The organism is Amycolatopsis sp. lyj-109, assembly GCF_046548995.1.
GTDB lineage: Bacteria > Actinomycetota > Actinomycetes > Mycobacteriales > Pseudonocardiaceae > Amycolatopsis.
Map to the genome: position 1 here is coordinate 1 of NZ_JAJPWR010000001.1, position 56,383 is coordinate 56,383.

The window sequence follows — 56,383 nt, forward strand, 5'->3', positions numbered from 1 at the left end:
CCTCACCGGCCAGCACGTCACCCTCCAACCCCACGCCGCCTAACCCCTTCACCCCGGGCCCCGGCTCCGCTGCGCTACGCCGGGGGCGCTACCGCGCGCCCACAGTCACCTCGATTTACGAGCCAGGACGTCGGAGGTCCTGAATGAGTCATTCAAGACGTTCTGGTGCGCTGCCGGACTACCCGGCGTGGTCAGGCAGGCTCGGCGTCGGACATGAGGGCGCGCAGCCGGGCACCGTGGCCGGGGACCTCGCCGAGCAGGAGGTGCCCGGCTTCCTCGCCCCACAGCTTGCCGACCAGCTGCCGGTACTCCGAAAGCCGCGGAAGCTTGCTGTCGAGCCGGAACAGGATGGCCAGCGGCCGCCGCTGCCACCACCGGCGGATCCAGTCCACCGGCTGGGTCACCAGCAGGGCACCGTAGCTCGTCGGGAGGCCGGGGCCGGCGGCGGCTTTCACGGCCTTCTCGGTGAGGTTCAGCATCTCGGTCAGGGACACGGTTTCGCGGTCGGGACCACTGGCCTCGGCCAGCAGAACCTGGTACCTGGCCAGCAGCTTCCGGCGCTCCCGGACGGTGTCGGCGTTTCTCAGCGCCGCCTTGAAGTCGCCGAAGTAGCGGCGGTAGCGGCGGAATTCGTCGCGCACCCGCAACAGCTGCTCCGGGACGTCGTCGAGTGAGGAGGCGCGCGAAAGCACCAGCGCGCTGATCGGCGGGATCGGGATGGTCGACATCGCCGCCCACTCGGCGACGAGATCGCCGCCGTTGAGCGGCTCGTCGAGGGATTCGCTGACCTGGTCGTAGAGCCGGCGGGGCAGGGAGCGGTACGTCTTCTGCAGCGTGCCCGCGACGAACGGGACCCGGTCGAAGTCGGGGAAGTAGTCCAGGCCGTGCGCGGCGGCCACGAGGAGGTAGCCGTTCCCGCGGTACATCCGGTCCTTGATCGGAGCGTCTCTGCTGCTGGCGTACCCGCCGAGCGCGTCGACTTGGGCGAGGAGGTTGTTCAGCCCGGTCGTGTAGTCGAGGCCGGTGACCGCGCCGGTCGCGTCGACGGCGGCCCCGGGGTCGACGGCGTCGAGGGTGATGCGTTTCGCCAGTTCGTCCGGCAGCCGCAGCATGACGCGCCGGAGTTCGTCGGGGGACAGGGCCGGCCGGAACGTGCGGTAGAGCCCTTCCCCGCCGAGCCGCTTGCCCAGGACGGTGTCGCATTCGTCCGCCGCGTCCAGTGCTTCCAGGCGGTCGAGGAGCACCACCGCTTCGCAGAGCGCGCAGAGGTCGAGGAACAGTGGCAGGGACAGGGTTTCCGGACGGCTCAGGACGGTGCCGGCGTTGGCGACCAGGGTCTGGGTCACCAGCGCCACGTTTTCCCCGGTTTCGGCCACGCCCTCCATTCTATGCTGGGGCGGTGACGTTCCTCCTCGAGCTCGGTGCCACGTGCGTCGAGGCGACCGAGTTCACCGGCACCGATCTGCTGCCGGTACGCGAACTGGTGGAGCGCGGCGAAATTGTCGTCCTGCGTGACGAGATCCGGCAGCCGAGCTCGCTCGACCAGTGGCCGAGGGACGTCGCGGAGTCGGTCGGCGAGTGCGCGGTGGTGCCGCTGTCGAGCCTGACCGGGGTGGGCGGCCCGCGCTACCCGCTCGTGGTGGGCCGGCGCGAGAGCATCCGCTTCCTCTGCTCGTACGCCGAGCGCGTGCCGGTGCCCTGCGAGGCCCAGCCGGTGGTGACGGACTACCGCGAGTTCCGGCACCTGTGGCTCGGCAGTTCCCAGGCGACGGACGCGGACGGCTTTGCGATCGGCGTCGCGCTCGCCAGGGTGCACGCCCGCAACATCCTGCACGGGGACGCCCATCGCGGGAACTGGCTGTTCGACCGCGACGGCTCGGCCCTGGTGCACGACCCGCGGCCGGTGTTCCTGCACGGCCCGCCGAGCGCGGAGCAGTGCGCGACGGACATCCGCCCGCTGCTGCCGGCCTTGATGCCGGACGGCTGGCAGAGCTTCCGCCTCGGCTACCGGCGGATGTGGCCGGAGGAGGGGCGCGTCATCGACCTGATCCAGCTGAGCGACCGGACCGGCTGGGCGGCCGCCTTCCGCGCCCGGGAGTTCGCCCGGGCCGCCGAGCTCACGGCTCTCCAGCTCGAAACCGAGGACACGCCGATCGTGCGGGTGATGCTGCTGGCGAACCGCGCCATGGCACTGAGCCGGGCCGGGCGGCACGACGAGGGACTGCAGGACTGTCTCGCCGCCTTGGAACTGGCGGGACGACGCTGCCCGCACACGGCCAACGGCCTGGGGATCACCCTGGCGGTCGTGCTGGCCGGCCAGGGGCGGCAGGCCGAAGCGGCCGACACCCTGCGCGCGGTGGCCGACCGGCCCGAGCAGCTGCTCGACCGACTGACCCGGCCCGACGCGCAGCTGCCGATCATGAACATGTGAGCAGCCGCTAGCACTACAGGGCCACTTGTGCGCGCGACCTGCCAAAACCCGGCTGGCCGGCCTGCCGCGGCTGTCGTGAGCGGTACGGCGCATCAGCGCCAGCGGCCAACTCTCCAACCGCAGCGGCCAACTCACCAACCGCAGCGGCCAACTCACCCGCGTGTCAGGCGAGTTGGCCGTTCCGGTGCGTGAGTTGGCCGCTGCGAGCGGTGAGTTGGCCGTTCCTGTCCCGGCAGACCAGCCACCACGGCCACGCCGACCGAAGAACTGGTCCTGGAGTACTAGTACTCGATCACCAAGCGGGCGCGGACGCGGTTGGCCCGGACGTCGGTGAACGCCTGGTTGATCTCTTCCAGCTTCCGGGGCTCGGCCGTCACCGTGGTCCGGCCGGCCGCGTGCAGGGCGAACACTTCTGCCAGGTCCTTGCGCGTGCCGACGATCGAGCCGATCACCGAAATGCCACGGGTCACCGCGTCGAAGATCGGCACCGGGAGCACTCCGCCCGCCGGGAGGCCGACGCAGACCAGCCGTCCGCCGCGCCGCAGGGAGCGGAGCGCCTGTTCGTACGCGCTCGGCGCCGCCGACAGCGCGATGGCCACGTCCGCGCCACCCTGCGCCCGGATCACCGCCGCCGGATCCGCGGTGGTCGCGTCGATCACCTGCTCCGCCCCCAGTTCGCCGGCCAGCTCCAGCTTCTCCGCTTCGACGTCGACGGCGGTGACGAAGCCACCGGCGTGGCGGGCGTACTGGATCGCCAGGTGGCCCAGGCCGCCCACCCCGAACACGGCGACGCGGTCCGCGGGGCCGACCCGGCCGGCCCGGACCGCCTTGTAGCTCGTCACTCCGGCACACGTCAGCGGGGCCGCGTCGAGGGGCGAAACACCTTCGGGCACGGCAACGGCGTAACGCGCGTCGGCGATCGCGTACTCCGCGTATCCGCCGTCGATCGAAAAACCCGTGTTCCGCTGCGACTCGCACAGTGTTTCCCAGCCGGAGACGCAGAATCCGCACTGACCGCACGCCGAGCCCAGCCACGGCAACGCCACCCGCTGCCCGATCCGGCTCACGGCCACCCCGGGCCCCACCCGTTCGACGATGCCGACGCCTTCGTGGCCGGGGATCAGCGGCAGCGCCGGTTCCACCGGCCAGTCACCGGACGCGATGTGGATGTCCGTGTGACAGATTCCGCAAGCCTCCATGCGGACCAAAATCTGCTGGGCGCCCGGTTCCGGGACCGGGACCTCCCGCAGTTCGAGCGGAGCGGACAATTCCGTGACAACGGCAGCGCGCATCGGTGCTCCTCACCGGACAGCCCGATCGCGGCGGCCGACGATCGGATTCCGTTCCCCCCAAGGTGAACGCTCTTGCAGCATAGCGGACGGCCGCGGTGCGAGCACCCCGCTCGCGAGCGGGGTGCTCGCAGATCACCGCGGCCGAAATATCGGTTGAACGGACTTCGAATCGAATGTATCGCGTTGTACACTGATTTCCGGGGTGCAGAACTCGGCCGCACGGCGGCGACGAGAATTTCTTGCGGAAATCGTCTTGAGGTGGAAATGGTTTCTCTTCCGGTGGCCCGCGGGAAACGTGTGGCGGGCCGGCCCGCCATTGCGCTCGTCGGGGCCGCTTTCGCGGTGGTGATGCTCGGTGCCACGCTGCCCACGCCACTGTATCCGCTCTACCAGCGGGAATTCGCGTTCGGCGAAGGAGTCACGACGCTGGTGTTCGCCGTGTACGCCGCCGGGGTCATCGCCGCCCTGGTACTGGCCGGGGGCTGGTCGGACCACATCGGCAGGCGGCCGGTGCTGCGGGCCGGGGTGGCCCTGTCCGGGCTTTCCGCGCTGACCTTCCTCCTCGCCGGCTCGTCCGGCTGGCTGTTCGCCGGCCGGGTGCTGTCCGGGCTGTCGACGGGCATCTTCACCGGGACGGCGACCGCGGCGATCATGGACTTCGCCTCGGTGGCGGGCAAGCGCCGGGCGAGCCTGGTCGCGGCCGCGGTGAACGCGGGCGGTCTCGGCGCCGGGCCCGTGCTGGCCGGGGTACTCGCGCAGTACGCGCCGCGACCGCTGTCGCTGTGCTTCCTGGTCGACCTGGTGCTGGTCGTCCTGGCGGCCGTCTGCGTCGAAGCGGTGGCGGAACCCGTGCGGCGCGCGGGGAAACCACGGCTTCGCCCGCAGCCGATCGCCGTGCCGGGCGAAGTCCGCGGCGTGTTCGCCCGTGCGGTGGTGGCCGGGTTCGCCGGGTTCGCGGTGCTGGGGCTGTTCACCGCGGTCTCGCCCGCGTTCCTCGGCACTGTCCTGCACACCACCGATCACGCGGTCACGGGGGTGGTGGTGCTGTCGGTGTTCGCCGCCTCGATCCTCGGTCAAGCCGGATCTTCGGTGCTCGGAACGCGGCGCGCGCTGACGACCGGCTGCGCCTTCCTGGTCGCCGGCTTGATCCTCGTCGGGGCGAGCTTGCCGTCCGCATCGCTGGCGGTGCTCGTCCTGGGCGGGGTCGTCGCGGGAACCGGGCAGGGCCTGACCTTCCGGGCCGGTCTCGGTTCGGTGGCCGAAGCCAGTCCCCCGGAACGGCGCGGTGCGGTCACGTCCGGCTACTTCGTGGCGTTCTTCGCCGGTATTTCGATTCCCGTGATCGGAGTCGGCGCTCTTTCGGAGGCATTCGGCCTCATTGTGGCGGGGACGATTTTCGCGGCATTCTTCGCGCTGGTCGCCGCGGTCGCGTCAGTGCTGACGGCTCGACGGTGAGCGCAATCCGGCCGATTCGTCGAGGAGGTGTTCGTGCGCCGCGCGCCCGGCGGCCCGGAGCTCGGCCCGGCGGATCTTGCCGGACGTCGTTTTCGGCAGCGCGCCGAATTCGAGCCGGCGGATCCGTTGGTGCGGTGCCAGGTTCTCGGCCGCAAACCGCAGGATCGAGCGCGCCGTCTCCGCCGACGGCGGACAGCCCTCGGCCGGCGTGACGAACGCCTTCGGGACCACCAGGCCGATCGGGTCGGGTGCGGGAACCACCGCCGCCTCGGCGACGGCCTCGTGCCGCAGGAGCACGCTCTCCAGCTCGAACGGCGAGATGCGGTAGTCGTAGGACTTGAACACGTCGTCGGACCGGCCCACGTAGGTGAGGTAGCCGTCGGCGTCCCGCCGGGCGATGTCTCCCGTGTGGTAGACGCCGCCCGAGAACGTCCGCGCGTTCTTCTCCGGGTCGCCGAGGTACCCGGGCATCACCCCGACCGGCCGGTCGGCGAGGTCGACGCAGATCTCGCCCTCGTCACCGGGCTCGCCGGTGACCGGGTCGAGCAGCACGATCCGGTAGCCGGGCAGCGGTTTGCCCATCGAACCCGGCCGGACGGGCAGGCCCGGGCTGGTGCCGATCTGCGCGGTCGTTTCGCTCTGGCCGTAGCCGTCCCGGACGGTGAGCCCCCAAGCCCGCCGGACGCGGTCGATGACCTCAGGGTTGAGCGGCTCGCCGACGCTGCCGGCTTCGCGCAGCGCGGCCGGGCGGCGGCCGAGATCCTCCTGCAGCAGCATCCGCCACACGGTCGGGGGCGCGCAGAACGTGGTGGCCCGCTGGGTGGTCAGTGCTTCGAGGACCTCCGGCGCCGCCCCGACGCCGCCCTTGACCGTGAGCAGGGTCGCCTCTGCGTCGAACGGCGCGAAGAAACTGCTCCAGGCGTGCTTGGCCCAGCCCGGTGCGGAGATGTTCAGGTGCCGGTCGCCCGGTCGCAGGCCGTTCCAGTACATGCTGGACAGATGCCCGACCGGGTAGCTGGTGTGCGTGTGCAGGGCCAGTTTCGGCCGGGACGTGGTGCCCGAGGTGAAGTACAGGAAGAGCGGGTCGTCCGCGTACGTGGCGCCGTCCGGCGCAAAGGCGGACGGCTCGGCGTCGGCGTCGGTGTAGGGAGCCCAGCCGGGGACGGGCCCGCCGACGCAGATCCGGGTCAGGCGCTCCGCGATCCCCGCGAAGCGGCCGGTGAGCACGTCGGCGGTGACGACGTGCGCGACCCCGCCCCTGGCCAGGCGATCGGCCAGATCGGCGGCGGAGATGGTCGTGTAGGCCGGGACGACGACCGCGCCGAGTTTCATCGCGGCCAGCAGGACTTCCCAGGTCGCGAGCTGGTTGTCGAGCATGACCAGTACGCGGTCGCCGCGCGCCACCCCGCGCCCGCGCAGCCAGTTGGCCACCCGGCCGGACCGCGCGGACAGCTCCGCGTAGGTCGACGACGCCACCGCGTCGCCGTCCACGATGCGCACGGCCTCCCGGGAGCTGTCCCGGGCGACGGGGTCGAACCAGTCCAGCGCCCAGTTGAACTTCTCGAACCGCGGCCACCGGAACCGGGCACAGGCAGCGTCGTGGTCCTCGCGCAGCTCCAGCAGGAGGTCCCGCGCGGCGCGGAACCGCCCGGTCTCAGCGGCGCCCATGGTCGCCTCCCGCCGGGCAGACCGGCCGCCGGTCGATGCGGAACGCCCCGTCGAGGGCGAACCGGTTCTCCGCGGGAGACGTCCTGGCCGCGGCGATCGCCCCGGCCAGGACGTCTCCCGCGACGGCGTCCGCGTCGGCGTGGAACGCGCTCAGCGGGCCCGGCCGTCCGTTGCCGATCTGCGTGAACCACCGCAGGTTCTCGGTGGGGATGCCGAGCACGTACAGGTCCGGGTTCGCCCGCCCGTCGGCACCGACCGCGTGGAACGGCGCCCGGGTGGTGGACACCGCTCCGGTGGCGAACGCCTCGCCGGCGCCCGGCGTGGCGTTGACGTACTCGGAGATCAGGCCGTCGGCGAGGAGCTGCCGCGTCAGCGGCGAAGCGTCCTGCCGCACCGAAGGCCGGGGGATGCGGGCATCGATCAGCGTGGTGACCGCCTGGGCGGCGCCGTCGACCTGGGGAGAGTCCAGCAGGAAGCCGCCCGGGTCGGGGCGCACCCCCAGCGACGGCCCGACCAGGTGCAGCACGCCGGCCTCGACGAGTGCCCGTACCTGCGCGGTCCGGCCCGCCGGCGGACCGGCCGAGACCATCGTGTTGATCGGGGTGAACCAGCCGAGGAAATCGTCGCGGTGCGACCGCGGCCGCAGGCCGCCGTGATCCACCGCCGCGCGAACGGCGCCCCGCAGGTCACGGAGGATGTCCAGGGCGGCCTTGACCGGCCCGTGCACGTTCCCCTGCAGGGCTTCGGCCAGGTCGTCCCGGAGCAGGTCGAGGACGTGCCGCCGGAACTCGGCCGGATCCGCCCAGTGCCGGCCGGAGAACGGCCGGGCCGTCCGCTCCAGGTCGATCGGGGCGGTGTCCGCGATCCCGAACTCGACCAGCGCCTTTTCGAAGACTTCGGACCGCTTCCGCCGGGCGCAGGCCAGGTGGATGCGGGCGACCTGGCCGGCGGCCTCCTCGCCGGCCCGGTCGCGGACGAGGGTGGTGTAGTACACGTGCTCGACCTCCAGCTGCAGCAGCGGGAGCACGTCACGGCGGAAGTCGAGCTGGGCGGATCCGGTCTCGCGCCGGGCCCGGCGCCGGGCCTCCGCGAGTGCGCCGTGGGTGAGGAACTTGGGTTCGTACCGGTACTTCGGGGCTTTCTGGTTCACCCCGCGGGCGAGCATCGGCAGGCCGCTGCGGGATCCCGCGAAGATGCGCGGTTCCCGGCCACCCGGCCGGTAGCGCAGCTCGCCGGACGGCCCGGTCTCGAACCCGCCGCCCCGGCCGACGGTCAGTTCCATGACGACGTCGAGGAACGTCAGTCCCAGTCCGAGGATGCCGACCGCTTCGCCGGCCCGCACCGGCGCGAGGTCCAGGTCGGCGGCCGAATCGCCGCGGACGTACCGCACGTCCGGCCGGCCGGCGGCGTGGTCGAGAAACTCCCGCTCCCACGCACCGGGGGTGGTGACCGGGTGCCCGGTGGTGAGCACCAGCTTGTCGGCGAAGACGACGCGGCCCGACCGGGTGACCAGGCGCAGCCGGCCGTCGAGCTGCTGGACGTGCTCGACCCGGGACCGCACGGCGTGGACGGTCACGTGGTCCGGCTTGTGCGCGACGAGGTTGTCGAACACCTCGCGCAGGTACCGGCCGTAGCAGGCTCTCGGCGCGTACCCGCTCTCCCCGAGATCGGTCCACTGTGGACCGGCGCCGCCCGCCGCGAGCCACTCGTGCAGCGAAGGCCCCGCGCCCGCTCTCGGCGGTCCGTCGTCGGCGTCACCGGAGTACATGCTCACCTCGCCGGCGGCCGTGTTCATCAGGAACCATTCCGGCTGGTCCGGGCGCCAGATCCGGCCCGCGCCGGGTTCGCCGGGGTCGAAGACCCAGATCGACACGGCCGGTCCCGGCCGGGCCGCGAGCCGCACCAGCAGGCGTTCGAGCACCGACAGCCCGCGCGGCCCCAGGCCGGCGATCGCGACGACGAGTTCAGAGTGGATCTTCGACACAGCAGACTCTCCTGGGATTTCCGGAAAACGCGTCAGTGGTGTCCGAGCGCTCAGACGAAGTCGGCGACCGCCCGGGTGGGTGCCCGGTCGCCTCCGAGCTTGAGCCGGCCGAGCAGCGGGCCGGTCATGGCCGTCGTCACCAGCGTCATCGCCACGAACATCACGAACAGATCCGGGCCGATGATGCCGAGCGACAGCCCCGCGGAGACCACCACCAGCTCGGTCAGGCCCCGGCAGTTGACCATGACGCCCAGCCCGGCCGACTCCCGCCAGCTCAGCCCGGTCAGCCGGCCGACGAGCGTCGTCGTGCCCAGCTTGCTCGCGATGGCCACCAGGATCATCAGCCCGCACACCAGCAGGTCCCGCAGATCGCGCAGGAACCCGACGTGCATGCTGAACCCGATCACCGCGAAGAACAGCGGGAGGACGACGGTGACCCCGCGCCCGACCGTGCGGCCGAGATCGCGCACCACGCGGTTTTCGCGCGGCAGGATCACGCCGGCCAGCAAGGCCCCGAAGATCGCGTGCACGCCGATCCAGTCGGTGACGGCCGCTCCGGAGAGCGCGCAGAGCACCAGCGCCACGGTCGAGACGCGCCGCCAGCCGGCGTTGTCCTCCGCGGCCGCCAGGAGGCGGCGCAGCGCCGGGCGCACGACGGTGAGCGTCACCGCGACGAACAGGACGAGCCACCCCGCGGTCGGGAGGACCGCGGCCGCCGAACCGCCGTGGGCCAGCGCGACGACCACGATCAGCAGGCACCACGAGATGGCGTCGCCCACCCCGGCGGTGGCCAGGCCGAGCGTGCCGATCCGGGTCCGGATCAGGTCGTGCCCGGCGAGGATCCGGACCAGCACGGGGAACGCGGTGATGCTCATCGAGGTGCCGACGAAGAGGAGGAAGGGGAGCAGCCCGACGCCCGCCGGCCGGTACGCGGCGGCCAGCCCGGCCGCGAGCAGGAGCCCGCAGGCGAGCGGGACGGCCACCATGGCCGTCCCCAGCGCGGCCACCCGGCGTCCCGATCCGCGCAGCAGGTCCAGCGGGAGGTCGGCGCCGAGGAGGAAGACGAAGTAGATGATCGCCAGCTGCGCGACCAGGCCGAGGTGGGGCACCAGGACGGCGGGGAACAGGAAGTGCTGGGTGTCCGGGGCGAACTGGCCCAGCAGGGTCGGGCCCAGCGCGATGCCCGCCGCCATCTCACCGATGACCCGCGGCTGGCGGCACCGGATCGCGACCCAGCCGCCCAGGCGCCCCACCGCGATGATCAACGCCACCGCGAGGAAGAACCGGAGGACGAGCGGCCAGCCGCCGTGGCCGAGGTTCGCCAGCTGCCCGAACGTCGGAACGGCGTGGAGCATGCCCGCCGACACGGCCGCCAGGACCACGACGACGGCCACGGCGGTGCGTGCGTGCCCGGCGGATTCGCGGGGTGGTTTCATGGTTCCGGCTTTCACGAGATGAAGTCGTAGGAGAGGAAAGCGGCGTCGTCGTCCTCGGCCCAGGTCCCGTACCGCCGCATGCCGTACAACAGCGGGGCCGGGGTGCGCAGGCTGGTGATCCGGGCGACCTCCGCCATGACGACGACGTGGTCGCCGACCGGGTGCCAGGCGTCCACCACGCAGTCGGCGATGGTGTGCGCCGCGTCGGACAGGTGCGGGCCGCCGCCCGGCGCGGCGGTCCACGGGATCCGGTCGAACCGGTCCGGGACCCCCGAGCCGAACAGTTCGGCCGCCGGCCGGGCGCTGCGGTGCAGCAGGTTCACCGACAGGACCGCGGTGTCCACGACGGCGTCCAAAGTGGGGCTGCCGCGGCGCAGGCAGACGAGCAGGGTGGGCGGGTCGAGGGCGACGCTGCACAGCGACGTGCACGTCATCCCCCGCGGGGTGCCGTCGGAGGCCAGCGCCGTGACGACCGAGACCCCGGTGGGGAACCCGGCCATCAGGCGCCGGACGTCGACGCCGGCCGGCTCGCTCACGAGCTTTCCTCCGCCTTGGCGACGGCCATGTTCTCCAGCGCGTTCAGCATGCGCGGCCCGATGTCCGCCGGAGCGCTCGTGCGCGCCCACAGCTTCGCGCCGTCGATCCGGTCCGGGGTCATGTGGTAGCAGCCGTTCTCCGGGAGGCCGAACTGGTCGGCGTACGGGAAGAAGTCCGCTTTCCGGACGGCGCCGAGGATTTCCGCGGCCGCGGCCGACGGCGCCAGCGTGCCGCTCTCGACCGCCTCGCAGAGCTCACGGGTGCGGGTGCCCAGCCGGACGAAGCCTTCGCTGATCGGCAACGGTGATCCCGGGTGGCCGTACCCCTCGGCCTCGACGAAGACGCTGTCGTCGCCGGACTGCCGGAACCGGTGGTGCGCGTCTTCGAGCATCATGTTGCCGCTCATCGTGCCGAGCATCCAGGTCCGGTTGACGGCGTTCCACAGCTCGTAGTCGCCGAAGCCGACGAACGAGCTGTAGACGAGGTCGTCGTGGAAGTCGAACAGGCCCTGCTGCAGGTCCTCCACGTAGGCGAACCGCTCGGTGGACCAGTCGCCGTCCCGCGCGGCCGCGATCAGCCGCCACCCGAGGGCGTTGACCACCGAGAGGGTGTTCGCCAGCCCGCGGGAGTAGAGCGCGTCGATGAACCCGGCGGCGTGCGAGGTGAGGCAGTACCGGTCGCCGACCACCTGCTTCGCCGAGTACTGCAGGCGCCCGGTGGAGACCCAGGGCCGCACCGCCTTCGCGCCCTCGAACTGCCAGGCGATTTCCGGGAAGCGGCGCAGGAAATCGGCGAACTCGCGCTCGGGCGGCAGGTCGCCCTTCGGGTACTTCCGCGGGTCCAGGGTCAGGCCCACGCTGCACAACGGGTTGACCGCGCCCGGGTGGTTGTCGAACGGGATCACCCAGAGCCACCCGCCGTCGAAGACGTGGTGCAGTGTCCCGTGGTGCCACGGGTTCGGCTGCTCGTGCCGCCGGCCGGTGGGTGACTCGTCGAACGGGCGCACGCCGACCATGTGCGTGAAGAGGCAGCGCGAGTGCGTCCGCGCCCGCGTCGGGGTTTCCCGCAGTTCGAACCGTTCGGCCAGCGGCGACCGGTATCCGCTGCCGTCCACGACGTAGGCGGCGCGGAACTCCTCGCCGCGGTCCGAGCGCAGGACGGCGCCTTCGGCCGGGTCGATCTCGACGTCGGTGATCCGGGTCGCCAGGCGTGCTTCGGCGCCGTAGCCGACCGCGAGGTGGAACAGGTAGGCGTCGACGTCCTGGCGGAACAGGTGCGACTCGGTGCGGAAGGCGATCGGGACCACCAGCTGGTTGACCTGCCGGGGGTCCTGCGGCTCGCCTTCGGTGTGGTGGACGAAGCCGAAGTTCTGCTTCTGCCCGCAGCCGGGTGCGACCCGGACGGTCCCCTCGTGGTTCGACAACGCCTTCAGCTCGGGCACGTCGTAGCGGTCGGCGATCAACCGCATCATCCCGGAGGTGTAGGGGATGGTCGACTCGCCGACCGCGAACCGCGGATGGGTGCCGGCGTCGACGATCAGCACCTTCACCCCGTTGCGGGCAAGCACCGCGCCCAGCATCCCGCCGGCCATGCCGCTGCCCAGGATGACCACGTCGTACTCCTCCGCCGCGGCGGAGTTGATACCCGGCACCGGATTCACCGTTCCTTTCATGGGTTTCGGTGCCGGGCCGGAGTCGCTCCGGCCCGGCCCGGCGAAAAGTGCTCAGTAGCCGTTGCCCGTGAGCCACCGGACGACGCCCAGCGGGTCGTTGATCACCACGAGCGGGTCGATGATGGGCCAGATGTAGCGCAGCCCCTCATCGTCGAGCCGGAAGAAGTTGTGCACGGTGTACTGCGCGCCCTTGGTGGTCGTGATCTGCCACAGACCGCTCGCGGTCGGGAAGTCCACATTGGTGTTGAGCACCCGGACCGCCAGCACCCGGCTCGAGACGGGACTGATGAAGCTCTCGACTTGTTCGCGGCCCTTCAAGGCCAATCTGTTGATCGGCGCGAGGAATTCGACCTCGCTGGAGAACTGGACCTTCGAGAAGTCGTGGGTCTCGAACGCGTGGAAGTACGATTCGATGATCTTGCGGTAGGTTTCCTTGTCGAGCTGTTTGCCGTTGGACGCCGGAACCGTGAGGTTCGGCGGGTAGGTTTCGGCGCCGGGCTTGGCCACCGCGGTCTGGGTCGTGGGCATGCGTGCTCCAGTCGGGATTTCGCTGGGAGTAAAGGATTTCAGGCCGTCGGGCCCGCGGCGTTGGCCGCCTTGAGGCCGTTGGCGGCGAGGTCGTCGGCGACGTTCATGCCGAGCTTGACGCCGCCGATGTTGCGCGAGAGGTCCACGTCGCCGGCTTCGTCCACGGCGAAGGCGTCGAACACCCAGTGCACGCCGAGGAAGACGCGGCTGAAGCCCTGCTCGATCATCATCTGCCACATGCCGCCGGGGAACGTGCGCACGACGCGCGTCCGGACGTTCCCGGTGGTGTCGGTGCTGATGCCGTTGAGCTCGTCGGAGACGAACTCGAGGCCGTCCGCCAGGTTGTCCGGGCCGTAGTGGGTCTGGCCGTAGAACTGCCGGACGATCTGGAACGCCGCGCCGCCCTCCGTCGCGTGGCCCGACGGGTACGCGGGGAAGCTCGGCGTGAAGTTCCGGCCACCGGTCACGTTGGTCGCCTGCGCCCCGAGCGGCAGCCAGTACGGGTCGGCGTCGGAGTCCAGGGCGGCGTCGCCCACCCCGGCCGGGCCCGTGGAAGCGTCGTGCTCCCGGATCCCGAGCACCGGGCGCCAGAAGTCGTAGACGTACTTGTCGGCCCAGCAGAGGATGGTGGCGTCGGCGATGGCCGCGTTGAGCAGCGCGAACAGCCGGGCGTTCTGCGCGAAGTCGTTGCCCTGCGCGACCGCGACCTTGCGGACGATCTGGTTGTACAGCCGCGTCGGCGTGCCGACGCCGCTGGCCGCTTCGTAGCCCCAGAACAGGCCGATGGCCGTCTCGTTGGGCGTGCGCCCGGTGAACAGGTCGGCTGGGAGCGTGCCCATCAGGTGCGGGGCGATGCCCTTGGCGCGGACCTGTTTGACGGCCTGCTCGTACTCGGCGCTGCCCAGCTCCGGGGGCGCGTCGAGGTGGTGGCGGGTGGTCGCCGCGAAGCACGGGGACTGCGCGCCGTAGAACGGCCCGTAGAAACCCTGCCCGGGGTTGTCCGGGTCCTGCCGGTGGTGCCCCGGGGCGACCGAGAAGCTGTGCCCGTTGTCGCCGAAGCCGGGGTCGTTCTTGCGCAGCGCGAGGATCTTGCGTGCCACCTTGCGGCCGAAGTCGTGGCCCGCCACGTCGGCCTTGCCGGCGACCAGGCCCGCCGCGGCGTGCCGGGCGTCGAAGAACGCCTTCTGCGTGGGGTAGAGCGCGCTGAGCGTGGCGTGCGCGGCACTGGCGACCGCCGCGGCGGCGTCGGCTTCGGCGGACACCTCGGGCAGGTCGTCGCCCAGGTAGGGCTCGTACTGCCCGGTGTGGATGCCGAAGTAGGCGTCGTGCATGGCCAGGTGCACGATCGCGTTGGCGCGCGCCCCGCCGGGACCGCCACGGACGCCGAGCTCGCTCGCCGGGAGCGTCGTGTGCGTGGTCCGGTCGGCTTCTGCGGCGACTTCGTTCCAGTACAGGATGGGATCCATCGGTGGTTTACCTCCGTCGACGGTGGCCGCGTGGCCGGGCCGTTCTGGTTGAACGTTCTCCTAAGCACTGTCGCCGCGTCGGGATGTCGTGGGATGAGTAGTCGGGTACTCACCTCCCGGACGGGCCCACGCCGGGAAAAAGGAGGTGATCCAGGGGTATCTGCGCCCGGCCTCGGTGCACCCTTATCCATGACGTCATCGGTGAGGAGACCATCGGATGAACGGCATGACCCCGGTGCGCCAGGACCCGCCGCCGTCCGCGACCGGGGGCTGGTCCCTGGTCGGGCGGGCCGGGGAACTGGACCGGATCGCCACCTCGATCCGCCGCCGGGACGGTCCGGCCGGGGTCGTGCTGATCGGGGCGGCGGGCGTGGGGAAGACCCGCCTGGCGCGGGAAGCGCTGGCGGCGGCCGAACAGCGGGGTGCCCTGGCCCGGTGGGTGGCGGGCACGGCTTCGGCGCGGGCGTTGCCGTTGGGGGCCTTCGCGGCGACCTTGAAACTCGCCGACCTGGATCCGGCGCGGCTGGTGCCCCAGGCCACCGAGGCGCTGCTGGCGGGGGCCGGCCCGGCGGGGGTGGTCGTCGTGGTGGACGACGCGCACCTGCTGGACGAACTGTCCGCGGTGCTGGTGCACCAGCTCGTGCTGCGCAAGGCGGCGGGCGTGGTGCTCACGTTGCGCACCGGGCACGCCGCGCAGGACGCGGTGACGGCGTTGTGGAAGGACGGGCACCTGCCGCGGCTGGAGCTCGAACCGCTGTCTCCCGAGGAGACCGCGGAGCTGGTGGAGACGAGGCTGGGCGGCCCGGTGGACGACACCGCGGTGCGGCGGCTGTGGTCCATCACCCGGGGCAACGCGCTCTACCTGCGGCAGCTGGTCGACCACGAGCTGGCCACCGGGCGGCTGCGCGAATTCGTCGGGGTGTGGCGGTGGTCGGGGGAGCTCACGTTGTCGCCCGCGCTGGTGGAGCTGGTGTCCACCCGGATCGGCGACCTGCCGGCGCACCAGCGCGGCGTGCTCGACGTGCTCGCGTTCGGCGGCCCGCTGGAAGTGCCGCTCCTGACGGAGCTGACCGGCGCGCACGCGATGGAGGAAACGGAGGCCAGGGGGCTGATCGAGGTCTCGCCACAGGGGCGGCGGTGGGTGGTCCGGCTGGCCGACCCGATGTTCGGCGAGGTGCAGCGGAGGCGCACCGGCGCGCTGTACGCCCGGCGGCTGCGCCGGCGGATCGCGGACGCGCTGAGCGCGGCGGGCGGGCGGCGCGCCGACGACGCGTTGCGGCACGCGGTGCTGCTGCTGGACGCCGACGCGAACCCCAATGCCACGTTGCTCACCGTCGCCGCGCGCCGCGCCACCGAACGGGGCGACCTCGCGCTGGCCGAGCGGCTCGCCCGGACGGCCGTGTCCGCCGGCGGCGGGTTCGAGCCACGGCTGCTGCTGGGCAGCGCGCTCGGCTGGACCGGCCGGGTGGCCGAGGCCGGGAGCGAGTGGGCCACGCTGCCCGCCTTGGCCGGCACCGATGTCCAGCGGGCGCAGGCCGCGATGGCCCGGGCGAAGGTCCTGGCCTGGTCCGGGCGTCCGGCGGAAGCCGAGGCCGAGCTCGACGCCGCGGTCCGCGCCGCCACGGACGAGGCCGCCGACCTGGCGCTGGCCGGCGTCCGTTCGGTCCTGGACGCCTACCTGGGCCGGACCGCCCAGGCTGCCCGGATCGGCGCCGAGGTGCTGGCCCACCCGCGGTGCCCGGCCGCCGCGGTGCCGTGGGCGAGCTGGGGACTGGCGATGGCGCACGGGGGACTCGGCCGCCTCGACGAGGTCGAGGCGGCGTTGCGGCGGATGGAGTCCGCCGCGCCGGGAGCCGGGTTGCACCAGTGGGCGCTGGTGGTGATGTCCGCCATGCGCGGGCTGCTGCTGGCGGGCCTGCCGGACCAGGCGGACCGGATCGAGCGGCGGTTCCGCGATCGGTGCCCGGACTCGCCGGGGCGGCCGGTGGACGTCTTCACCAGCTTCATGGCCGCGGAGTCGGCGGCCTTCCGCGGACAGGTCGGGACCGCGGCGCGCGGATACCGCCAGGCCATCGCGGCCCACCACGGCGGGGATCCCAACGGCTGGTCGTTCACCGGGCTGGTGGGACTCACCACCGCGCTCGGCATGCACGGCGATCCCGCCCGGGCCAGGCGGGCCCTGACGGCGATGACGGCCGAGCACCACCCCACCTACGTCTTCCTGGCCCCGAACGTGCTCCTGGCCCGGGCGTGGGTGGCGGCCGCCGAGGGCGGGGTGAGCGAAGCCACCGCGCTGACCCGCAAGGCGGCCGACGTGGCCGCTTCGCAGCGGCAGCCGGCGGTCGAGGTCCTCGCGCTGCACACCGCGGTCCGGTTCGGCGACCGCACGGTGACCGGCCGGCTCGCCCGGCTGGCCACCGAGGTCACCGGGCCCCGTGCCCGGATCGCGGCCGAACACGCCCGCGCACTGGCCGCCGGCGACGGTCCGGGCCTGCAGGCCGTCTCGGTGCGGTTCGAGCAGATGGGTGCCCTGCTCCTTGCCGTGGACGCGGCCGCACAGGCAGCGGCCGCGCACACCCACCACGGCCGTCGCGGCTCGGCCCAGACGGCGACGGCCCGGGCCCGCCGGCTCGCCGAAGCGTGCGAAGGCGCCCGGACCCCCGCGCTGGCCGCGCTCACCGCACCGCCGAAGCTCACCCGGCGGCAACGCGAAATCCTCACGCTCGCCGCGAGCGGCCTGTCCAACGGCGACATCGCCGAACGGCTGGTCGTGTCCGTCCGCACGGTCGAGAACCACCTTTACCGCGCCTCCGCCCGGCCTGGGACATCACCCGGGCAGCAGGACCGCCCGGCCCCGGACCTGCCCGGCGCGCAGCCGCTCGAACGCTTCGCCGGCCGCCGTCAGCGGGAACAGTTCGGTCTCCACCCGGATGGCGCCGGTGCGGGCCAGGGCGATCACCTCGGCCAGTTCCCGGCGGCTGCCCCAGAACGGGAGTGACACCGTCGCGCCCTGGGGGAGGGGGCCGGGTTTGGCGACGGTCAGCTGCCCGCCGCCGCTGCCGACGATCGCCAGCGTGCCGCCCGGACGCAGGACGCCGGCCGCGAGGGCCAGCGTCGGGTCGCTGCCGACGAAGTCGAGGACGGCGTCGGCGCCGCCGGTCTCGCGCCGCAGGACGGCCTCGGTGCCGGGCTCGGCGCGCAGGGTCCGGTGGGCTCCGGACCGGTGGGCGAGGGCGAGCGCGTCCTCGCGGACGTCGACGGCGAACACCCGTGCGCCGGTGGTGGCGCGCAGGATCTGGATCGCGACGTGCCCGAGCCCGCCGGCGCCGATGACCACCACCGCCGAGTCCCCGGCCAGCGTCAGCCGGGCCACCACGTGGTACGGCGTCAGGCCCGCATCGGTCAGCGGAGCGGCTTGGGCGGCGTCGAGGTCGCCGATCGGCACGAGGTGGCGGGCGTGCGGGACCAGCACGTGGTCCGCCATGCCGCCGTCACGCCCGAGCCCCGCGCCCGACCACGCCAGGTCGGCGCGTCGATCGCAGTAGTTGTCTTCGCCCGCCGCGCACCGGCGGCAGGCACCGCAGCCCCAGGGACCGTGGACGGCGACCCGGTCGCCGGCCTCGAGCCCGGCGGCCGCGTCACCCAGGGCGGCCACGTGCCCGGCGATTTCGTGGCCGAGGGTGAACGGCAGCCGGTACCGGAACGTCCCCGGTGGCGCGTCGACGACGTGCAGGTCGGAGTGGCAGATCCCGGCCGCCTCGACGCGCACCAGCACCTCGGTGCCCACCGGATCGGGCACCTCGGCGTCGGCGAGGGACGGGGGCCGGCCCCACGCCGTGAGCCGGACGGCCGAGGTCTTGCGCGTCGCGCTCACAGCGTCGACGATACAGAAATGAACTCAGTTCAGGAAGGGTTTGCGGGCAAGGTGGCACTCGTGACGGGTGCGGGCTCGGGGATCGGGGCCGCCGTCGCGCGGAAGCTGGCCGGGGCGCGGCAGCTCGTGCTCGCCGACCTCGACGCCGCGGCGGTGGCGCGCGTCGCCGCGCCGCTGGAGAACGCGCGCGCGGCCGAAGTGGACGTCGCGGATCCGGACCGGGTCGACTGGCTCGTCGCGGGCATCGAACGCGACCACGGTGGTCTCGACGTCGTGGTCCACGCGGCGGGCATCGACGATCCGCAGGCCAAGCAGTGGATCGCGGACGCGTGGGAGGCCGGGCGGCCGCCGGAGGTCACGGCCGGCCTGGACACCCGGTCCTGGCGCCGGGTGCTGAGCGTGAACCTCGACGGGACGTTCCACGTCCTGCGGGCCGCGGTCCGGGTCATGGTGCCGAGGCGAACCGGGGCGGTGGTCGTCGTCGGGTCGTCCGCCGCTTTCGACGCCCCGGTCGGCTACCCGCACTACTCCGCGTCGAAGGCCGGCGTGCACGCGCTGGCCCAGGCGGTCGCCAAGGAGGTCGTCCCATTCGGGGTCCGGGTCAACGTGGTGGCTCCGGGGCCCACGGAGACGGGGATGGCCGCGCGGACGCCGGACGCCCTCCGCCGGGCGTTCCTCGAGTCCGGTGGTGGTGCCTACGCGACGCCGGACGAAATCGCGGACGTGGCGCTCTTCCTGGCCGGGGCGGGAGCGGCCAACCTGGCCGGCGCGGTGGTACTGGCCAACGGCGGCCGCTTCACCGCCTGACGGGTTGCCAGGGGCGGGGCGGCGAGCTACCGTCACCTGAACTGAGTTCACTTTGTCCTCAAGGGAGAGGATCGCCGTGGATCAATTCCTGCTCGTGCTCGTCAGCGGGATCGCCAGTGGGGCGATCTACGGGTTGATGGGCCTCGGCCTGGTGATCGTCTACCGGGCGACGGACGTCGTGAACTTCGCGCTGGCCAGCCTCGCCACGCTCGGCCTCTACGCCGCGATCACGTTCCACGACAACGGCGCCGCGGTGCTCGTCGGCGTGCTCGGCGCGGTCGTGGTGACCGTCGTCGCCGGCCTGCTGGTCCGCGAGGTGGTGATCCGGCCGCTCGGCCAGGGCCGGCTGTTCGCCGCCCTCGTGGTGACCATGGGCGTCGCGCTCATCGCCGAAAGCGTGATCGGCTCGATCTGGGGCACCCAGCCGAAGTCGTTCCCCAGCATCGTCGACGGCACGGTCCGCGCCGGCGGCGTCGCGATCCCGGCGCAGAGCCTGCTGACCATCGCGGTGGCCGGCGTGGCGATGGGCCTGGTCGCGTTCCTCTTCGGCCGGACGACCACGGGCTCGGCGATGCGTGCGGTGGCCGAATCCGCCGACACCGCCCAGGTCGTCGGGATCAGCGCGCAGCGGATCGCGCGGCTGGCCTGGGCACTGGGCCTCGGGCTCGGCGCGCTCGCCGCGTGCCTGTACGCGCCGAAGGTCGGCCTGGCGCCCACCGTGCTGTCCGCGCCGCTGTTCCGCGCCTTCGCCGGGATCTTCCTCGGCGGGCTGAACAGCATGTACGGCGCGGTCGTCGGCGGGCTCGCCGTCGGGGTGCTGGAGAACCTCGGCGCGAGCTACGTCTCGGCGAGCTTCCGCGACACCTTCGTCTTCACGTTCACCGTCCTCGTGCTGCTGATCCGGCCTCAGGGCCTGTTCGGCACGCGCACCTTCCAACGGGTTTGAGGTACGCCATGACCTTCCTCGGCTCCCGGGTGGCGCGAGCCCTCTTCGGGCCCCTCGCCGCGGTCGCGCTGATCGCGGTGCTGAACTCCGGCGTGGTGCCGCCGTACCAGGCGTATTCGGTCGCGCTGGCCGCCGTCTACACGATCGTCGTGCTCTCGGTCGGCCTGCTGGCCGGCTGGTCCGGCGTCTGGTCGGTCGGGCACCCGGCGTTCTTCGCGCTCGGCGCGTACTTCGCCGCCTACGGCAGCGGCCACGGCTGGTCCCTGGAGACCATCGTCGTCGGCGCGGTCGCGGCCGGCGCCCTGCTCGGCGGCTTCCTCGGCTACGCCGGCGCCCGCTTCTCGACGCTCTACATCGCCTTGCTCACCCTGGCCTTCAGCCTGGTGTCCCTGGAAGTGATCAACCGCTGGACCGACGTCACCGGCGGCGACCAGGGCGTCCCGGTGTCGCAAGTGGACACTCTGGCCGGTGTCCTGCCGAGCGGGGGAACGGAGGCGCAAACGCTTGCCGTCGCCGCCGCCGGGGTCTGCCTCGCGATCGCCGTCCTGGCCAAGGGGTCCGCGCTGCGGATGCGCCTGGTGGCGGCGAAGTCGCACCCACTGGTCGCCCAGTCGATCGGGATCGCGCCCGAGGCGCAGTCGGCGCTCGCGTTCGCCGTGAGCGCCGCCTTCACCGGGTTCGCCGGCGTGCTGCTGGGCCTGCTGAGCGGGTTCGTCAGCCCCGACCCGTTCTCGCTCAACCTGGGGATCTCGCTCATCGCGTCCTGCGTGCTCGGCGGGGTCGGCAGCGTGCTCGGCGCCGTGGTCGGCGGCGGCTACCTCGCCTGGTCGCCCACGCTCGCCTCGTCCGTCGGGCTGCCCCAGCCGGTGGTCCAGGGCCTGGTCCTGATCGCCGCGCTCATCTTCCTGCCGAGCGGGGTGGTGCCGTCCCTCGGCAAGCTCGCCCGGAGGTTCGTCCGGCCGCCGCGGCCCGTCCCGGCGACCGTGCCGGAAGCCGGACCGGGACACCGGGACCCCACGGGCGCATTGTTGCTGACCTTGACGGACGTGTCCGTGCGCTTCGGCGGGCTGAAGGCACTGGAGGGCGCGTCGCTGTCGGTCCGCCGGGGCGAGGTGCTCGCGGTCATCGGCCCGAACGGCGCGGGCAAGACCACCTTGATGAACGTCCTTTCCGGACTGATCGGCGGCGGCCGGGTGACCGGCAGCGCGGAGTACGCCGGCAAGCAGCTGCTGGCCAGCCGGGCCACCGTGCGGCGGCGGCTCGGGATCGGCCGCACCTTCCAGCACGCGGAGACGTTCGGCGAGCTCACCGTCGCGGAGAACGTCCTCTGCACGCACCGCCGGATCACGCCCCGGCACCGCCGGGTGGCGGGCGAGCTGCTCGCCCGCGTCGGCCTGGCCGACGTCGCCGACCGGTACCCGGCCGAGCTGCCGTTCGGGCTGCAGAAACGCCTCGATCTCGCCCGGGCGATGGCCGAGGAGCCCGCGCTGCTCGTCCTGGACGAGCCGTTCGGCGGGCTCGACGCCGACGAGCGCGCGACCGCGGCCCGGCAGATCGAGCGCCTGCGCGACGGCGGTGCCGCGGTACTGGTCATCGACCACGTGCTGGACGACCTGTTCGCCGTGGCCGACCGGGTCGTGGCCTTCGACTTCGGCAGGCCCGTCGGTGAGGGCGCGCCGGACGAGGTTCTGCGCGACCCGGCCGTGCAGGCCTCCTACCTCGGTACGACCACCGCGCGCGCCGCGCTGCCCGCCCGCGTCGCCGACAGCCAGGTGGTGCTCCGGCTGACCGGCGTCGAGCACCACTACGGCGGGGTCGCCGCGCTGCGCGGGATCGACCTGGACGTCCACGAGGGCACCGTCCTCGGCGTCGTCGGCGCGAACGGCGCGGGCAAGAGCACCCTCGGCCGCGTCCTGCACGGCTCGCTGCGGCCGTCGGCCGGGACGCGCGAGGCGAGCGACACCGGCGTCCGGACCGTGCGGACCAGCCTGGTGCCCGAAGGCCGGGCGCTGTTCAAAACGTTGTCCCTGCGCGAAAACCTCGAGGTCGCCGCGTACTCCGTGGGACTCAAGGGCGCGGCCCTGCGGGCGAAGCTGGACGAAACGGCCGAGTGGCTCCCGCCGCGGCTGCGCGACCGGCTGGCGGTCCAGGCCGCCGGCCTCAGCGGCGGTGAGCAGCAGATGCTCGCCATCGCCCGCGCCCTGATGGCCGGCCCGGACGTCCTCGTCGTCGACGAACCGGCGCTCGGGCTCGCCCCGGCCCTGGTCGACGAGGTGTACGGCCGGCTCGGCGAGCTGGCCGAGGGCGGGCTGACCGTCGTCCTGCTGGAACAGCTGCTCAGCCGCGCGATGGCGACCTGCCACGACGTGGTCGTGCTGCACGAAGGCGTGGTGGCCGCGCACGGCCCCGCGACCGATCCCGCGTTCGCCGCGCGGGCCGAGTCCGCCTACTTCGGCGGCGAGCACGCCGTCGCGCTGGGCGTGCGTGACGTGACGACGCTGGAGGCGTGATGCTCATCGATCCGGCCCTGCTCACCGAGACCGCGGAGCAGCGTGAACTCCGGGCCGTCGCCAGGGACTTCTTCGCCGCGCACGGAGGAGACTGGAAGCGGATGGCCACGGAGCTGGGCGTCCAGGGGCTCACCATCCCGGAGGAGCACGGCGGCGCCGGGTACTCCTTCGCCGAGCTGGCCGTGGTGCTGGAGGAGGCCGGACGTGCGTTGTGCGCCGGGTCGCTGCTGCCGACGGTCGTCCTCGCCGCGCACACCCTGCTGCTCTGCGGGGATGAGCGCTACCTGCCCGGCATCGCCGACGGCACCCTGAGGGCCACGGTCGCCTTCGACGGCGACGTCCAGGCCCGCGACGGGACACTGTCGGGAACGGCGGACTTCGTCCTCGACGGGGCGGCCGCGGATCTGATCCTCGTGCGGGCAGGGGACCGGCTGTTCGCTTGCGAGGCCGTGGCCCGGACGTCGTTGCGCGTGCTCGACGAGACCCGGCCGCAGGCGCGGCTCGAGTTCCGCGACACCCCGGCCACGCCGATCGGGCCCGCGGACGTCGTGTCGCGGGTGCTCGACATCGGCCGGGCCGCGCTCGCCGCCGAACAGCTCGGCGGCGTCGGACACGCGCTCGACGCCACCGTGGCCTACGTGCAGCAACGACGGCAGTTCGGCCGGCCGATCGGGTCGTTCCAGGCGGTGAAGCACCGGCTCGCCGGCCTCCTGGTGGAGTACGAGGCCGCGCGCTCGGCCGCGGCGTACGCGATCGCCTGCGTCGCGACCGATTCTCCCGACCTGCCGGTGGCGGCCGCGGCGGCCGCCACGGTGTGCACCGGCGCGTACCGGCTGGCGGTCGCCGAATACGTCCAGTTCCACGGGGGGACCGGCTTCACGTGGGAGCACCCGGCCCACCGTTACGTCCGCCGCGCCCGCGCCGACGAAGTCCTGTTCGGCACCCCCCAGGACCACCACGCCCGCCTCGCCACCGCCCTGGGCCTCGTGAGTGGTAATTCGGGTTAGAACCCTAATTACCACTCACGACAGCCGCGGCAGACCCCCTTCCGCGGCAGACCCCCTTCCGCGGTTGACAGCGGACCCGTCCGACCTATTCAATCAAACTGAAGTCAGTTCAGTTAGGAGAACGAGATGGCCGTGGAAGACGAAATCCAGTTCGAGCGCGACGGGAACGTGGCGCGGGTCTGGCTGAACCGTCCGTGGAAGAAGAACTGCGTCACCGTGCCGATCCTGGAGCGGCTCGACGAGATCATCACCGAGGTCGACAAGGACCCGGACCTGCGGGTGCTGGTCCTGCGCGGCCGCGGCGGCACGTTCTGCTCCGGCTTCGACCTCGACAGCCTGCAGGCCGAGTACATCGGCAGCTCGACGGCGATGGAAGTGGCCGTCATCTCCGCGAAGATCTGCGACCGCCTCTACTCGATGAACACGCCGTCGGTCGCGGTCCTCGAGGGCTACGTCACCGCCGGCGGGTTCGAGCTGATGATCTCCTGCGACTTCGCGATCGCCTCGGACGACGCCCAGATCGGCGACTTCCACATGCGCCGCGGGCTGTTCGGCGGGGCGGGCCCGATCTACCGGGTGCCGCGGATGATCGGCATCCGCAAGACCAAGGAGCTGATGCTGACCGGCAAGCTGCTCTCCGGTGTCGAGGCGGCCGACTTCGACCTGATCAACAAGTCCGCGCCGGCCGAGCAGCTGGACGAGACGGTCGAGGAGTTCATCAGCCACCTCACCGACAAGAGCCCGTTCCAGATGCGCATCACCAAGATGACCATCGACCGCAGCCTCGACGCCGACATCCAGTCGCTGATGGTCATGGAGCACCTCGCGGTGGGCGTGACGCTGAACTCGAACGACGCCGCGGAAGGCGTCGCGGCGTTCCTGGAGAAGCGCGAACCCAAGTGGACGGGGCGCTGACCGATGGTTCCGACGGGGGTGACCCTGCCTGCCGAGGGGACGTTGTGGACGTGGACGGTGCAGCGGTTCGCACCGAAGTCACCCCCGTACGTCCCGCCTGCCGGTGGCTTCCGGCCGTTCGCGCTCGGGTACGTCGAGCTGGACGGCGGCCCGCGCGTGGCTGCCGTGCTCGACGTCCCCGATCCGGCGGGTGTCCGGATCGGGATGCGGTTCCGCGTCGAGGAGACCACCGGGGTTCCGCATGCCAAGCCGCTTGAGGAGGATTCGTGAGCGATGTCCTGATCTGCGGGGCCGCCCGCACCCCGTTCGGCCGCTCCGAGCGGTCGGGCCGGGAGCACGCGATCGCCGCGGCGACGGCGGCGCTGGCCGACGCCGGGATCCCGTGGTCCCGCGTCGGCGCCGCGTTCGGCGGCAGCGACGCCGCCGGGCTGGCCGACACCCTGGTCGCCGACCTCGGGCTGACCGGCCTGCCGTTCGTCAACGTCAAGAACGGCTGTGCCACCGGCGGCAGCGCGCTCGTCTCCGCGGTCAACGCGATCCGCGGCGGGATGGCCGACGTCGTCCTCGTCGTCGGCTTCGACAAGCACCCGCGGGGCGCGTTCGACCCGCGTCCCGCGGACTGGGGCCTGGACGACGCCTACGGCCGCGACGGCCTGATGGTGACCACGCAGTTCTTCGGCATGAAGATCCAGCGGTACGCGCACGACTTCGGCATCACGCCGCGGACCCTCGCCCTCGTGGCGGAAAAGGCATACCGCAACGGCAGCCGGACGCCGGAAGCCTGGCGCCGCAAGGAGATCGGCGCCGACGAGATCCTCGCGTCGGGCATGGTCAACGACCCGCTGACCCGCTTCATGTTCTGTTCTCCGGGGGAGGGCGCGGCGGCACTGGTCCTGTGCTCTTCCTCGGTCCCCACCCGCGACGCCGTCGTGCTGCGGTCGGCCGTCGTGCGCACCCGCCGCCGGGGCTCGTTCGAGGTGTTCAGCCCGGTGCTGGCAGCGGGCGAGCCGACCAGCGTCAGCCGGGACGCGGCCGCGGCGGCGTTCGAAGCGGCCGGCCTGGGACCGTCCGATGTGGACGTCGTCCAGCTGCAGGACACCGAAAGCGGCGCCGAGGTGATGCACCTCGCCGAATGCGGTTTCTGCGAGGACGGCGAACAGGAGAAACTGATCGCTTCCGGGGTCACGGAGATCGGCGGCACGCTGCCGGTCAACACCGACGGCGGCTGCATCGCCAACGGCGAGCCGATCGGCGCGTCCGGGCTGCGGCAGGTCTACGAGGTCGTCCAGCAGCTGCGCCTCCGCGCGGGCGTCCGGCAGGTGCCCGGCGAGCCGCGGATCGGGTTCACCCACGTCTACGGCGCACCCGGGGTCAGCGCGTGCACGGTGCTGGCCCGATGACCGGCCCGGCGGAGTTCCGCGCCGCGGCGCGAGCCTGGCTGTCCACCGTGGCCAGTCCCAGGACCGCGGCCGCCTGGGGCACCGGCGACGACTCGGTCGCCGTGTTCGACAACTGGACCGAAGACCAGGAACGCGCGCACACCGCGCGGGGCCAGGAGTGGGAACGCACCCGGTTCGACGCGGGCTGGGGTGCGCTCAGCCGCACGCCCGAGTCCGGCGGCCGCGGGCTGCCCGCGTTCTACGAGCAGCTCTACCGGAGCGAGGAAGCCGCGTTCGACGTCCCGCGCCGCAGCGAGATCTTCCCGGTCACCCAGCACCTGGTCGCCCCGGCGATCGAGATCTGGGGTACCGAAGAGCAGCGGCGACGCTGGCTGCGGCCGATGCTGCGGACCGACGAGCTGGCCTGCCAGCTCTTCTCGGAAACCGAAGCCGGGTCCGACCTGGCGGCCGTCCGCACGAAAGCGGTCCGCGACGGCGACCGCTGGGTGCTCGACGGCCACAAGGTGTGGACGTCCGGCGCCCGGGTCGCCACCTGGGGCGTCGCGGTGTGCCGCACCGACCCCGAGGCGCCGAAGCACGCCGGGATCACGGTGTTCCTGGTGCGGATGGACGCCCCGGGCGTCACCGTGCGCCCGATCCGGCAGATGACCGGCGGCGCCAGCTTCAACGAGGTCTACCTCGACGGCGTGGTCGTGCCCGACACCGACCGGCTCGGTCCGGTCGGCCAGGGCTGGAAGGTGACGCTCAGCGTGCTGGCCGCCGAACGCCTCGACTCGGGATCGCTCGGCCTGGACAACGCCGACCGCGCGATCGAGCTGGCCCGGCACCGCGTCTTGACCGACGTCGAGCGGCAGCGGACCGCGGAGCTGTTCGTGCGCACGCTCGTCCAGCGGCTCATCGGCCTGCGCGTCACCGCGGCCCTGGCGGCGGGGCGGGAGCCGGGTGCGGAAGCGTCGGTGGGGAAGCTCTACGCCACCGAGACCATGCGGCGGACCAGCGACCTCGTGGTGCAGCTGCTCGGGCCGCGGCTGGTCGCGGACACCGGCGAGTGGGGCACCTTCGCCTGGACCGAGCATCTGCTCGGCGCCCCCGGCTACAGCATCGCCGGCGGCTCCGACGAGATCCAGCGGACCATCCTCGCCGAGCGCGTGCTCGGCCTGCCGAAGGAGCCGTCGCGATGAGCCTCGCGGACCAGGTCCGGGACCGCCTCGGCGGCGAGCTGGAAGTCCTGCCGGGCGGGCACTCCGGGCTCACCTACTCGGTCAAGGACTCCTACGTCGTCAAGGCGGTGCCGCCGGGCCAGAAACCCCTAGGTCGTAACGATGTGCTGCGGCAGGCGCGGGTCCTGCGGGCCCTCGAAGGTTCGGCCGTGCCGGTGCCGGGCGTGATCGCGACGGACGAGACGTGGTTCGCCATGGAGTTCGCCACCGGCGAGGCGATCGAACCCGTTCTCGACGAACACACCCTGTCGCCGGAACTGTGTCGCACACGGATGCTGGAAGCCGCCCGGCTGCTGCGTCTCCTGCACGATGCCGGACCAGTGCCCGGCGAACCGGCCGCCACGGCCGCCGGGGAACTCGAGCGCTGGAGCCGCACGATGCACGCGGTCCCGGCCGAACTCCGGCCCGGCGCGGAAGACCTGCTGCGGCTGCTGGCCGAGGACGTTCCCGCGGACCTGCCGCCGGTGCTCGTCCACGGCGACTTCCGGCTCGGCAACATCCTGTTCGACGGGACGCGGGCCACCGCCGTCGTCGACTGGGAGATCTGGAGCACCGGCGATCCCCGCACCGACCTCGGCTGGTTCCTGCTGTTCGCCGACCACCGCAACTTCCCGGCGCTGGGCGCCCCGGTGCCGGGCCTGCCGACCGAGGCGGAACTGCTGGACGGCTACGGCACACCCCTGCCCGACCTGGCGTGGTTCCGGGCCATGGGCCGGATGAAGATGGCCGCGATCATGGGCCACAACCTGCGCCGGCACCGCGAAGGCAAGCACCACGACCCGGACCAGGAGCGGCTGCCCCCGACCATCGCCGCGATGATCTCCTCCGCCGCGGACATTCTGAGGAGCTAGGCATGGATTTCGCGTTTTCGGCCCGCGCCACCGAGTTGCAGGGCCGCCTGAAGTCCTTTATGGACACGCACGTCCTCCCGGCCGAACCGGTGTACGACCGCCAGCTCGCCGAGGGGGCCGACCCACACGCGCTGCCGCCGGTCATGGTAGAGCTCAAGGAGAAGGCCCGCGCCGAGGGGCTGTGGAACCTGTTCCTGGCCCACGGCGGCCGGGGCGCGGGCCTGACGAACCTCGACTACGCGCCGCTGGCCGAGCTGATGGGCCGCTCGATCATCGGCAACGAGGTCTTCAACTGCTCCGCGCCCGATACGGGGAACATGGAGCTGCTGTCCCTCTTCGGCACCGCCGAGCAGCAGGACCGGTGGCTGAAACCCCTGCTGGACGCCCGGATCCGGTCGTGCTTCGCGATGACCGAACCCGACGTCGCCAGCTCCGACGCCCGCAACATCCGCACCCGCATCACCCGCGACGGCGACCACTACGTCGTGACCGGCCGCAAGTGGTACACCTCCGGCATTCTCGACCCCGACTGCGAGCTCATCATCCTGATGGGCGTCAGCGACCCGGACGCGCCCACCTACCGGCAGCAGAGCATGGTGCTCATCCCGCGGCACGCTCCCGGCGTCACCGTGCTGCGCGACCTGCCGATGTTCGGCTACACCGACCGCCTCGGCCACGGCGAGGTCCTGTTCGAGGACGTCCGCGTGCCCGCGTCGGGCCTGCTCGGCGGCGAGGGGGAGGGGTTCGCGCTCGCCCAGGGGCGGCTCGGCCCCGGGCGGATGCACTACGCGATGCGCGCGGTCGGGTTCGCCGAGCGCGCCCTGCAGCTGATGTGCGAGCGGACGCTCTCGCGCGTCGCGTTCGGCGGTCCGCTCGCCGACCAGGGTGTCGTCCGCGAGTGGATCGCGCGCAGCCGGATCGAGATCGAGCAGCTGCGGCTGCTGGTGCTCAAGTCGGCGTGGCTGATGGACACCGTCGGCAACGCGGCCGCCCGGCTGGAGGTCGCGGCGATCAAGGTCGCCGCCCTCGACGTCGCCCACCGGGTCGTCGACCGGGCGGTGCAGGCCCACGGCGCGGCCGGGGTCAGCGACGACACCGTGCTGGCCCGGCTGTTCTCGATCACCCGCGCGCTGAAGATCGCCGACGGCCCCGACGAGGTCCACCTGCGCACGGTCGCCCGCCAGGAACTGGCCCGGTACAAGGAGAAAACCCGATGAAGGTCCTCGACGGACAGGTCGCCGTGATCACCGGCGGCTCCCGCGGCATCGGTCTCGGCATCGCGCGCGCGTTCCGCGCCGCCGGGGCGCACGTCGTCATCGCCGCGCGCAAGGCGGAAGGGCTCCGGGACGCCCGCGCCGAGCTGCTGCGCGGGGAGGGCACCGGCGACGTCCTGGACGTCGTCGCCAACGCCGGCGAACCCGAGCAGGCGGACCGCTGTGTCGCCGACACGATGGTCCACTTCGGACGCGTCGACGTCCTGGTGAACAACGCGGCGACCAATCCGTACATGGGCGACCTGCTCGAGCTGGACCTGCCGCGCGCGGAGAAGACCGTGCGGGTCAACCAGTACGGCATGATCGCCTGGAGCCGCGCGGCCTGGCACGCCTGGATGAGCGAGCACGGCGGCACGATCATCAACATCGCCTCCGTCGGCGGGTTGATCGTCGACCCGCAGATCGGCTACTACAACGCCACCAAGGCCGCGATGCTGTTGATGACCCGCCAGCTGGCCTACGAGCTCGGCCCGAAGGTCCGGGTCAACGCGATCGCCCCCGGCGTGATCAAGACCGAGCTGGCGCGGGCGGTGTGGGAGGCGCGCGAGCCCGTCCTCACCGCGAAGCTGCCGCTGCGCCGGCTCGGCACCACCGAGGACGTCGCCAACGCGGCGCTGTTCCTGGCGAGCGAGGCGTCGTCGTGGATGACCGGGCAGGCCCTCGTGCTGGACGGCGGCGCGACCGCCCTCCCGATCGCCGTGGACGCCTGATGTTCTCCCTGGCCGGGAAGACGGCGGTGGTGACCGGGGCTTCGTCCGGGCTGGGCGCGCGGTTCGCGTCGGTGCTGGCTTCGGCGGGAGCGACCGTGTTCGCCGCCGCGCGCCGGGCCGACCGGCTGGCCGCCCTCGGGCCGGAGATCCAGGCCGTGACCTGCGATGTTTCGCTCGCGGCGGACCGGGAGCGGCTGGCCGAGACCGCCGGCCGGATCGACGTCCTGGTCAACAACGCGGGCGTGCCGGGGGAGCAGCAGGCCTCGAAGGAGAGCGCGTCGGATTTCGCGGACGTCCTGGCGGTGAACCTGGTGGCGCCGTTCCACCTGTCCCGGCTGATGGCCGAGAGCGGGGACGGCGGCAGCATCGTCAACGTCGCGTCGATCCTCGGGATCGTGTCGGCCGCGCCGCTGGGCGGGGCGGGCTACGCCGCGTCGAAGGCCGGGCTCATCGGGCTCACCCGGGAACTGGCCGGTCAGTGGGGCGGCGCCGGGATCCGGGTCAACGCGCTGGCGCCGGGCTGGTTCCGCACGGAAATGACCGAAGACCTGTTCGCCGACGAGCGGTCCCGCCGCTGGGTGGAACGCAACACGATGCTGAACCGCGGCGGCGACCCCGGCGAACTCGACGGCGCCCTGCTGTTCCTGGCCTCCGACGCCTCCTCGTACTACACCGGCCAGGTCATGGTGGTCGACGGCGGCTGGACCGCGCGATGAGCGTGTCGGTGGCCGTCGGGAACGGCGTCGCGCACGTCCGGCTGACCCGCGGCCGCGGCAACCCGATCGACCTCGCCACCGCGGAGGGCCTCCTGGCCGCGGCCCGGCAGTGCGAGCACGTGGGCGCGGTGCTGCTCACCGCGGCGGGGCCGGCCTTCTGCGTCGGCGGCGACCTGCGGGAGTTCGCGGCGGCCGGCGACCTCCGGGCCCACCTGGACCGGGTCACCGGCGCCCTGCACGAGGCGTTGCGGATCTTCACCCGCCTCGACGCGCCGGTGATCGCCGCGGTGCGGGGCGCGGTCGCCGGGGCCGGGCTCGGGCTCGTCGGCGCCGCCGATCTGGTGGTCGCGGCGGAGGATGCCGGGTTCGTGGCGGCCTACACCGGGATCGGCTACACGCCCGACGCCGGCGTCTCGTGGTCGCTGCCCCGGCTGGTCGGGCCGCGGCTGGCGCTCGACCTGCTGCTGACGAACCGCCGCCTCACCGCCGCCGAGGCGCTGGCCGCCGGTTTGGTCACGAGCGTCGCGGCGGACCCGGAGCAGGCGGCGGCCGACCTCGCCGAGCGGCTCGCCGGCGCTCCCTTCGGGGTCACCAAACGCCTGGTCCGCGCCGGTGCGGTGGCGTCGTTCACGCAGCACCTGGACGCCGAGGCCCGGGCCATCGGCGAGGCGGCGGTCTCGCCGGCCGGCCGGGACGGCGTCGCGGCCTTTCTCGGCCGGCGGTCATGACATGAATTCAAGTGAGGACTACGCTCGGGACTCGTACGGTGACGCGCACGGGAGGACAGGCGATGACGGGGGCAAGGCTCGTGGAACCGGACGAAGGACCCCGGTCCAAGCGCGGAGCCATCCTGGCCGCGGCGATCGAGTACTTCGGCGAGACGGGCTACGAGGCGACCAAGTGGTCGGCCGTGGCCGGCCGCGTCGGGATCGGGCAGACCGCGCTCTACCACTACTTCGAGTCGAAGGCGCACTGCCTGCTGACCATCATGCGGCTGGAGCTGCAGCGCTCGCGCGACCAGTTCGTCGAGGCCACCGAGGGGGAGACCGACCCGGTGGCGGCGCTGCGGGCCGCGGTGCGCGCGGCGTTCGCGGTGTCCGAGGCCGAGATCCTCCAGATGCGGATCCTGCAGAACAACATGGTGCTGCTGGCCGGGCCCCGCGCGTCCAAGCGCGAGGAGACCGAACGCCGCGCGGCCCGCGAGCTGGTGCAGAGCATCGAGCGCGACTGGACGCGGCTGCTCACGCAGGGCATGTCGCAGGGGGCGTTCCCGGTCCGGGACGCACACACCCTGGCGCTGGCCCTGCTGGGCATGATCATCAGCGTCTGGCGGTGGTACCGGCCGGGCGGCTCGACGCCGCTGGCCGAGGTGCGCGAGCTCATCGAGGGCTGCTGCCTCCGCATGGTCGCCGAATAGCCCGACCCGAGCGCCCCAATGTGGCCTTGGTTGCGTCAGGCGCACCCAAGGCGGCCTTCGGTGCGTCAGACGCACCGAAGGCCGCCTTGGGGCGCTTGAGCGCGGGAGGTCGGTCGCCGGTGATCCACAAAGGACTGGGGAACGGGTTTCCCGCAGCCGTCCTGTGTCGATAGTTGCCCGCGTCCCTTGTCCGCCCCGGGACCGGCGGCTACAGTCAAACTGAACTGAACTCAGGTTGCTAGGAGCAGTCATGCGCCTCCGCTCGACGCACGTCAAAGTTGCCAGCGTCGCCGCGACCCTGATTCTCGCCGCCACTGCATGCGCGAGCGCGAACTCGGCCGGAGCGAACGACAAAGAGATCACGATCGGGGCGTGGTACCCGCTTTCCGGCGCGGTCAGCGCCTCGGGCGTCCCGCAGCGAGCCGGTGCGGACGCCTACTTCAAGATGATCAACGACCGCGGCGGCATCAACGGCCGTAAGGTGAACTGGATCGTCAAGGACAACGCGTTCGACCCGCAGCAGACCGTCCAGATCGCCCGCGAGCTGATCGGCCAGGACAAGGTCGCCGCCATCGTCGCGGCCAACGGGACGTCGCAGGCCGAAGCCGCGTTCCCGTTCGTGCTCCAGCAGTCGAAGGTGCCCATTCTCAACGAGCTCGGCGGCCTCGACTCCTGGTACAACCCGCCGCGCGCGAACCTCTTCGGCACCCAGACCCTGTACGAAGACCAGGCCGCCGCGCTCGGCGACTGGGTGGCGAAGGACGGCCGCAAGAACGTCGTCGTCGTGCACAGCGACCCGGCCGCGTTCGTCAAGGTCGCCCAGGCCGCGCAGGCCGTCGCCAAGAAATCCGACCCGGCGATGAACGTCAGCCTGCAGCCGGTGAAGTTCCAGTCCACCGACTACAGCCCGGTCGTCAGCCAGGTGAAGGGCAAGGCGCCGGACGCGGTCATCCTGATCCTCGCCTCGCCCGAGGCGGCCGCGTTCATGAAGGAAGCCAAGCTGCAGGGGCTCGCCGCGCCGACCTATAGCTACGCGCCGGTCGCCGCGCAGTCGACGCTCACCCTGGCCGGCGCCGCCGCCGAAGGCGCCAACGCCGTGCAGCTGGTCAAATCGCCCAACGACACCGACCCGGCCGTGAAGGAGTTCCGGGACGCCATGGCGAAGTACGAACCCGGTCAGCCGGCGGACTTCATCGCGCTCTGGGGCTGGGCCGGGGCAAAGGTCTTCGCGCAGATCGCGCAGACCATCAAGGGGCCGGTGACCTCCGATGCGCTGGCGAAAGCCTACGAACAGGCGAAGAATGTCGACCCCGGCGTCGCACCCGTGATGAACTTCGGCCCGGACCGGCACATCGGCTCGCGTGACGTGCAGAAGGTCGTCGTCAAGAACGGCAAGTGGACCTCCGAAGGGGACTTCTACACCCCGCCCGCCCGCTGACCCGCCCGCCCGGAGCGGCACTTTCACGTGAAAGTGCCGCTTTGCAACTCAAAGGAGAGTGATCGTGGCGTTGCGAGAGTATCTGTCCTGCATGGACGGCCAGGATCCGGCGAAGGCTCTCGAGCTGATGGAGCCGGACCTGCGGTTCCTGATCGCGCTGCCCTCCGGCGAGGTCGCCGGGACGTCCAAAGCGGACTTCGCCGCATACCTCGGGAACCGGAACGCGGTGGACCGCGTGCACGAAGTCCTCCGCTACTGCGCCGACGGCGACACCGAGATGGTGTACGGCGTAGTCACCGAAGCGGGTGAACCGGTCGGCGCCTTCCACTCGGCCGCGGTCGTCTCGCCGAACGGCCTGCTGGCCCGGTACCAGTCGTTCTTCAGCACGACGTTCGCCCTGGTCGACTGGCCGGAAGGAACGCGACGATGACGGAGGACTTCGACGTCGTCGTGCTCGGCGCCGGCCTCGCGGGCCTGTCGGCAGCGGTCACGGCGGCCGCCGGCGGAGCGCGCACGCTGGTGGTGGAACGCGCGCCGGTGATCGGCGGCTCCGCGGCGATCTCCGGCGGCTACGTCTGGGCCATTGAGGACGAGGCCGCGCTGCGCCGGGAGGACCCCGGCCCGTACCAGCGCCACGGGCTGATGGTCGTCGAGGGCTACCACGACGCGATCGCGTGGCTGTCGGCGTTCACACCGCCGCTCACCGGGGTCGAACGGGCGCTGGCCGGGCGCGGGCACAAGTTCGACCTGCCGGTGCTGCTCGCCCACCTGACCCGGGCCCTGACCGCGGCCGGCGGGCAGGTCGTCGTCGACGCGCGGACCGAAGAGCTGACCCGGGACGGCGGCGGGTACGCCGTCGACGTCACGACGCCGGCCGGGCCACGCCGGATCGCCGCGCGGTCCGTCGTGCTCGCGACCGGCGGGCGGCAGGCGGACCCGGACGTCCGGGCCGCACTGGTCGGCGGCGGGTTCGTCCCGCCGCTGCGTGGCAACCCGTGGTCCCGCGGCACCGGCGCCGCCCTCGCGGCTGGGTTCGGCGCGTCGGTCAACACCGCGAACACCGGCTTCTACGGCCACCTGTTCGCCGACGGCGTCGAGTCGCTCAGCCCGGTCGACTACCTGGCTTTCGCGCTTTACCACAGCGACCACGGCGTCCTGCTCGATCCGGGCGGCCGGCGGTTCACCGACGAGAACCGCGGCGACCACAACAACGCGATGGCACTGGCCGCGCACGGCGGCCGCGGCCTGCTGCTGTGGTCCGAAGCCGTCCAGCGGGCCGCCGCCGAGGCCCCGTTCGTCCCCGGCAGCCCGTGCCTCGACCGCTGGGCGTTCTCCCGCGACCGCGGCGGCCGCGTCGGCGTCGCGGAGAACGTCGACGCCCTCCCGGTGGCCGTGGACGCCGAAGCCCGCGCACGCCTCGGCGACGGCCGGGTCTTCCACGCCGACGTCGTCCCGGCGATCACGTTCACCTTCGGCGGCGTCGAAGCCGACACCGACGGCACCGCGCTCGACCACGCCGGCGACCCGATCGAAGGCCTCTACCCGGCCGGCGCCGATCTGTCCGATGTGTACAACGAGGGTTACGGCGGCGGCCTGTGCCTCGCGGTGGTGTCCGGCCGCCGGGCCGGGCAGCTCGCGGCCCGCCGAACCGGCAAGGAGGTCGAGCGTGTCTGAGGCGCCGTTCCTGACCCAATGGTTCGAGATCATGGACAGTGACACGCCGTCACGGATCCTGGACCTGATCGACGACGACTTCACGTTCTCCATCCTGTTCTCCACCGACGGCCACGCGACCGACTTCGCGGGCGGCCGCGCGGCGATGGAGGGCTACCTCGCCCAGCGCGAGAAGAACACGCTCACCCACCACCCCCTGGACGTGAGCTCGACCGGGCGTGGGGAGTTCTACCTCGGCGAGGTCCGCCGCGCCGGTGAAGTGGTCGCCAACTTCGTGGCGGCCGGGCAGATCGGCGCGTCCGGGCGGCTGGAACGGCTGATCATCGGACGCTCACCCGCCGTCCGCTTCGAGGGAGGTGCGGATGTACAACCTGGTGCTGCTGGCCGCTAAGCCGCCGGACTGGACCCACGAGCGGTTCATCACCTGGTGGCGGACCGACCACGCCGAACTCACCTACCGCCTGCCGGGCCTGCGCTCGTGGCGGCACACCGAGGTCGAAGCGGTCCTCGAACCACGGTCGGAGGGCTGGGACGGCGTCTCGATCCTCGGCTTCGAGACCGAGGAGGACCTGCGCACCGCCCTGGCCAGCCCGGAATGGGCCGAGGCCGTCGCCCAGGTCGGGGACATGCGCGGCCGCCGGATCGCCGTCCTCGGCACCGAACGGGAGATGTTCGCCGGATGAAGGACGCCGTCCAGGATTTCCGCACCCGCGCCGAGCAGGCCGACTTCGTCGCCGTCATCGACGACGACGGCGAGCACACCGCCCGCCGGCTGCTTGCCCACGCCGAGGTCCTCGCCGACGTCCTCGGGCCGAAGGCCACGGCGCTGGTCCAAGCCGACAACACCTGGCGCACGGTGGTCGCCGCGCTGGCCACCGGCCTGACCGGCGGGGTCCTCGCCGTCGTCAACCGGCACACGACCCGCGCCGAGTTCGCGGCCGCGTGCGACGACATCCGGCCGGACGTCGTCGTCGCCGAACCGTCCGCCATGGCCGAATGGGACGTCGCGGTCGTGCACCCCGGCGGCACCCGGCCCGCGCTCGACCGCTGGTCCGCGGTGTCGGCTGCGGGCCGCGAGGACCCGGCGCGGTGGAACGGCGGGGTGTTCATCGGCCTCACCTCCGGGTCGACCGGCCGCGCGAAGGGGGTCGTGCAGTCCGAAGGGGCGCTGCGCTACGCCTGCGCGTGCACGATCGAGATCAACGGCCTCCGGCCCGGCGACGCCGTCGCGGCGATCGTGCCGCTTTCGTCGACCGCGGCGTTCTGCTTCGGCGTCTACTGTTCGTTGCTGCTCGGCGGTCCGCTGGTCCTGGCCGCGAAGTGGGACCCACCGGCCGTGGTCGCCCGGCTTGCCGAGACGGATGCCCGCTGGACGATGTGCGTCCCGACGATGGCGCTCCAGCTGGCGGCCGCGGGCGCGCTGCCGGGCGTCCGGTCGATCACGGTGGGCGGCGGGCCGATGGACCGCGTCGCGCTGATGCGGGCCGAGACCGCGCTGGGCACGAAAATCCTGCGCGTGTTCGGGATGTCCGAGTGTCTCGGCCACACCTCGCCCCTGCCGGCGGAATCCGCGGAAGTCCGGCTCGGTCACGACGGACGGCCCTTTCCCGGCACCGAGGTCCGGGCCGTGTCGCCGGACGGAACCGTGCTCGGGCCCGGGGAGACCGGCCGCGCGCAGGTCCTGGGGCCGTCGCTGTTCCTCGGCTACGCCCGCGGCGGCCGCGTCGAGCCGCCGGAATTGACCGGGGACGGGTTCTTCCCGACCGGCGACCTCGTGGTGTCCGGTGTGGACGGCCTGATCACGATCATGGGCCGGGAGAAGGACGTCATCATCCGCGGCGGCCGCAACCTCGACGTCACCGAGATCGAGCGCGCGGTCGCCGGCTACGAGCGCCTGGAGCAGGCGTGCGTGGTGCCGGTCCGCGACGAGGTCCTGGGGGAGCGGGTGGCGCTGCTCGCCGTCCCGCGGCCCGGTGCGCCGGTCGAGCTCGGTGACGTCACCGGGTACCTGCACGACGCCGGGCTGGCGAAGACCAAGTGGCCGGAGTTCGTGTACCTGGTGGACGCGCTGCCGCAGACGAAGGTCGGCAAGCTCGACCGCGCGGGCGCGCGCGAGCTCGCCGAGGACCTGCACACGGGGGTTTCATGAGTCTCGACCGCGGCAAGTGGGCCACCGGCGGCCCGGAGACGGTCGCGCCGGGCGTGCACCGGATCCCGCTGCCGCTGCCGAACGACGGCCTGCGCGCGATCAACGTCTACGCCCTGGAGGAATCGGACGGGCTGGTCCTCATCGACGCCGGCTGGTCGATTCGGGAGTCCCTGACCGTGCTGGAGGCGTCGCTGATCGAGCTGGGGCATCGGCCCGACGACATCACCGACGTCTACGTCACCCACATCCACCGCGACCACTACACCCAGGCGATCGAGCTCCGCCGCCGGTTCGGGACGCGGGTGCACCTCGGCGTGGGGGAGCGACCGGGGCTCGAGCTGCTGACCACGCTGCGCACCGACGTCCCGGTGACCTCGCTGGAGGTCCTCCGCCGGGGCGGCGCGGCGGACCTGGCCGAGCGGATGGCCGAGGGCTACGGCGAGTTCGACCCGGCCGGCTGGGAGCCGCCGGACCGGTGGCTCGACGCGGGGACCCTGCCGCTCCGGCACCCGCTGCGGGTGATCCCGACGCCGGGCCACACCCGCGGGCACGTCGTCTACCTCGACGCGGCTCGGGGGCTGCTGTTTTCCGGCGACCACGTGCTGCCGCACATCACGCCGTCGATCGGCTTCGAGCTGGGCCAGCCCGGCCTGCCACTGGGCGACTACCTGGATTCGCTGGAACTGATGACGACGTTCCCGGACACGCGCCTGCTGCCCGCGCACGGCCCAGTGGCGGCGAGCACGCACAGCCGCACCGGGGAACTGCTGGCCCACCACGACAAGCGGCTCGCCGAGACGGAAGACGCCCTCGGCTCGGGCGCCCGGACCGGCCACGCCGTGGCGGGCGTCCTGCCGTGGACGCGGCGGGCGGTCGCGTTCGACGGCCTGGACGGCTTCAACCGGATGCTGGCGGTCAACGAGACCGTGGCGCACCTGGACGTCCTGGTCGCGCGGGGCCGGGCCACGGTGTCCGAAGTGGACGGTGTGGCGCGGTATTCCGCGGGGTCCGGCTTGCAGTCCTGCCGCAGCTTGTCGTGAGTGGTATTTAGGGTTCTAACCCTAAATACCACTCACGACAAGCTGCGGCAGACCACCCGGCTACCACATCCGACGACGACGCACCCAACGCCACATTGGGGCGCATGGCGGTCCCGGGCGGGGTCGGCTAACGGGCGGTCCAGCCGCCGTCCACGTACAGCTCGGAGCCCGTCACGAAACTCGCGTCCTCCGACGCCAGGAACGCGACCGCGCCCGCCACCTCGTCGGTCCGGCCGAGACGCCCGAGCGGCGTGCCGTCGACCATCGCCGTGTGGCGGGGAGTGCCCTCCCACAGCCGCCGGGACAGCGGCGTCTCGATGAACCCGGGGTGCACCGAGTTGACGCGCACCCCGCGCCTGCCCCAGTGCAGCGCCGCGTTCTTGGTCATCAGCCGGACCGCGCCCTTCGCGGCGTGGTAGGAGAAGTGCGTCCCGAACCCGCCCACCGTGCCGAAGATCGACGCGATGTTGACGATCGAGCCGCCGCCCGCGCGTTCGATCGCCGCGCCCGCGTGCTTCATCCCGAGCCAGACGCCGCGCTGGCTGACGGCGATGACCTTCTCCCAGGACTCCAGGGTTTCGGTCTCGACCGTCGCGGGCTCGCCGATGCCCGCGTTGTTCACCAGGATCGTCAGCCGGTCCAGCTGGGCGACCGTGTCCTGCCAGGCGGCTTCCGACGTGACGTCGAGGGCCAGGGGGAGGGCATCGGGCAGCTCGGCGGCCAGTGCCTCGCACCGCGGAGCGTCGACGTCGGTGACGACGACCCGCGCGCCTTCCCCCGCCAGCCGGCGCGTGATCGCCTCGCCGATGCCCCCGGTCGCGCCGGTGACGAGCGCGAGTTGTCCGGACAACCGCATGGATCCTCCTCAGGTGAGCAGGCCGAGGCCCGCGTCGAGCAGTACGGGCACGGCCGCGCCGACGTCGTCGTAACCGTCGCCGACCGACTGCCCGGCCCGGTGGCGGGCGTGGATGCCTTCGGCGATGACGGCGAGCTTGAACCAGCCGAGCGCCTGGTAGAACGTCAGTTCGGTGAGGTCGCGGCCGCTGCGCCGGGCGTACCGCTCGGCGAGATCGCCGGCGGCGGGAAAGCCGGCGGCGGCCGGGACGTGCCGGACGCCGAGGACGGGCGCCACCCGCGGGTCCCAGTACACGAGCAGCAGCCCGAGGTCGGTGAGCGGGTCGCCGAGTGCGGCCATCTCCCAGTCGACGATCGCCGCGATCCCCGCGTCCGGCCCGAGGATCGTGTTGTCCCAGCGGTAGTCGCCGTGCACCAGCGCGGCCCCGCTCTCCGGCGGTGCCGCTTTGCCGAGCCGCTCGTGTAGATCGTCTACTGTGGACAGATCGCGCGTTGCGACCCGGTCCCACTGGCCACGCCAGCGCCGGAGCTGGCGGTCCAGGAAACCCGAAGGGCGGCCGAACGCGCCGAGCCCGATCTCCGCGGGGACGAGCGCGTGCAGCTTCACCAGCTCGTCGACCAGGGCCGCCGGGTACCCGCGGAGGTCGATCTCCGGCAAGGAATCGCCGTCGCGCAGCACCGGTCCGTCCACATGCGACACGACGGTGAAGGGCACCCCGAGCACCGCCGGGTCCTCGCACGAGACGACCGTGCGGGGGACCGGGACGTCCGTCGGGCCGAGCGCCGCCATCACGCGGAACTCGCGGCCGACGTCGTGCGCGGTCGGCGTGAGGTGCCCGCGCGGCGGGCGGCGCAGCACCCAGCGACGCGTCCCGTCGGTGACGGCGTACGTGAGGTTGGACCGGCCGCCGTGGATCAGCTCGACCGCCAGTTCGCCGCCGAACCCGGGGATCTCGCGCTCGAAGTACCGCCGCAGGGCTTCGACGTCGACGCCGGTGTTGCTCATCGGAGCGCCGCGCGGGCCTTGGTCGCCCGCCGGGCGATCGCCCACCGGTGCGTCTCCGACGGGCCGTCGTAGATCCGGAACGGCCGGACCTCCCGGTACAGCCGCGCGAGCGGGGCGTCCGCCGAGATCCCGAGCGCGCCGCAGATCTGGACCGCGCGGTCGACCACCCGGTGCACCGCCTCGGCCACGAACGTCTTGGCGATCGACGTGTGCTGCGCACCGGGACGCCCCTGGTCGAGCTCCCAGCAGGCCCGCCACAGCAGCGCCCGCGCCGCCTCGATGTCGATCTCGGAGTCGGCGATCAGCTGCTGCACCATGCCGAGCTCGGCGAGCGGGCGGCCGAACGCCGAGCGGGTCGCCGCCCGGTCGAGGGCGACGTCCTGCGCCCGGCGGGCGGCGCCCAGCCAGCGCATGCAGTGGGTGAGCCGCGCCGGCCCGAGCCGGACCTGGGCGTAGTCGAAGCCGCGATCGACCTCGCCGAGCACGGCGTCCTTCCCGACCACGCAGCCGTCGAAGACGACTTCGCTGTGGCCGCCGAACAGCCCTTCGTCGAGGGTCGCGATGGTCCGGACGATCTGCATCCCCGGGACGGCGGCGTCGACGAGGAACATCGTCGCCCCGCCGGCGTCGCCGGGCACCCCGCCGGTGCGGGCCATGCAGATCGCGAACGCGGCGCCGTCGGCGCCGCTGATGAACCACTTCCGGCCGTCGATCCGCCAGCCGCCGGGAACCCGGGTCGCCGTCGTGGCGAGCGCCCGGGGGTCCGAGCCCGCGCCTGGTGCCGGTTCGGTCATGGCGAAGCAGGACCGCACCTCCCCGGCCGCGAGCGGAGCGAGATACCGCTTCCGCTGCTCTTCGCCGGCGACCTTCGCCAGCAGGTGCATGTTCCCCTCGTCGGGCGCGGCGATGTTGAGGGCGAGCGGGCCGAGCAGGGAGTAGCCGGCCGCCTCGAACACCACGGCCTGGCCGCGCAGGTCCAGGCCCGCGCCGCCCCATTCCCGGGCCACGTGCGGGGCGAACACCCCGGCGTCGCGCGCGGCCTGCTGGAGCCGGCGCCGGAGCGGCTCCGGCCCGTCGTGCAGCACGCCGTCGCAGGCCTGTTCCTCGGGGAGGACGACCTCCCGGACGAACTCCCGCACGCGCTCGGCGAGCCGGGTGACGTGCTCGTCCACAGCGAACTCGATCGGCATCGACGGCTCCTTCGGCTAATGACTGTTAGCCATGAGAACGCCCGATCCCATCGGAAGTCAAGACAATGTGGCTAATCAGCGTTAGCCTGTCGGCATGAAGGTGGAACGCCCCCATCGGCCCGGCGACGTCGCGGCCGGGCTCCCGGCCGACCGGGCCGCGGCCATCCGGCTGGCGGCCCTGCGGCTGTTCGCCGCGCAGGGCTACCGGGCGACGACGATGGCCGACATCGGCGCAGCGGTCGGCATCCGCGGGCCCAGCCTGTACAAGCACGTGTCCGGCAAGCAGGTGCTGCTGGCGGAGATCATGCTCGGCACCATGGAGACGTTGCTCGCGATGCACGCCGAGGCGGTCGACGGCGTCACCGACGTGACGGAGCGGCTTCGCCGGGCGGTCGAGGCGCACGTGCGGTACCACGCCCGGCACCGGCTCGAGGCGTTCGTCGGCAACCGCGAGATCGGCAGCCTCGAGCACCCCGCCCGCGTCCTCCGGCTGCGCAGCACGTACGAGCGCGGCTTCCGCGAACTCATCGAACGCGGCGTGGCGGCCGGGGTCTTCGCGGTCCGGTCGCCCCGGCTCGCGTCGTACTCGATCCTGGACATGGGCATGGGCGTGGCGAACTGGTTCCACGACGGCGGTGAGTTCTCCGTCGACCAGCTGGCCTACCAGTACGGCGACCTGGCCCTGCGCGTCGCCGGGGTCAGGGCCGGCGGTGGATCGTGATGGAGTGGCCGACCTCGTCGATCGGGGTGCTGGTGCGGAGCAGCCCCGACAGCCGGTCGTCCGCCTTGACGATCGCCGAATCCGACACCACGAGCAGTCCGTGCACGGCGTCCGGGGGCACGGCGAGCGGGTCGGCGGCGTCGATGCCGTAGAACGACGGCACCCCGCTGCCCTTGTAGACCAGCCAGACCCGCTCGCCCGGGTAGCGCTGCTTCAGGCGGTCGGCCAGCCGGCCCAGGTCCTGGCCCCAGTCGACGTTCGAGTCGTGCAGCTGCCGGTGGGTCTGTGCCGGGCCGCCGAAGGCCTCATTGGCGTACGGCAGGTAGTAGGGGAACGTCCGCAGCGAGCTGACCGCCGTGAACGCGACCAGCGCAACCACGGCAACGGACGCCCACCGGCGCCGGACGGCGACCACTCCCGCCGCCGCGACGGCCAGGAACATCGGCAGGAAGAGCACGTACCGGACGCCGAGGTCGCGGCTGCCGGTCATGGCCGCGGCCAGCAGCACGGCCGCGGGCAGCAGGACGTAGGGCGCCGCCGCGCGCAGCCGCGGAACCGCCGCCATCGCGGCGGCTCCGGCCACCCAGAGCGCCAGCGCGCCCAGCGGCGTCTTCACCAGCAGCGCGGCCGGCAGGTAGTACCACAGCGCACCGACGTGGACGCTGCCGAACAGGAACGTGGTCCACACCTGGTCTTCGAAGCCGAACTGGACGCGCATGCCGTCGAGGTACGGCTCGGGCAGCGGCAGGAGACCGGCGAGGGCGCGCAGGCCCTCGGCGGGGGGCAGGTCGGGCGGCGCCCAGCGCAGCTGCGGATCGACGACCAGGTACGCACCCCACACCACGGCGACCGCGATCGCCGCGACCCCGAGGGCCGCCGCGGCGCCGGCGCCCAGGTGCCGGAGCGTCCTTTGAGGACCGGAAGCGCGGCGAGCCTGCCGGACGGAGAGCACGGCCAGGAGCAGCACCACCGGAACCGCGGCCAAGGCGCTCATCTTCGTGGCCACGGCCGCACCCAGGGCCAGCCCCGCAAGGGGAAGGTAGCGAACGGGACGGTGCCGGGCCCGCCACAGCAGCCACGCCGACGTCACGAGGAAACCGGCCACCGGCACGTCCAGCGTGGCCAGCGAGCCGTGCGCGACGAGGTCGGGGGAGAACGCGTACAGCGCCAGGGCCACCACACCGCCGCGCGGGCCGGCCAGGTCGCGGGCGAACGTGAAGACGACCAGCCCGAACAGCAGCGTCAGCACGATCACCGGCAGCCGCGCCAGCAGCATCAGCCGGCCCGGGTCGTGGCCCGACTCGTACAGCACGTACCGGCCCAGCTGCGACTGGTCGCCGGCGAACCCGGCGTCGACGTGCACGTCCGCGAACGCGAGCCCGGTCGCGATGATCAGCTTGCCCAGCGGCGGGTGCTCGGGGTTGTACCGCAGGCTGTGGTGTTCCAGCGAAAAGACGGCCGCGCCGACGTACACCGGCTCATCGATGGTCGGGGTCTGCCCGACGGCGGTCGAGAGCATCGCGATCGCCATCTCGGCGAGCAGCGCGACCACGGCGAACGCGAGCAACCACCGCCGCCACCGGCCGCGAGGACGCGCGCCGGCCGGCGGCGGCACGTCCTGCCGGATCGCTTCGACGACCACCTCATGGAAGACGTCCGGCGGCGACGAAGGTTGAGCGTGGAACCTTTCAGGTAATTTTCACCGTTTCGGCCAGGCCGGGGCGCGTCGGCCCGAAAGTCGATCGAAACTTTTTGCGTGACGCTTCGGCCGCGTGCTCTGCTGCTGGGCACGGGGGAACTTCACCGAAGGAGACCACGGATGGCGGAAAGTTCGTCGGACCTGCGCCGCAGGCGCTGGTGGCGGTCGACGACCACTCGAGTGCTGGCGGGAGTGGCGACCGTCGCCACGACCGCAACCGTGCTGGTGACGGCGCCCGGTGCGGACGCCGCGGCCAGTACGTTGGGTGCCGCGGCCGCGCAGTCCGGCCGGTACTTCGGCACGGCGATCGCCGGCAGCCGGCTCGGCAACTCGGCCTACACCACCATCGCGGCCCGCGAGTTCAATATGGTGACGGCCGAGAACGAGATGAAGCCGGACGCGACCGAGCCCAACCAGAACCAGTTCAACTTCTCGGCGGGCGACCAGATCTACAACTGGGCGGTCAGCCACGGCTCGAAGGTCCGCGGGCACACCCTCGCCTGGCACGGGCAGCAACCGGGCTGGATGCAGAACATGGGCGGCAGTGCCCTCCGCAACGCGATGATCAACCACATCCAGAAGGTGATGGGCCACTACGCGGGCAAGCTCGCGTACTGGGACGTCGTCAACGAGGCCTTCAACGAAGACGGCAGCCGGCGGCAGTCGAACCTGCAGAGCACCGGCAACGACTGGATCGAGGTCGCGTTCCGGACCGCGCGCGCGGCCGACCCGTCGGTCAAGCTCTGCTACAACGACTACAACATCGACAACTGGAGCTACGGCAAGACGCAGGGCGTGTACCGCATGATCCAGGACTTCAAGTCCCGCGGTGTGCCGATCGACTGCGTCGGCCTGCAGGCCCACTTCACCGGCGGCAGCTCGGTGCCGGGCAACTTCCAGCAGACGATCTCCAGCTTCGCGGCGCTCGGCGTCGACGTGGCGCTCACCGAGGTCGACGTCACGAACTCGAACACCGGGCAGTACTCGGCGCTGACCCAGGCGTGCATGAACGTCGCGCGCTGCGTCGGCATCACCGTGTGGGGTGTGCGGGACAGCGATTCCTGGCGCTCCAACGAAAGCCCGCTGCTCTTCGACGGCAACGGCAACAAGAAGGCCGCCTACACCTCGGTGCTGAACGCCCTCAACGCCGGCGGCCCCGGCCCGACCACGACCCCCACGACCCCGACGACCACCCCGACGGGGCCGACCACGACCACTCCGACGACGACGCCCACGACGCCGGGCGGAGGCAATTGCACCGCAACGCTTTCGGCGGGGCAGTCGTGGGGTGACCGGTACAACCTCAACGTCTCGGTCAGCGGCTCGTCCTCGTGGACGGTCACGATGAACGTGCCCAGCCCGGCGCGGATCAGCACCACCTGGAACATCAACGCCAGCTGGCCCAGCAGCCAGGTGCTGATCGCGAAACCGAACGGCAGCGGCAACAACTGGGGTGTCACCATCATGGCCAACGGCAACTGGAACTGGCCGAGCGTCAGCTGCAGCGCCTCCTGACCTCCGGCCGACTTCGTGAAGGCCACCTTGAGGAACTTCAAGTTCCTTAAGGTGGCCTTCACGAACTTTCGTGGCGTGTCATCAGGGCCAGGCGGCAGCACAGCTGGTGGCGGTCGTCCTCCAGGGACGCCCCGGTGAGCTGCTCCAGCTTGCGGAGCCGGTTGAGGACCGTGTTGCGGTGGCAGAACAGCAGTTCGCCGGCGCGGGTGGCGGAGCGGCCCGCGCGGAACCACGCCCGCAGCGTCTCCAGGAGCACGTCCCGTTCCTTGTCTTCGAGGTCCAGGACGCGGCCCAGGGTCTTCGCCGCCAGCCGGTGGGCCAGCCGCGGGCTGGCGACGACCAGCGCCTCGGGCAGCCGGTCGTCGAGCACGGCGAGGCCCGGCACGTCCGGTGACTGCGTGTGCAGCGCAATTTCCGCCAGCTGGTAGGCGATGCCGATCTCGGCCAGGCCGTCGACTTCGCCGGACAGGCCGGCGCGATGTGGCAGGTGGGGCGTCAGCAGGGCGGCCAGCCGGCCGGCGGTGACCCCGCCCAGCTCGACCAGCCACACCACCCGGTCCCGGTACGGCGCCACGACCACCCGCACCCCCAGTGCCGCCAGCTCGGGCACGGGCACCACGTCCTCGGCCGCCAGGTCGCAGACCACCAGGACCACGACGTACCGGCCGTGCCCGGGCAGGCCCAGGTCGGCCTCGGCGTCGGCGGCCACGGCCGGGTCGACGCCCCGGCCCTCGACGAGCACCCGGACCAGCCGCTCCCGGCGCCGGTTCGCCCGCGTCCGCAGCTGGGTCTCGCGCGACCGGTAGCCCTCGACCATCGCCGTCGAGACGCGGTCGGTCGCCTGCCACAGCACCATCACGCTGTCGACGAACTCCGCCAGCTCGTCCGGTGACCGGCGGCGGGCCACGGCCAGCAGCATCTCCCACAGCAGCTCGGTGCCCAGCCGGAACAGGTGCAGCACCGCCTCCAGGGGGACGCCCTGTTCGGCGCGGCGGCGGCCGGTGGCCAGCGGGGCCGCGATCCAGTCGGCCCGCGTGTCGAAACCCTCGGTCATCAGGACCAGCGCGCTGCGCGCGTTGTCCATGAACGACTGCCGCATGTCCGCCGGGGTGACCCAGTCGCCGCGCGCGTAGAACGTCTTCTCCTCGACCGCGCCCCGCTCGGTCAGCCGGTCGGCGAACGCCGGCAGCTCGGTGCGGACGACGGCGGCCACCTCGCGGATGACCCTCCTGGATGTGTGCGGCTGCCCCGGCATCCGCCGACCATAGCCCCGCGGGCTGGGCAGGTGCCGCGAACCGGTTGTGCACGGCGCACAGCCGGGCCGGAATCGGGGCAACCCGTCAGCTGTCGGTCAGCGCCCGTTGCCAGCCTGCTGCCGTAATCCCGAATCCACCGTGAGAGGCAATCCGATGAGCCCTTCCGACGACATCGAGCGCACCCTGGCCCAGCTGATCGCGAAGGTGTCCGGCACCGACCCCCTGGACATGTCCGCCGAACGCCCGCTGACCGGCCTGTCGCTACGCGACGAACTCGACATCGACTCGCTCGCCATGGTCGAGCTGACCGACGAGATCGAGCTCAGCTACGGCCTGACGATCCCGGAGGACAACCTCCCCTCGCTGCGGACCTTCGGCGACGTCGCCGCCTACCTGCGCGCGGCGGCGTGACCGGCCCGGACGTCGAGGTCGTCGTCACCGGCGTCGGCGCGACCACCCCGCTCGGCGGGGACGTCTCCACCACCTGGCAGGGGCTGCTCGACGGCCGCTCCGGCGTGTCCACTTTGGACACAGAGTGGGTGCGGGAGCACGGGTTCCCGGTGCGCATCGCCGCGCGGCTCGCCGTCGAGCCCGCCGGGGAACTGGACTACGTCGAGCTCAAGCGCACGGACCGGGCCGAGCAGCTGGCCGTGGTCGCGGCCCGGCAGGCGTGCCGGGACGCGGACCTGGCCGGGGACACGGTGGATCCGCTGCGCTGCGGCGTGGTGATCGGCACCGGGATCGGCGGTGCGACGACGCTGGTCGCCCAACACGACGCCCTGCGGGAGCGGGGGTTGCGGGCGGTGTCGCCGCAGCTGATCCCGATGGTCATGCCCAACGGGCCGGCCGCGCTGGTCGGCCTCGCCCTGAAGGCGCGGGCCGGGGTGCACGCCCCGATGTCGGCCTGCGCGTCCGGGGCCGAGGCGATCGCCTGGGCGTGGCGGATGATCATGGCGGACGAGGCCGACGTCGTGGTCGCGGGCGGCACGGACGCCTGCATCACACCCGCCATCATGGCGGGGTTCACGCGGGCGCGGTCGATGAGCACCCGCAACGCCAGTCCCGAGACTGCCTCCCGCCCGTTCGACGCGGGCCGTGACGGCTTCGTGCTGGGGGAGGGCGCCGGCATCCTGGTGCTGGAGCGCGCGGACTTCGCCGCGGCGCGCGGCGCGAAGGCGTACGGCCGGCTCGCGGGCGTGGGGATGAGCAACGACGCCCACCACATCACCGCGCCGGACCCGGACGGCGCCGGGCAGTGCGCCGCCATCACCACCGCGCTGCGCCGCGCGGGCCTGGCGGCCGGGGATATCGGCCACGTGAACGCGCACGCGACGTCGACGCCGCTGGGCGATCTGACCGAGAGCGGCACGATCCGGCGCGTCCTCGGCGACGGCCCGGTGGTCACCGCGCCGAAGGGGGCGCTGGGGCACCTGCTCGGCGGTTCCGGTGCGGTCGAGGCGATCGCAACCGTGCTGTCCGTCCGGGACGGCCTGGTCCCGCCCACGGCCAACCTGGACACGCTCGACCATCGGATCGACCTCGACGTCGTGGCCGGCGAGCCCCGCCGCGTCACGCTCACCGCGGCGATCACCAACTCGTTCGGCTTCGGCGGGCACAACGTGACATTGGCGTTCGCCGGTGTCTAGAAAGGACGGTCCCATGCACGTGGCGATCGGCGGTGTCGCCGCCTACCTGCCCCCGGTGCTGGTCGACGACGGCGAGATCGAGGCCCGGATCGACCGCGAGAGCCCCGGCTTCACGCCCCGGCCGGGAGCCATCCGCAAGCTCAGCGGCATCAGGACGCGACATCGGGCCGCCCCGGGTGAGCTCGCTTCCGACCTTGCGGTGGCCGCGGCCGCGAAACTGCTGTCCGATGCGGGACTCGGCGGGCACGACATCGACTTGCTCGTGTTCGCCTCCGCTTCCCAGGACCTCATCGAACCGGCCACGGCGCACGTCGTGGCGGCCAAGCTCGGTGCGTCCTGCCCGGTGTTCGACGTCAAGAACGCCTGCAACAGCTTCCTCAACGGGATGCAGGTGGCGGAGGCACTCATCCGTTCCGGGCAGTACCGCCGCATCCTGGTCTGCACGGGCGAGACGGGCTCCCGGGTGGTCCGGTGGTCGGTCGCCGACCGCGCGCAGTTCGTCGACGCCCTCGCCGGCTACACCCTGTCCGACGCCGGTGCGGCGATGCTGCTGGAGGCTTCGGCCGCGCCGGGCATCTTCCACCGGGACTTCTCGGCCGACTCCTCCTGCTGGGAGGTGGCCTCGATCCCGGGGCACGGCGGCGCGAACTCCCGCGATCCCGTCTCCGACGGGTACCTGAGGGGCGACGGCCGCACCCTGATGGAGTCCGTCGTGCGCGGGATCCGGCCGCAGCTGGACGCGGCACTGGCCCGCACCGGCCTGAGCCGGGACGACTTCGCGCTCTACTGCGTGCACCAGGTCGGCGTGCCGCACCTGCGGGTGTTCCTCGAGTGCAGCGGAGTGCCGGAGGACAAGCTCGTCGTGACGATCGCCGACCACGGCAACGTCGCTTCGTGCAGTCTGCCGCTGCAGCTGAGCCTGGCGCTGGAGTCGGGCCGGTGCGGTCCCGGCGACAAGGTCGCGTTCATCGGGCTGGCCGGCGGCGTCAGCGTCGGCACCGTGTTCGTGGAGCTGCGGTCATGACCGAGCGGCTTTGGGTGATCATCCCCGCGTACAACGAGGAAAAGTGGATCGAGGGGCCGCTGCGGTCGCTCGCCGCCCAGCGCGACCGCGACTTCACCGTGCTGGTGGTGGACAACGCGAGCACGGACGCGACGGCCGAGGTCGTCCGCGCCTTCGCCGCGGCGCACCCGGAGATGGACGTGCGGGTGATCGACGAACCGCAGAAGGGCACCGGCGCCGCCTGCGACACCGGGATGCGCCAGGCCATCGCGAACGGCGCCACCCACCTGGCCCGGACCGACGCCGACTGCCTCGTCGATCCACAGTGGACCGAAGCGGTCCGGCGCGGTTTCGCGTCCGGGCTGGAGCTGATCGGCGGCCGGTTCAAAGCGCGCACCGACGACTTCGCCGTGCGCCGGACCGAGCGGGCCGTGCTGGCGTTCCTGGTGGCGTTCGGCGGGTACACCGCGCGGTTCCGCCGCGCCAACCGGGGGCCGGAGTACCTCGGGCCGTACCTGCTGTGCGCGGGCGGGAACACCGCCATCACCGCCGGCCTGTACGAGCGGTGCGGCGGCTATCCCCGGTCGTGCATCGAAGAGGACCACGAGGACCGCACGCTGGTGAACCGCGTCCGGTGCGTCACCCGCGCCTACGGGCGGCGCCGGGACATGGTCGTCCACTGGTCGCAGCGGCGGACCAAGGCGTGGGGCATCCGCAACACCTTCGCCTGGTACACCAGCCACGGCTACCGCGGCGAAACGGTGGACGTCCGATGAGGGCGGGCGCGCACGAGCTGCGGCTGCAACTGGCGGCGCACCCGCTCGCGTACCCGGTGGTCCGCGTCCTCGGCCGGCTCGGCCCCGCCGTGCGGGTGCCCGGGCTCGGGATCGTCGTGAACGAGGCTTCGGTGGCCCGGGAGGTGCTGACCGACACCGAGACCTTCCGCAGCGGCGGCGGCACCGAGGCGGACCTGTGGACCCCGGTTTTCGGCCCGTCGATGCTGGTCAACATGGACGGCCCCGAGCACCGGGCCATGCGGCGCAAGCTCGCCGAGTTCTTCACCCCGGCCTACGTCCGCCGGCTGATCGACGCGGCGTGCACCGAGCCGCTGGCCCGGACGGCCGAGGCGGTGCGCAGCGGGCGTCCGGTGGACGTCGTGCGGACGACGAAGATCGTCGCCGGGGCGGTGACCAGCGCACTGGTCGGGTTCACCGTGTCCGGGTCCACCGCCGAGCGGGAGGCGGCCTACCTGCGGATGACCGGCCAGGCGACGGCGATCATCGGCCTGGTCAAGCTGGGCCGGCTCAGCCTGAACGCCCAGCAGATTGCCCGGGCCCGGGCGATCGTCGCGGACATCGGCACCGCCACGTCGCTGGCCTGGGCGAAGGGTGACGAAAACACCGCGGTCGGGCGGATGCGCGGGTTCGGGCTGACCGAAGCCGAGGCGCGGGGGCTCGCGTCGGCGTTCCTGATCGCGGGCACCGAGACGATCACCAGCCTGCTGCCCCGGATGGTCGCGGTGCTGCACGACCACGGCGAGCTGGCCGGCGTCGCCGCCGCATGCCGCGATGGTGACACCGGGCCGGTGGCGGCCGCGATCCACGAGACGGCCCGCCTGATCACGCCCGCGCCGATCATCCTGCGCAACGCCGTCCGGTCCGGGCGGATCGGCGGGGTCGCCGTGCGCGCCGGGGACCGGGTCGTTTTGTCGACACTCAACTGCGCCCGGGCGCACGGCCGGTTCGACCTCACCCGCGCGCACCCGCCGGAGCTGCGGCAGCTGTGGTTCGGGGCGGGGCCGCACTTCTGCCTCGGCTACCCGCTGGCCCTGGCCGAGATCCACGCGGTCCTCGGCACCCTGTCCGGCTCCGGAGCTCTGCGGATCACCGCCCGCCGGGCCGCACCCGGAGTGCTCTTCCCCGCCTACCGGCGCCTGGAGGTCAGCCGCGCATGAACGACTTCGTGACCCGATTCCTGGACACCGCCGCCGAGCGGCCCGGCGAGGTGGCCGTCATCGATCCGGACGGCCGCACGACGACCTTCGGCGCACTGCGCCGCCTCGCCCTGGAAGCCGGCGCCGGACTGCGGGCCGAGGGCCTCGAGCCCGGTGACGGCGTGCTGTTCGCCGTCCGGAACTCGGCCACGGCGATCGGCCTCTTCCTCGGGGCGCTGCAGGCCGGCGCGGTGCTCGTCTCGGCGGACACGGCCGTCGGCCCGGAGCTGGTGTCCGCGCGGCTGCGGGCTTACCGTCCGCGCTGGCTGCTCGCGGAGTCGCTGTTCTACACGACCAGCGTGGTCGGGCCGGCCCGCACCTTCTGCCGCCGCCGCGGCTGGCCGGTCCCGGATCTGCGGCAGCCGATCGGCGACCGCGGCATCCGGCACGTCCACATCGGACGCCGGCTGCCCGGGGTGCCACGCTCGGCCCTGGCGCTGAAGGACCTCCTCGGCCGGGCCCCGCTCGCCGCCCCGCTCGCCGCCCCGGAACGGGACCCGGACGCCCCGGCGCTGATCGTGTTCACCTCGGGCACGACGGAGCGGCCGAAGGGGGTCGTGCACTCGCTGCGGTCGCTCACCGCGGCGGTGACGATGCTGGGCGGGCACCTGCCGTTCGCGCCGGGGGACGTGATGCACGCCGACGGCATCATGGCCGGCCTGCCCGCGTTGCTGGGCGGCGCCCGGTTGTCCCTGCCGAAGCCGTCCGCGCCGCCCGGGCGGTTCGCGCGGGACCTCGCCGAACGCCGGGTGACCCACGCCTACGGGGTGCCGGTGCACCTGGCCGAGGTGTTCGGTGTCCTCCCGCGCTGGCCCGGCCACGTCCGCCACCTGGTGATGGGGTCCGCGCCCGCGGCACCCGCGGTGCTGCGGCAGGCGCTGGCCGCGGTCCCCGGCGGGCAGGTCCTCTCGATCTACGCGATGACCGAGGCGATCCCGCTCGCCGTCGCCCGCGCGGAGGACAAGCTGGCGCACATCGAGCGCGGCCTCCCGGGCGATCTGCTCGGGACGCCGTCGCCCGGGGTGACCGCCCGGATCGCCGGCGACGGCGAACTGCTCGTGTCCGCGCCCAGCGCCTGCCTCGGCTACCTGGGCGCGCCGCCGCTGACCGAGCTGGCCACCGGCGACCTGGCCCGGCTGGACGCCGACGGCCGGATCGTCCTGACGGGCCGCAAGAAGGACATGCTCATCCGCGGTGCGTACAACATCTATCCCGGGCTGTACGAACCGTCGATCGCGCTGCTGGCGGGTGTCCGGGAGGCGGCGCTGGTCGGGACGCCCGATCCGGTGACCGAGGACGAGAGCGTGGTGCTCGCGGTCGTGGCCGACAGCGACGACGTGGACCCCGCGCGCCTCGTCCGGCGGCTGCGCAAGGAGTTGCCGGAGCTGATCGACGCCGAAGCCGTGCCGGACCGGATCGTCGTGCTGCCGGAGCTGCCGCGTTCGGGCCGGTCCCGCAAGCTCGACCGGGGACGCCTGCGCGAGCTGATCACGGCGAGCCGGCCGTGAGGCTCGCGGTGACCGGCGCGACCGGGTTCGTCGGCGGCGCGGTCTGCCGGGCCGCCGCGGCCGCGGGCTGGCAGGTGACGGCGTTCGGCAGGCGCGCCGCGGCCGACGCGGGCCGGCTCGGCGGGGCCGCGTACCGGTCGTGGGACATCGGGGCGGCCAAGCTCGCCGACCCGCCCGGCGTCGACGCGGTGGTGCACTGCGCGGCGTCCGCGACCGACACCGGCGTCGCGCCCGAGGTGTGGCGCACGAACCTGCTCGGCACCCACCACGTGCTGGCGTCGTTCCCGGACTGCCGCATCGTCCACGTCAGCAGCGCCAGCGTGTACGACCCGTTCCGGCCGACGGTGCGTGCCCGGGAGCACGAAGCTCCGGTGGACCGGTACCTCAACGCCTACGCGGCCGCCAAGGCCGCGGCCGAACAGCTCGTGCTGGCCGTCGCCCGCGACGCGGTGGTCCTGCGGCCCCACGCCGTCTACGGCGCCGGGGACACGACCCTCCTGCCGCGGCTGCTGGAGAACGTGCGCGGCAACCGGTTGCTGGTACCGGGCAACGGGAAGGTGCTGGTCAGCATGACCAATGTGGACACTCTGGCCCGCGCCTGCCTGCTCGCGGCGACGGCCGAAACGGCGTGGCCGAGCGTGTTCAACATCGCCGACAGCGCCCCGGTGCCGATCGACTGGGCCCTGCGCGGCCTGCTGGCTTCGGCGGGTGCCCGCGTGCGGCCGGCGTACGTGCCGGCCCGCGTGCTGACCCCGTTCGCCCGCGTGTTCCCGCGCGGGCGGCTGAACCGATACGTGATCAGCCAGTTCGCGGTGGAACGCTCCCTGGACATCACCGCGGCGATCGACCGGCTCGGCTACGAGCCGTCACCGACGGTGTTCCCGGTGCCGTAGGCAGGGTGAGTGCCCGGGTCTCCCACGCCCCAAGCGCCCCAAGGCGGCCTTCGGTGCGTCAGACGCACCGAAGGCCGCCTTGGGGCGCTTGGGTAGCGGAGCGGACCACGCGGTTCCGGTGGAATCGCGATCCGGGGTGGAGCCGTAACCGGATGGCGCGCACCGACGAACTGTCCGGGGAGCCTCCGGAACTGCTCGACGAAGTCGACTCAGAAACGGGACCGGACGTTCGTCAGATCGGTGATCGACATCTCGCTGCCCGATTCAAGCAGATAGGTGCCGTCCGCGTCGACGAATCCGCCCATGGCGGCGCTCTTCACCAGTGCCCCGTACACGTGGTACCAGTGCCAGGCCGTCTTGGCGTCGGTCGCCCTCTGGGCGGCCGTGAGCAAGGCCAACGCTGCCGCCTCCTCACAGGACGTCGGAGTCTGCGCGCTGGTCACCTCCAAGGGAGACAGGATTCCTCCGCCGCCGGCCGGGGCGTACTTTTCCGCGGCGGCCTGAATGGGGTCGACCGTCATGTCCTTCACCTTGTTCCAAAAAGAAAGCCGCATCGCGCAGCAGTTCGGGAATAACCTTGGGCGAAGCTGAATTTAGCTGGCGTCGACCGTGCGCACATCCTCCGACGTGAGGATTCGTGCGTGCGGGCGGTCGTGGGGGAGCAGACCGAACTGTCGCAGCCGGTCGGCGGGGGAGAACGGCCGGATGCCGAGGCCGGCCATGTTGTACGCCATGAGGTGCCGCGGCCGGGAGTTGGCGGCGGTCCGGCGGAGTGCCCGCTCGCTGAGCCGCCGGACGACGGGGGAGGTGTTCGTGATGAGCCGGGCGGCGCGGTGGCTCGTCCGCTGGTTGTGGACGAGCGCCGGCATCCGGCCGGCCTGGTAGCCGGGTAGCGCGCGGTCGACCGCGGCGGCGAGGTCGCCCGTCCACACCTCGGCGACCCGGGCGGCGAGTGCGAGGGCGTCGGCGACCGCGCAGCCGAGTCCCTGGGCCGCCATCGGGTGCACGACGTGGGCCGCGTCCCCGTGCCGGCCCGGGCACGGTCAGCCGGTCGGCGAGGAACCGGGACACCGGCAGCGACTGGGGCCGCCGCGGCGACGGCGGCAGCGCGTCGGCCAGCCAGTCCAGCGCGGGTACGTCGTCGGCGAGCCCGCGGTACCAGTGGTGCGGGTCGCCGCGCAGCTCGTGCGGGCCGACCTGGGCGTACACCCGGACGCGGCCGCCGGGCAGCGGGTAGACGAGCCGGAGTCCCGCGGGCTCCGGTAGGCGGTGAACGCCTCGGCCGCCGCGTCGGTGACGGCTTCGAAGGTGGCCAGGCGGTGGGGGTAGCCGTGGTGGCGCCCGGTGATCCTGGTGGCCTTGCGCAGTGCCGAAGACACACCGTCGGCCGCGACCGCGGGTCAGAACGTCATCCTCCACCTCCCGGCGGCGAACCGCGACGAGCGGGCGTTCCCCGGCGCGGCGGCGTCCGACATCCACCGCGCGGGCGCCGAGCACCTCGGCTTCGGCTTCGGACCCCACCAGTGCCTCGGGATGTCACTGGCCAGGGTGGAGATCCAGGTCGCGATCCGCACCGTGGCCGAGCGGATGCCGGCGCCGGCACTGGCGAAGCCGGTGGAGGACCTCCCGTTCCGGCACGAGATGTTCGGCTACGGCCTGCACGAGCTCCCGATCACCTGGTAGCCCGGAGAACAACGGCCACCGGGCGGGCCGCCACATCGAGGTAGACCCCTTCGAACGTGTCCAAAGTGGAGTCCAGGTCGTGGGCGGCGATCAGGTCGAGACTGGCCTGGCCCATCGCCGTCCGGGCCGGTGCGTCGGTCAGGACCGCGGTGAGCCGCGCGGCCAGTTCCGCGACGTCGCCGGGCGGGTAGAGCCAGCCGTTGCGTCCCGGCCGGACGAGGTGGGGCAGGGCCATCGCGTCCGCGGCCACCACCGGTTTGCCGGCGGCCATCGCCTCCATCGTCACCAGGCTCTGCAGCTCGGCGGTGCCCGGCATGCAGAACACCGCGCACCGCCGGTAGGCCCGGACCAGGTCCGCGTCCGGGACGAACCCGTGGAAGGTGACCCGGTCCGCGAGGCCCAGCCGCGCGGCGAGCGCCTCGAGCCGGGCGCGTTCGCTGCCGTCGCCGACGAGCTCGACCCGGACGTCCGGGGGCAACGCGACGGCGGCCTCCAGGAGCTCGTGGACGTTCTTTTCCGCGTCCAGCCGGCCCACGAAGAGGACGGCCGGTGCGACGGCCGGTTCGTCCGGCGGGCCGGCGTAGTGCGCGCGGTCGATCCCGCAGGAGATCGCCAGCACGGGCCGGTGCAGGCCGTGGTGTTCGAGCAGCCGGGCCGCGCGCGGGGTCGGCGTGGTGCAGACGGTGGCGCGGCCGAAGACCCGGACGAGGTCGCGCCACGCCAGCCGGGTGAGCGGGCGGTGGGTCCAGCGCGGCAACGGGCCGTAGTCGAGCAGGTTCTCCGGCATGAAGTGGTTGGTGGCCACCACGGGGACGCCGGCCGCGGTGGCGGCCCGGACCGCGCTGCGGCCGACCAGGAAGTGCGCCTGCGTGTGCACGACGTCGGGGTCGATCCCGGCGAGCAGCGCCGGTACGGCCGTGGCCGTCCGCCACGGCGGGCAGATCCGGAACGTCGGGTGGAACGGCGTGCGCACCGAACCCAGCCGGTGGACCGTCACC

At 72.7% G+C, this 56,383-nt stretch carries 50 protein-coding genes and 2 pseudogenes (1 of these 52 cut by a window edge); 34 read left to right on the forward strand and 18 right to left on the reverse strand.

The annotated features are described in order from the left end of the window. Positions 1-191 precede the first annotated feature (191 nt). Complete coding sequence (locus ACLJQF_RS00005; protein ID WP_410606088.1) at positions 192-1,376, reverse strand: hypothetical protein; 1,185 nt, start codon at positions 1,374-1,376, stop codon at positions 192-194. A 23-nt stretch (positions 1,377-1,399) separates the two neighbouring features. On the opposite strand from ACLJQF_RS00005, the gene ACLJQF_RS00010 reads away from it, so the two are divergent. Next, positions 1,400-2,431: a hypothetical protein gene (locus ACLJQF_RS00010; RefSeq protein WP_410606089.1), complete on the forward strand. Its 1,032-nt coding sequence runs from the start codon at positions 1,400-1,402 to the stop codon at positions 2,429-2,431. Between the two features lie 281 nt (positions 2,432-2,712). Here the strand turns inward: ACLJQF_RS00010 and ACLJQF_RS00015 are convergent, their stop codons facing one another. Next, a complete protein-coding gene (locus ACLJQF_RS00015; RefSeq protein WP_410606090.1) occupies positions 2,713-3,723 on the reverse strand; it encodes an alcohol dehydrogenase catalytic domain-containing protein in 1,011 nt (336 codons plus the stop codon). 264 nt (positions 3,724-3,987) lie between these two features. On the opposite strand from ACLJQF_RS00015, the gene ACLJQF_RS00020 reads away from it, so the two are divergent. Continuing rightward, positions 3,988-5,178, forward strand: coding sequence for an MFS transporter (locus tag ACLJQF_RS00020; protein ID WP_410606091.1), 1,191 nt, complete (start codon positions 3,988-3,990; stop codon positions 5,176-5,178). On the opposite strand, the gene ACLJQF_RS00025 is transcribed toward ACLJQF_RS00020, so the two are convergent. The 7 genes from ACLJQF_RS00025 to ACLJQF_RS00055 form a co-directional block, all read right to left on the reverse strand. Next, positions 5,155-6,846, reverse strand: a complete 1,692-nt coding sequence (locus ACLJQF_RS00025) for an AMP-binding protein (RefSeq protein WP_410606092.1) — start codon at positions 6,844-6,846, stop codon at positions 5,155-5,157. The genes ACLJQF_RS00020 and ACLJQF_RS00025 overlap by 24 nt on opposite strands. After that, complete coding sequence (locus ACLJQF_RS00030) at positions 6,833-8,830, reverse strand: FAD/NAD(P)-binding protein (RefSeq protein ID WP_410606093.1); 1,998 nt, start codon at positions 8,828-8,830, stop codon at positions 6,833-6,835. The genes ACLJQF_RS00025 and ACLJQF_RS00030 overlap by 14 nt, the downstream gene beginning before the upstream one ends. A gap of 50 nt (positions 8,831-8,880) precedes the next feature. Continuing rightward, the gene (locus ACLJQF_RS00035; protein WP_410606094.1) at positions 8,881-10,266 is read right to left on the reverse strand and encodes a cation:proton antiporter; all 1,386 of its coding nucleotides are present in this window, start codon (positions 10,264-10,266) and stop codon (positions 8,881-8,883) included. 11 nt (positions 10,267-10,277) lie between these two features. Further along, complete coding sequence (locus tag ACLJQF_RS00040; RefSeq protein WP_410606095.1) at positions 10,278-10,802, reverse strand: flavin reductase family protein; 525 nt, start codon at positions 10,800-10,802, stop codon at positions 10,278-10,280. After that, positions 10,799-12,454, reverse strand: coding sequence for an NAD(P)/FAD-dependent oxidoreductase (locus tag ACLJQF_RS00045; RefSeq protein ID WP_410606096.1), 1,656 nt, complete (start codon positions 12,452-12,454; stop codon positions 10,799-10,801). Before ACLJQF_RS00045 ends, ACLJQF_RS00040 begins: the two co-directional genes overlap by 4 nt. Before the next feature lie 72 nt (positions 12,455-12,526). Next, on the reverse strand, positions 12,527-13,003 hold the full coding sequence (locus ACLJQF_RS00050; protein ID WP_410606097.1) for a DUF4904 domain-containing protein: 477 nt from the start codon (positions 13,001-13,003) through the stop codon (positions 12,527-12,529). Between the two features lie 38 nt (positions 13,004-13,041). Continuing rightward, the gene (locus ACLJQF_RS00055; protein WP_410606098.1) at positions 13,042-14,469 is read right to left on the reverse strand and encodes a hypothetical protein; all 1,428 of its coding nucleotides are present in this window, start codon (positions 14,467-14,469) and stop codon (positions 13,042-13,044) included. Between the two features lie 226 nt (positions 14,470-14,695). Here ACLJQF_RS00055 and ACLJQF_RS00060 point away from each other — a divergent pair. Beyond that, positions 14,696-17,269, forward strand: a pseudogene (locus tag ACLJQF_RS00060) (AAA family ATPase); the annotation flags it as partial. 27 nt (positions 17,270-17,296) lie between these two features. Here the strand turns inward: ACLJQF_RS00060 and ACLJQF_RS00065 are convergent. Next, the gene (locus ACLJQF_RS00065) at positions 17,297-18,343 is read right to left on the reverse strand and encodes an NAD(P)-dependent alcohol dehydrogenase (protein ID WP_410606099.1); all 1,047 of its coding nucleotides are present in this window, start codon (positions 18,341-18,343) and stop codon (positions 17,297-17,299) included. An 18-nt stretch (positions 18,344-18,361) separates the two neighbouring features. On the opposite strand from ACLJQF_RS00065, the gene ACLJQF_RS00070 reads away from it, so the two are divergent. The 21 genes from ACLJQF_RS00070 (at position 18,362) to ACLJQF_RS00170 (ending at position 38,417) form a co-directional block, all read left to right on the forward strand. Further along, entirely contained in the window at positions 18,362-19,150 is a 789-nt protein-coding gene (locus ACLJQF_RS00070; protein WP_410606100.1) for an SDR family NAD(P)-dependent oxidoreductase, read from the forward strand. A gap of 76 nt (positions 19,151-19,226) precedes the next feature. Continuing rightward, positions 19,227-20,096, forward strand: coding sequence for a branched-chain amino acid ABC transporter permease (locus ACLJQF_RS00075; RefSeq protein WP_410606101.1), 870 nt, complete (start codon positions 19,227-19,229; stop codon positions 20,094-20,096). A gap of 8 nt (positions 20,097-20,104) precedes the next feature. After that, positions 20,105-22,606: an ATP-binding cassette domain-containing protein gene (locus ACLJQF_RS00080; RefSeq protein WP_410606102.1), complete on the forward strand. Its 2,502-nt coding sequence runs from the start codon at positions 20,105-20,107 to the stop codon at positions 22,604-22,606. Beyond that, positions 22,606-23,613 (forward strand): acyl-CoA dehydrogenase family protein, encoded by a 1,008-nt coding sequence (locus ACLJQF_RS00085; protein WP_410606103.1) that lies wholly within the window; start codon positions 22,606-22,608, stop codon positions 23,611-23,613. Before ACLJQF_RS00080 ends, ACLJQF_RS00085 begins: the two co-directional genes overlap by 1 nt. Before the next feature lie 126 nt (positions 23,614-23,739). Continuing rightward, the gene (locus ACLJQF_RS00090) at positions 23,740-24,528 is read left to right on the forward strand and encodes an enoyl-CoA hydratase/isomerase family protein (protein ID WP_410606104.1); all 789 of its coding nucleotides are present in this window, start codon (positions 23,740-23,742) and stop codon (positions 24,526-24,528) included. An 18-nt stretch (positions 24,529-24,546) separates the two neighbouring features. Then, a complete protein-coding gene (locus tag ACLJQF_RS00095; RefSeq protein WP_410606105.1) occupies positions 24,547-24,798 on the forward strand; it encodes a Zn-ribbon domain-containing OB-fold protein in 252 nt (83 codons plus the stop codon). Then, a complete protein-coding gene (locus ACLJQF_RS00100; RefSeq protein ID WP_410606106.1) occupies positions 24,795-25,928 on the forward strand; it encodes a thiolase family protein in 1,134 nt (377 codons plus the stop codon). Before ACLJQF_RS00095 ends, ACLJQF_RS00100 begins: the two co-directional genes overlap by 4 nt. Further along, positions 25,925-27,109, forward strand: a complete 1,185-nt coding sequence (locus ACLJQF_RS00105) for an acyl-CoA dehydrogenase family protein (RefSeq protein ID WP_410606107.1) — start codon at positions 25,925-25,927, stop codon at positions 27,107-27,109. Before ACLJQF_RS00100 ends, ACLJQF_RS00105 begins: the two co-directional genes overlap by 4 nt. Then, complete coding sequence (locus ACLJQF_RS00110) at positions 27,106-27,999, forward strand: phosphotransferase family protein (RefSeq protein WP_410606108.1); 894 nt, start codon at positions 27,106-27,108, stop codon at positions 27,997-27,999. The genes ACLJQF_RS00105 and ACLJQF_RS00110 overlap by 4 nt, the downstream gene beginning before the upstream one ends. 2 nt (positions 28,000-28,001) lie before the next feature. After that, positions 28,002-29,216 carry an acyl-CoA dehydrogenase family protein gene (locus tag ACLJQF_RS00115; RefSeq protein ID WP_410606109.1) on the forward strand — a complete coding sequence of 405 codons (1,215 nt, stop codon included), beginning with the start codon at positions 28,002-28,004 and terminating at the stop codon, positions 29,214-29,216. Further along, a complete protein-coding gene (locus ACLJQF_RS00120) occupies positions 29,213-29,983 on the forward strand; it encodes an SDR family oxidoreductase (RefSeq protein WP_410606110.1) in 771 nt (256 codons plus the stop codon). The genes ACLJQF_RS00115 and ACLJQF_RS00120 overlap by 4 nt, the downstream gene beginning before the upstream one ends. Continuing rightward, entirely contained in the window at positions 29,983-30,699 is a 717-nt protein-coding gene (locus tag ACLJQF_RS00125) for an SDR family NAD(P)-dependent oxidoreductase (protein WP_410606111.1), read from the forward strand. Before ACLJQF_RS00120 ends, ACLJQF_RS00125 begins: the two co-directional genes overlap by 1 nt. Further along, positions 30,696-31,427, forward strand: a complete 732-nt coding sequence (locus ACLJQF_RS00130) for an enoyl-CoA hydratase/isomerase family protein (protein ID WP_410606112.1) — start codon at positions 30,696-30,698, stop codon at positions 31,425-31,427. Before ACLJQF_RS00125 ends, ACLJQF_RS00130 begins: the two co-directional genes overlap by 4 nt. Before the next feature lie 62 nt (positions 31,428-31,489). Then, a complete protein-coding gene (locus ACLJQF_RS00135) occupies positions 31,490-32,116 on the forward strand; it encodes a TetR family transcriptional regulator (RefSeq protein ID WP_410606113.1) in 627 nt (208 codons plus the stop codon). Positions 32,117-32,366: 250 nt separating this feature from the next. Continuing rightward, entirely contained in the window at positions 32,367-33,554 is a 1,188-nt protein-coding gene (locus ACLJQF_RS00140) for an ABC transporter substrate-binding protein (RefSeq protein WP_410606114.1), read from the forward strand. 64 nt (positions 33,555-33,618) lie between these two features. Continuing rightward, a complete protein-coding gene (locus ACLJQF_RS00145) occupies positions 33,619-33,984 on the forward strand; it encodes a nuclear transport factor 2 family protein (protein ID WP_410606115.1) in 366 nt (121 codons plus the stop codon). After that, the gene (locus tag ACLJQF_RS00150; RefSeq protein ID WP_410606116.1) at positions 33,981-35,228 is read left to right on the forward strand and encodes an FAD-binding protein; all 1,248 of its coding nucleotides are present in this window, start codon (positions 33,981-33,983) and stop codon (positions 35,226-35,228) included. Before ACLJQF_RS00145 ends, ACLJQF_RS00150 begins: the two co-directional genes overlap by 4 nt. Further along, positions 35,221-35,619: a nuclear transport factor 2 family protein gene (locus ACLJQF_RS00155; RefSeq protein WP_410606117.1), complete on the forward strand. Its 399-nt coding sequence runs from the start codon at positions 35,221-35,223 to the stop codon at positions 35,617-35,619. Before ACLJQF_RS00150 ends, ACLJQF_RS00155 begins: the two co-directional genes overlap by 8 nt. Further along, positions 35,591-35,911 carry an EthD family reductase gene (locus ACLJQF_RS00160; RefSeq protein ID WP_410606118.1) on the forward strand — a complete coding sequence of 107 codons (321 nt, stop codon included), beginning with the start codon at positions 35,591-35,593 and terminating at the stop codon, positions 35,909-35,911. Before ACLJQF_RS00155 ends, ACLJQF_RS00160 begins: the two co-directional genes overlap by 29 nt. Then, entirely contained in the window at positions 35,908-37,377 is a 1,470-nt protein-coding gene (locus ACLJQF_RS00165) for a class I adenylate-forming enzyme family protein (protein WP_410606119.1), read from the forward strand. The genes ACLJQF_RS00160 and ACLJQF_RS00165 overlap by 4 nt, the downstream gene beginning before the upstream one ends. Next, positions 37,374-38,417 carry an MBL fold metallo-hydrolase gene (locus tag ACLJQF_RS00170; protein WP_410606120.1) on the forward strand — a complete coding sequence of 348 codons (1,044 nt, stop codon included), beginning with the start codon at positions 37,374-37,376 and terminating at the stop codon, positions 38,415-38,417. Before ACLJQF_RS00165 ends, ACLJQF_RS00170 begins: the two co-directional genes overlap by 4 nt. A gap of 127 nt (positions 38,418-38,544) precedes the next feature. On the opposite strand, the gene ACLJQF_RS00175 is transcribed toward ACLJQF_RS00170, so the two are convergent. Genes ACLJQF_RS00175 through ACLJQF_RS00185 form a run of 3 tightly spaced genes read right to left on the reverse strand, consistent with a single transcriptional unit; the run spans position 38,545 to position 41,468 of the window. Beyond that, a complete protein-coding gene (locus tag ACLJQF_RS00175; protein ID WP_410606121.1) occupies positions 38,545-39,273 on the reverse strand; it encodes an SDR family NAD(P)-dependent oxidoreductase in 729 nt (242 codons plus the stop codon). Positions 39,274-39,282: 9 nt separating this feature from the next. Next, positions 39,283-40,278, reverse strand: a complete 996-nt coding sequence (locus ACLJQF_RS00180) for a phosphotransferase family protein (RefSeq protein ID WP_410606122.1) — start codon at positions 40,276-40,278, stop codon at positions 39,283-39,285. Beyond that, positions 40,275-41,468 (reverse strand): acyl-CoA dehydrogenase family protein, encoded by a 1,194-nt coding sequence (locus ACLJQF_RS00185; protein WP_410606123.1) that lies wholly within the window; start codon positions 41,466-41,468, stop codon positions 40,275-40,277. The genes ACLJQF_RS00180 and ACLJQF_RS00185 overlap by 4 nt, the downstream gene beginning before the upstream one ends. A 94-nt stretch (positions 41,469-41,562) precedes the next feature. On the opposite strand from ACLJQF_RS00185, the gene ACLJQF_RS00190 reads away from it, so the two are divergent. Next, entirely contained in the window at positions 41,563-42,189 is a 627-nt protein-coding gene (locus ACLJQF_RS00190) for a TetR/AcrR family transcriptional regulator (protein WP_410606124.1), read from the forward strand. On the opposite strand, the gene ACLJQF_RS00195 is transcribed toward ACLJQF_RS00190, so the two are convergent. Beyond that, positions 42,167-43,831: an ArnT family glycosyltransferase gene (locus ACLJQF_RS00195; RefSeq protein WP_410606125.1), complete on the reverse strand. Its 1,665-nt coding sequence runs from the start codon at positions 43,829-43,831 to the stop codon at positions 42,167-42,169. The two genes, ACLJQF_RS00190 and ACLJQF_RS00195, sit on opposite strands and share 23 nt — an antisense overlap. Positions 43,832-44,008: 177 nt before the next feature. Here ACLJQF_RS00195 and ACLJQF_RS00200 point away from each other — a divergent pair, with 177 nt between their 5' ends. Beyond that, complete coding sequence (locus ACLJQF_RS00200) at positions 44,009-45,403, forward strand: endo-1,4-beta-xylanase (protein ID WP_410606126.1); 1,395 nt, start codon at positions 44,009-44,011, stop codon at positions 45,401-45,403. Positions 45,404-45,461: 58 nt separating this feature from the next. Here ACLJQF_RS00200 and ACLJQF_RS00205 read toward each other — a convergent pair whose 3' ends face one another. Further along, entirely contained in the window at positions 45,462-46,658 is a 1,197-nt protein-coding gene (locus ACLJQF_RS00205) for a PucR family transcriptional regulator (RefSeq protein ID WP_410606127.1), read from the reverse strand. A 154-nt stretch (positions 46,659-46,812) separates the two neighbouring features. Here ACLJQF_RS00205 and ACLJQF_RS00210 point away from each other — a divergent pair, with 154 nt between their 5' ends. The 7 genes from ACLJQF_RS00210 to ACLJQF_RS00240 are packed head-to-tail and all read left to right on the forward strand — an operon-like array spanning position 46,813 to position 53,702. Then, positions 46,813-47,070, forward strand: coding sequence for a phosphopantetheine-binding protein (locus tag ACLJQF_RS00210; protein ID WP_410606128.1), 258 nt, complete (start codon positions 46,813-46,815; stop codon positions 47,068-47,070). Then, positions 47,067-48,305 (forward strand): beta-ketoacyl-[acyl-carrier-protein] synthase family protein, encoded by a 1,239-nt coding sequence (locus ACLJQF_RS00215; RefSeq protein ID WP_410606129.1) that lies wholly within the window; start codon positions 47,067-47,069, stop codon positions 48,303-48,305. The genes ACLJQF_RS00210 and ACLJQF_RS00215 overlap by 4 nt, the downstream gene beginning before the upstream one ends. Positions 48,306-48,318: 13 nt before the next feature. Further along, positions 48,319-49,329 carry a 3-oxoacyl-ACP synthase III family protein gene (locus ACLJQF_RS00220; protein WP_410606130.1) on the forward strand — a complete coding sequence of 337 codons (1,011 nt, stop codon included), beginning with the start codon at positions 48,319-48,321 and terminating at the stop codon, positions 49,327-49,329. After that, a complete protein-coding gene (locus ACLJQF_RS00225) occupies positions 49,326-50,084 on the forward strand; it encodes a glycosyltransferase family 2 protein (RefSeq protein ID WP_410606131.1) in 759 nt (252 codons plus the stop codon). Before ACLJQF_RS00220 ends, ACLJQF_RS00225 begins: the two co-directional genes overlap by 4 nt. Beyond that, entirely contained in the window at positions 50,081-51,262 is a 1,182-nt protein-coding gene (locus ACLJQF_RS00230) for a cytochrome P450 (RefSeq protein WP_410606132.1), read from the forward strand. The genes ACLJQF_RS00225 and ACLJQF_RS00230 overlap by 4 nt, the downstream gene beginning before the upstream one ends. Continuing rightward, entirely contained in the window at positions 51,259-52,809 is a 1,551-nt protein-coding gene (locus ACLJQF_RS00235) for a class I adenylate-forming enzyme family protein (protein WP_410606133.1), read from the forward strand. The genes ACLJQF_RS00230 and ACLJQF_RS00235 overlap by 4 nt, the downstream gene beginning before the upstream one ends. Continuing rightward, positions 52,806-53,702, forward strand: coding sequence for an NAD-dependent epimerase/dehydratase family protein (locus ACLJQF_RS00240; RefSeq protein WP_410606134.1), 897 nt, complete (start codon positions 52,806-52,808; stop codon positions 53,700-53,702). The genes ACLJQF_RS00235 and ACLJQF_RS00240 overlap by 4 nt, the downstream gene beginning before the upstream one ends. 209 nt (positions 53,703-53,911) lie before the next feature. Here ACLJQF_RS00240 and ACLJQF_RS00245 read toward each other — a convergent pair whose 3' ends face one another. Both ACLJQF_RS00245 and ACLJQF_RS00250 read right to left on the reverse strand, forming a co-directional pair. Continuing rightward, on the reverse strand, positions 53,912-54,223 hold the full coding sequence (locus ACLJQF_RS00245) for a hypothetical protein (protein WP_410606135.1): 312 nt from the start codon (positions 54,221-54,223) through the stop codon (positions 53,912-53,914). Positions 54,224-54,295: 72 nt separating this feature from the next. Further along, positions 54,296-54,715: pseudogene (locus ACLJQF_RS00250) on the reverse strand (FAD-dependent monooxygenase); the annotation flags it as partial. Between the two features lie 331 nt (positions 54,716-55,046). On the opposite strand from ACLJQF_RS00250, the gene ACLJQF_RS00255 reads away from it, so the two are divergent. Further along, a complete protein-coding gene (locus tag ACLJQF_RS00255) occupies positions 55,047-55,385 on the forward strand; it encodes a cytochrome P450 (protein WP_410606136.1) in 339 nt (112 codons plus the stop codon). Here ACLJQF_RS00255 and ACLJQF_RS00260 read toward each other — a convergent pair. Continuing rightward, positions 55,375-56,383, reverse strand: the 3' portion of a protein-coding gene (locus ACLJQF_RS00260; RefSeq protein ID WP_410606137.1) for a glycosyltransferase. The gene runs 989 nt beyond the window's last position; only the last 1,009 of its 1,998 coding nucleotides appear in the window; its start codon lies off the right edge, out of view — the gene reads right to left on this strand; its stop codon occupies positions 55,375-55,377. The two genes, ACLJQF_RS00255 and ACLJQF_RS00260, sit on opposite strands and share 11 nt — an antisense overlap.

Excerpts from the sequence above, each read along its gene's own strand:
- ACLJQF_RS00235 (WP_410606133.1), top strand. The coding sequence starts at position 51,259 with ATGAACGACTTCGTGACCCGATTCCTGGACACCGCCGCCGAGCGGCCC.
- ACLJQF_RS00230 (WP_410606132.1), top strand. The coding sequence starts at position 50,081 with ATGAGGGCGGGCGCGCACGAGCTGCGGCTGCAACTGGCGGCGCACCCG.
- ACLJQF_RS00135 (WP_410606113.1), top strand. The coding sequence starts at position 31,490 with ATGACGGGGGCAAGGCTCGTGGAACCGGACGAAGGACCCCGGTCCAAG.
- ACLJQF_RS00150 (WP_410606116.1), top strand. The coding sequence starts at position 33,981 with ATGACGGAGGACTTCGACGTCGTCGTGCTCGGCGCCGGCCTCGCGGGC.
- ACLJQF_RS00115 (WP_410606109.1), top strand. The coding sequence starts at position 28,002 with ATGGATTTCGCGTTTTCGGCCCGCGCCACCGAGTTGCAGGGCCGCCTG.
- ACLJQF_RS00070 (WP_410606100.1), top strand. The coding sequence starts at position 18,362 with ATGAACTCAGTTCAGGAAGGGTTTGCGGGCAAGGTGGCACTCGTGACG.
- ACLJQF_RS00110 (WP_410606108.1), top strand. The coding sequence starts at position 27,106 with ATGAGCCTCGCGGACCAGGTCCGGGACCGCCTCGGCGGCGAGCTGGAA.
- ACLJQF_RS00080 (WP_410606102.1), top strand. The coding sequence starts at position 20,105 with ATGACCTTCCTCGGCTCCCGGGTGGCGCGAGCCCTCTTCGGGCCCCTC.
- ACLJQF_RS00050 (WP_410606097.1), bottom strand. The coding sequence starts at position 13,003 with ATGCCCACGACCCAGACCGCGGTGGCCAAGCCCGGCGCCGAAACCTAC.
- ACLJQF_RS00130 (WP_410606112.1), top strand. The coding sequence starts at position 30,696 with ATGAGCGTGTCGGTGGCCGTCGGGAACGGCGTCGCGCACGTCCGGCTG.
- ACLJQF_RS00125 (WP_410606111.1), top strand. The coding sequence starts at position 29,983 with ATGTTCTCCCTGGCCGGGAAGACGGCGGTGGTGACCGGGGCTTCGTCC.
- ACLJQF_RS00200 (WP_410606126.1), top strand. The coding sequence starts at position 44,009 with ATGGCGGAAAGTTCGTCGGACCTGCGCCGCAGGCGCTGGTGGCGGTCG.
- ACLJQF_RS00220 (WP_410606130.1), top strand. The coding sequence starts at position 48,319 with ATGCACGTGGCGATCGGCGGTGTCGCCGCCTACCTGCCCCCGGTGCTG.
- ACLJQF_RS00055 (WP_410606098.1), bottom strand. The coding sequence starts at position 14,469 with ATGGATCCCATCCTGTACTGGAACGAAGTCGCCGCAGAAGCCGACCGG.
- ACLJQF_RS00190 (WP_410606124.1), top strand. The coding sequence starts at position 41,563 with ATGAAGGTGGAACGCCCCCATCGGCCCGGCGACGTCGCGGCCGGGCTC.
- ACLJQF_RS00205 (WP_410606127.1), bottom strand. The coding sequence starts at position 46,658 with ATGCCGGGGCAGCCGCACACATCCAGGAGGGTCATCCGCGAGGTGGCC.
- ACLJQF_RS00185 (WP_410606123.1), bottom strand. The coding sequence starts at position 41,468 with ATGCCGATCGAGTTCGCTGTGGACGAGCACGTCACCCGGCTCGCCGAG.
- ACLJQF_RS00120 (WP_410606110.1), top strand. The coding sequence starts at position 29,213 with ATGAAGGTCCTCGACGGACAGGTCGCCGTGATCACCGGCGGCTCCCGC.
- ACLJQF_RS00105 (WP_410606107.1), top strand. The coding sequence starts at position 25,925 with ATGACCGGCCCGGCGGAGTTCCGCGCCGCGGCGCGAGCCTGGCTGTCC.
- ACLJQF_RS00035 (WP_410606094.1), bottom strand. The coding sequence starts at position 10,266 with ATGAAACCACCCCGCGAATCCGCCGGGCACGCACGCACCGCCGTGGCC.
- ACLJQF_RS00180 (WP_410606122.1), bottom strand. The coding sequence starts at position 40,278 with ATGAGCAACACCGGCGTCGACGTCGAAGCCCTGCGGCGGTACTTCGAG.
- ACLJQF_RS00175 (WP_410606121.1), bottom strand. The coding sequence starts at position 39,273 with ATGCGGTTGTCCGGACAACTCGCGCTCGTCACCGGCGCGACCGGGGGC.
- ACLJQF_RS00140 (WP_410606114.1), top strand. The coding sequence starts at position 32,367 with ATGCGCCTCCGCTCGACGCACGTCAAAGTTGCCAGCGTCGCCGCGACC.
- ACLJQF_RS00015 (WP_410606090.1), bottom strand. The coding sequence starts at position 3,723 with ATGCGCGCTGCCGTTGTCACGGAATTGTCCGCTCCGCTCGAACTGCGG.
- ACLJQF_RS00165 (WP_410606119.1), top strand. The coding sequence starts at position 35,908 with ATGAAGGACGCCGTCCAGGATTTCCGCACCCGCGCCGAGCAGGCCGAC.
- ACLJQF_RS00225 (WP_410606131.1), top strand. The coding sequence starts at position 49,326 with ATGACCGAGCGGCTTTGGGTGATCATCCCCGCGTACAACGAGGAAAAG.
- ACLJQF_RS00025 (WP_410606092.1), bottom strand. The coding sequence starts at position 6,846 with ATGGGCGCCGCTGAGACCGGGCGGTTCCGCGCCGCGCGGGACCTCCTG.
- ACLJQF_RS00210 (WP_410606128.1), top strand. The coding sequence starts at position 46,813 with ATGAGCCCTTCCGACGACATCGAGCGCACCCTGGCCCAGCTGATCGCG.
- ACLJQF_RS00090 (WP_410606104.1), top strand. The coding sequence starts at position 23,740 with ATGGCCGTGGAAGACGAAATCCAGTTCGAGCGCGACGGGAACGTGGCG.
- ACLJQF_RS00085 (WP_410606103.1), top strand. The coding sequence starts at position 22,606 with ATGCTCATCGATCCGGCCCTGCTCACCGAGACCGCGGAGCAGCGTGAA.
- ACLJQF_RS00245 (WP_410606135.1), bottom strand. The coding sequence starts at position 54,223 with ATGACGGTCGACCCCATTCAGGCCGCCGCGGAAAAGTACGCCCCGGCC.
- ACLJQF_RS00170 (WP_410606120.1), top strand. The coding sequence starts at position 37,374 with ATGAGTCTCGACCGCGGCAAGTGGGCCACCGGCGGCCCGGAGACGGTC.
- ACLJQF_RS00160 (WP_410606118.1), top strand. The coding sequence starts at position 35,591 with ATGTACAACCTGGTGCTGCTGGCCGCTAAGCCGCCGGACTGGACCCAC.
- ACLJQF_RS00020 (WP_410606091.1), top strand. The coding sequence starts at position 3,988 with ATGGTTTCTCTTCCGGTGGCCCGCGGGAAACGTGTGGCGGGCCGGCCC.